At 71.8% G+C, this 57671-nt stretch carries 41 protein-coding genes, 2 rRNA genes and 1 other RNA gene (2 of these 44 only partly in view); 25 read left to right on the forward strand and 19 right to left on the reverse strand.

Features of this window, described 5'->3' with window-relative positions:
• A 23S ribosomal RNA gene (locus tag ACE1OA_RS21120) occupies window positions 1-3052 on the forward strand; it begins 73 nt to the left of the window's first position.
• Between the two features lie 79 nt (window positions 3053-3131).
• Window positions 3132-3248, forward strand: a 5S ribosomal RNA gene (rrf, locus tag ACE1OA_RS21125).
• A 139-nt stretch (window positions 3249-3387) separates the two neighbouring features.
• On the opposite strand, the gene ACE1OA_RS21130 is transcribed toward rrf, so the two are convergent.
• The 5 genes from ACE1OA_RS21130 to ACE1OA_RS21150 are packed head-to-tail and all read right to left on the reverse strand — an operon-like array spanning window position 3388 to window position 8798.
• On the reverse strand, window positions 3388-4698 hold the full coding sequence (locus tag ACE1OA_RS21130) for a DUF58 domain-containing protein (protein ID WP_432753210.1): 1311 nt from the start codon (window positions 4696-4698) through the stop codon (window positions 3388-3390).
• A gap of 12 nt (window positions 4699-4710) precedes the next feature.
• Window positions 4711-5694: an AAA family ATPase gene (locus tag ACE1OA_RS21135; RefSeq protein ID WP_356605058.1), complete on the reverse strand. Its 984-nt coding sequence runs from the start codon at window positions 5692-5694 to the stop codon at window positions 4711-4713.
• The gene (locus ACE1OA_RS21140) at window positions 5691-6905 is read right to left on the reverse strand and encodes a DUF4350 domain-containing protein (RefSeq protein ID WP_432753211.1); all 1215 of its coding nucleotides are present in this window, start codon (window positions 6903-6905) and stop codon (window positions 5691-5693) included. The genes ACE1OA_RS21135 and ACE1OA_RS21140 overlap by 4 nt, the downstream gene beginning before the upstream one ends.
• The gene (locus ACE1OA_RS21145) at window positions 6902-7588 is read right to left on the reverse strand and encodes a DUF4129 domain-containing protein (protein ID WP_432753212.1); all 687 of its coding nucleotides are present in this window, start codon (window positions 7586-7588) and stop codon (window positions 6902-6904) included. Before ACE1OA_RS21145 ends, ACE1OA_RS21140 begins: the two co-directional genes overlap by 4 nt.
• 4 nt (window positions 7589-7592) lie before the next feature.
• Entirely contained in the window at window positions 7593-8798 is a 1206-nt protein-coding gene (locus tag ACE1OA_RS21150; protein WP_356605053.1) for a DUF7544 domain-containing protein, read from the reverse strand.
• A 556-nt stretch (window positions 8799-9354) separates the two neighbouring features.
• Between ACE1OA_RS21150 and mtrA the strand changes: the two genes are divergently transcribed.
• From mtrA to ACE1OA_RS21180, 6 genes are all read left to right on the forward strand, one after another.
• Entirely contained in the window at window positions 9355-10032 is a 678-nt protein-coding gene (mtrA, locus tag ACE1OA_RS21155) for a two-component system response regulator MtrA (RefSeq protein ID WP_009333493.1), read from the forward strand.
• 1 nt (window position 10033) lies between these two features.
• Window positions 10034-12043: an MtrAB system histidine kinase MtrB gene (gene mtrB / locus ACE1OA_RS21160; protein ID WP_432753213.1), complete on the forward strand. Its 2010-nt coding sequence runs from the start codon at window positions 10034-10036 to the stop codon at window positions 12041-12043.
• A gap of 190 nt (window positions 12044-12233) precedes the next feature.
• Complete coding sequence (locus ACE1OA_RS21165) at window positions 12234-14003, forward strand: LpqB family beta-propeller domain-containing protein (protein WP_384866949.1); 1770 nt, start codon at window positions 12234-12236, stop codon at window positions 14001-14003.
• A 121-nt stretch (window positions 14004-14124) separates the two neighbouring features.
• Entirely contained in the window at window positions 14125-14922 is a 798-nt protein-coding gene (locus tag ACE1OA_RS21170; RefSeq protein WP_432753214.1) for a ComF family protein, read from the forward strand.
• A 333-nt stretch (window positions 14923-15255) separates the two neighbouring features.
• Window positions 15256-15936 carry a ribosome hibernation-promoting factor, HPF/YfiA family gene (hpf, locus tag ACE1OA_RS21175; RefSeq protein ID WP_356605047.1) on the forward strand — a complete coding sequence of 227 codons (681 nt, stop codon included), beginning with the start codon at window positions 15256-15258 and terminating at the stop codon, window positions 15934-15936.
• Window positions 15937-16138: 202 nt separating this feature from the next.
• Window positions 16139-16894, forward strand: coding sequence for a response regulator (locus tag ACE1OA_RS21180; RefSeq protein WP_147978226.1), 756 nt, complete (start codon window positions 16139-16141; stop codon window positions 16892-16894).
• A 90-nt stretch (window positions 16895-16984) separates the two neighbouring features.
• On the opposite strand, the gene ACE1OA_RS21185 is transcribed toward ACE1OA_RS21180, so the two are convergent.
• Window positions 16985-18148, reverse strand: coding sequence for a winged helix-turn-helix domain-containing protein (locus tag ACE1OA_RS21185; RefSeq protein WP_356605043.1), 1164 nt, complete (start codon window positions 18146-18148; stop codon window positions 16985-16987).
• A gap of 149 nt (window positions 18149-18297) precedes the next feature.
• Window positions 18298-18876 carry a GNAT family N-acetyltransferase gene (locus ACE1OA_RS21190; RefSeq protein WP_356605041.1) on the reverse strand — a complete coding sequence of 193 codons (579 nt, stop codon included), beginning with the start codon at window positions 18874-18876 and terminating at the stop codon, window positions 18298-18300.
• Window positions 18877-19116: 240 nt separating this feature from the next.
• Here ACE1OA_RS21190 and secA point away from each other — a divergent pair, with 240 nt between their 5' ends.
• Complete coding sequence (gene secA / locus ACE1OA_RS21195) at window positions 19117-21921, forward strand: preprotein translocase subunit SecA (protein WP_384866911.1); 2805 nt, start codon at window positions 19117-19119, stop codon at window positions 21919-21921.
• A gap of 49 nt (window positions 21922-21970) precedes the next feature.
• On the opposite strand, the gene ACE1OA_RS21200 is transcribed toward secA, so the two are convergent.
• Entirely contained in the window at window positions 21971-22495 is a 525-nt protein-coding gene (locus tag ACE1OA_RS21200) for an Rv3235 family protein (protein ID WP_384866909.1), read from the reverse strand.
• 275 nt (window positions 22496-22770) lie between these two features.
• Here ACE1OA_RS21200 and ACE1OA_RS21205 point away from each other — a divergent pair, with 275 nt between their 5' ends.
• A complete protein-coding gene (locus tag ACE1OA_RS21205) occupies window positions 22771-23277 on the forward strand; it encodes a DUF6912 family protein (RefSeq protein WP_361310495.1) in 507 nt (168 codons plus the stop codon).
• Window positions 23278-23355: 78 nt separating this feature from the next.
• A complete protein-coding gene (locus ACE1OA_RS21210) occupies window positions 23356-24027 on the forward strand; it encodes an HAD family hydrolase (RefSeq protein ID WP_386542216.1) in 672 nt (223 codons plus the stop codon).
• An 88-nt stretch (window positions 24028-24115) separates the two neighbouring features.
• Here ACE1OA_RS21210 and ACE1OA_RS21215 read toward each other — a convergent pair whose 3' ends face one another.
• Complete coding sequence (locus ACE1OA_RS21215; protein ID WP_147978220.1) at window positions 24116-24673, reverse strand: DJ-1/PfpI family protein; 558 nt, start codon at window positions 24671-24673, stop codon at window positions 24116-24118.
• Between the two features lie 415 nt (window positions 24674-25088).
• On the opposite strand from ACE1OA_RS21215, the gene ACE1OA_RS21220 reads away from it, so the two are divergent.
• Window positions 25089-30050 carry an NAD-glutamate dehydrogenase gene (locus ACE1OA_RS21220; protein ID WP_432753215.1) on the forward strand — a complete coding sequence of 1654 codons (4962 nt, stop codon included), beginning with the start codon at window positions 25089-25091 and terminating at the stop codon, window positions 30048-30050.
• 87 nt (window positions 30051-30137) lie between these two features.
• On the opposite strand, the gene ACE1OA_RS21225 is transcribed toward ACE1OA_RS21220, so the two are convergent.
• The 3 genes from ACE1OA_RS21225 to ACE1OA_RS21235 form a co-directional block, all read right to left on the reverse strand.
• Window positions 30138-31541 (reverse strand): glycosyltransferase 87 family protein, encoded by a 1404-nt coding sequence (locus ACE1OA_RS21225; RefSeq protein WP_432753216.1) that lies wholly within the window; start codon window positions 31539-31541, stop codon window positions 30138-30140.
• A gap of 26 nt (window positions 31542-31567) precedes the next feature.
• Window positions 31568-32311 (reverse strand): ABC transporter ATP-binding protein, encoded by a 744-nt coding sequence (locus ACE1OA_RS21230; protein WP_356605076.1) that lies wholly within the window; start codon window positions 32309-32311, stop codon window positions 31568-31570.
• A gap of 91 nt (window positions 32312-32402) precedes the next feature.
• Window positions 32403-33332 carry an ABC transporter permease gene (locus ACE1OA_RS21235; protein WP_432753217.1) on the reverse strand — a complete coding sequence of 310 codons (930 nt, stop codon included), beginning with the start codon at window positions 33330-33332 and terminating at the stop codon, window positions 32403-32405.
• A 137-nt stretch (window positions 33333-33469) separates the two neighbouring features.
• On the opposite strand from ACE1OA_RS21235, the gene ACE1OA_RS21240 reads away from it, so the two are divergent.
• Window positions 33470-34081: a TetR/AcrR family transcriptional regulator gene (locus ACE1OA_RS21240; protein ID WP_356605027.1), complete on the forward strand. Its 612-nt coding sequence runs from the start codon at window positions 33470-33472 to the stop codon at window positions 34079-34081.
• Window positions 34082-34193: 112 nt separating this feature from the next.
• Here ACE1OA_RS21240 and ACE1OA_RS21245 read toward each other — a convergent pair whose 3' ends face one another.
• The 4 genes from ACE1OA_RS21245 to ACE1OA_RS21260 form a co-directional block, all read right to left on the reverse strand.
• Entirely contained in the window at window positions 34194-34997 is an 804-nt protein-coding gene (locus ACE1OA_RS21245) for a carbohydrate ABC transporter permease (RefSeq protein ID WP_356775950.1), read from the reverse strand.
• A 104-nt stretch (window positions 34998-35101) separates the two neighbouring features.
• Entirely contained in the window at window positions 35102-36436 is a 1335-nt protein-coding gene (locus tag ACE1OA_RS21250) for a carbohydrate ABC transporter permease (protein ID WP_356775772.1), read from the reverse strand.
• Window positions 36437-36440: 4 nt separating this feature from the next.
• The gene (locus ACE1OA_RS21255; protein WP_356605023.1) at window positions 36441-37814 is read right to left on the reverse strand and encodes an ABC transporter substrate-binding protein; all 1374 of its coding nucleotides are present in this window, start codon (window positions 37812-37814) and stop codon (window positions 36441-36443) included.
• Between the two features lie 280 nt (window positions 37815-38094).
• On the reverse strand, window positions 38095-41652 hold the full coding sequence (locus ACE1OA_RS21260) for an FHA domain-containing protein (RefSeq protein WP_432753218.1): 3558 nt from the start codon (window positions 41650-41652) through the stop codon (window positions 38095-38097).
• Window positions 41653-42105: 453 nt separating this feature from the next.
• Between ACE1OA_RS21260 and ACE1OA_RS21265 the strand changes: the two genes are divergently transcribed.
• The 4 genes from ACE1OA_RS21265 (at window position 42106) to ACE1OA_RS21280 (ending at window position 47591) form a co-directional block, all read left to right on the forward strand.
• Window positions 42106-43815, forward strand: a complete 1710-nt coding sequence (locus tag ACE1OA_RS21265) for a serine/threonine-protein kinase (RefSeq protein WP_432753219.1) — start codon at window positions 42106-42108, stop codon at window positions 43813-43815.
• Window positions 43816-43922: 107 nt separating this feature from the next.
• Window positions 43923-45161 carry a serine/threonine-protein kinase gene (locus ACE1OA_RS21270; RefSeq protein ID WP_361310508.1) on the forward strand — a complete coding sequence of 413 codons (1239 nt, stop codon included), beginning with the start codon at window positions 43923-43925 and terminating at the stop codon, window positions 45159-45161.
• Window positions 45162-45204: 43 nt separating this feature from the next.
• On the forward strand, window positions 45205-46311 hold the full coding sequence (gene prfB / locus ACE1OA_RS21275; RefSeq protein WP_356605015.1) for a peptide chain release factor 2: 1107 nt from the start codon (window positions 45205-45207) through the stop codon (window positions 46309-46311).
• A 386-nt stretch (window positions 46312-46697) separates the two neighbouring features.
• Complete coding sequence (locus tag ACE1OA_RS21280) at window positions 46698-47591, forward strand: hypothetical protein (RefSeq protein ID WP_432753220.1); 894 nt, start codon at window positions 46698-46700, stop codon at window positions 47589-47591.
• A gap of 95 nt (window positions 47592-47686) precedes the next feature.
• Here the strand turns inward: ACE1OA_RS21280 and ACE1OA_RS21285 are convergent, their stop codons facing one another.
• Window positions 47687-47881, reverse strand: a complete 195-nt coding sequence (locus ACE1OA_RS21285) for a hypothetical protein (RefSeq protein ID WP_147978209.1) — start codon at window positions 47879-47881, stop codon at window positions 47687-47689.
• 236 nt (window positions 47882-48117) lie between these two features.
• Here ACE1OA_RS21285 and ftsE point away from each other — a divergent pair, with 236 nt between their 5' ends.
• From ftsE to ssrA, 5 genes are all read left to right on the forward strand, one after another.
• On the forward strand, window positions 48118-48807 hold the full coding sequence (gene ftsE / locus ACE1OA_RS21290) for a cell division ATP-binding protein FtsE (RefSeq protein WP_147978208.1): 690 nt from the start codon (window positions 48118-48120) through the stop codon (window positions 48805-48807).
• Between the two features lie 20 nt (window positions 48808-48827).
• Entirely contained in the window at window positions 48828-49745 is a 918-nt protein-coding gene (gene ftsX, locus ACE1OA_RS21295; protein ID WP_384866890.1) for a permease-like cell division protein FtsX, read from the forward strand.
• A 77-nt stretch (window positions 49746-49822) separates the two neighbouring features.
• Window positions 49823-51022: a S41 family peptidase gene (locus tag ACE1OA_RS21300; RefSeq protein WP_386542220.1), complete on the forward strand. Its 1200-nt coding sequence runs from the start codon at window positions 49823-49825 to the stop codon at window positions 51020-51022.
• Window positions 51023-51040: 18 nt separating this feature from the next.
• Window positions 51041-51583 (forward strand): SsrA-binding protein SmpB, encoded by a 543-nt coding sequence (gene smpB / locus ACE1OA_RS21305; RefSeq protein WP_356605008.1) that lies wholly within the window; start codon window positions 51041-51043, stop codon window positions 51581-51583.
• A 181-nt stretch (window positions 51584-51764) separates the two neighbouring features.
• Window positions 51765-52156: a transfer-messenger RNA gene (gene ssrA / locus ACE1OA_RS21310) on the forward strand.
• A gap of 64 nt (window positions 52157-52220) precedes the next feature.
• Here the strand turns inward: ssrA and ACE1OA_RS21315 are convergent.
• Window positions 52221-53507 carry an MFS transporter gene (locus ACE1OA_RS21315; protein ID WP_432753221.1) on the reverse strand — a complete coding sequence of 429 codons (1287 nt, stop codon included), beginning with the start codon at window positions 53505-53507 and terminating at the stop codon, window positions 52221-52223.
• A gap of 82 nt (window positions 53508-53589) precedes the next feature.
• Here ACE1OA_RS21315 and ACE1OA_RS21320 point away from each other — a divergent pair, with 82 nt between their 5' ends.
• From ACE1OA_RS21320 to ACE1OA_RS21330, 3 genes are all read left to right on the forward strand, one after another.
• On the forward strand, window positions 53590-54573 hold the full coding sequence (locus tag ACE1OA_RS21320; protein ID WP_356605004.1) for a LysR family transcriptional regulator: 984 nt from the start codon (window positions 53590-53592) through the stop codon (window positions 54571-54573).
• 176 nt (window positions 54574-54749) lie between these two features.
• Window positions 54750-56117: a nitrate/nitrite transporter gene (locus ACE1OA_RS21325; protein WP_384866884.1), complete on the forward strand. Its 1368-nt coding sequence runs from the start codon at window positions 54750-54752 to the stop codon at window positions 56115-56117.
• Between the two features lie 75 nt (window positions 56118-56192).
• Window positions 56193-57332, forward strand: coding sequence for a uroporphyrinogen-III synthase (locus ACE1OA_RS21330; RefSeq protein ID WP_356775788.1), 1140 nt, complete (start codon window positions 56193-56195; stop codon window positions 57330-57332).
• Between the two features lie 8 nt (window positions 57333-57340).
• On the opposite strand, the gene ACE1OA_RS21335 is transcribed toward ACE1OA_RS21330, so the two are convergent.
• Window positions 57341-57671, reverse strand: partial view of an NF041680 family putative transposase gene (locus tag ACE1OA_RS21335; protein ID WP_432752769.1) — the end only. It continues 1127 nt past the right edge of the window; 331 of the gene's 1458 nt are visible here — the last part of the coding sequence; its start codon lies beyond the right edge, outside the window; it ends in the stop codon at window positions 57341-57343.

Here is a 57671-nt window from a genome sequence, read left to right on the forward strand (position 1 = left end):
GTCCCCGGGGAGCCGTCAACCAGGCTTTGATCCGGGGGTTTCCGAATGGGGAAACCCGGCAGTCGTCATGGGCTGTCACCCATGCCTGAACACATAGGGCATGTGGAGGGAACGAGGGGAAGTGAAACATCTCAGTACCCTCAGGAAGAGAAAACAACCGTGATTCCGGGAGTAGTGGCGAGCGAAACCGGATGAGGCCAAACCGTATGCGTGTGATACCCGGCAGGGGTTGCGCATACGGGGTTGTGGGATCTCTCTTTCACAGTCTGCCGGCTGTGAGGCGAGTCAGAAACCGTTGATGTAGGCGAAGGACATGCGAAAGGTCCGGCGTAGAGGGTAAGACCCCCGTAGCTGAAACATTGACGGCTTGCTTGAGAGACACCCAAGTAGCACGGGGCCCGAGAAATCCCGTGTGAATCTGGCGGGACCACCCGCTAAGCCTAAATATTCCCTGGTGACCGATAGCGGATAGTACCGTGAGGGAATGGTGAAAAGTACCGCGGGAGCGGAGTGAAATAGTACCTGAAACCGTGTGCCTACAAGCCGTGGGAGCGTCGCTCATTGGGTTTACCCAATGGGTCGTGACTGCGTGCCTTTTGAAGAATGAGCCTGCGAGTTAGCGGTGTGTAGCGAGGTTAACCCGTGTGGGGAAGCCGTAGCGAAAGCGAGTCCGAATAGGGCGATTGAGTTGCACGCTCTAGACCCGAAGCGGAGTGATCTAGCCATGGGCAGGTTGAAGCGGAGGTAAGACTTCGTGGAGGACCGAACCCACCAGGGTTGAAAACCTGGGGGATGACCTGTGGTTAGGGGTGAAAGGCCAATCAAACTCCGTGATAGCTGGTTCTCCCCGAAATGCATTTAGGTGCAGCGTCGTGTGTTTCTTGCCGGAGGTAGAGCACTGGATAGGCGATGGGCCCTACCGGGTTACTGACCTTAGCCAAACTCCGAATGCCGGTAAGTGAGAGCACGGCAGTGAGACTGTGGGGGATAAGCTCCATGGTCGAGAGGGAAACAGCCCAGAGCATCGACTAAGGCCCCTAAGCGTACGCTAAGTGGGAAAGGATGTGGAGTCGCAGAGACAACCAGGAGGTTGGCTTAGAAGCAGCCACCCTTGAAAGAGTGCGTAATAGCTCACTGGTCAAGTGATTCCGCGCCGACAATGTAGCGGGGCTCAAGCGTACCGCCGAAGTCGTGTCATTGCAGCAATTAAGCCCCAACGGGTGCTGTGATGGGTAGGGGAGCGTCGTGTGCCGGGTGAAGCAGCCGCGGAAGCGAGTTGTGGACGGTTCACGAGTGAGAATGCAGGCATGAGTAGCGATACACACGTGAGAAACGTGTGCGCCGATTGACTAAGGGTTCCTGGGTCAAGCTGATCTGCCCAGGGTAAGTCGGGACCTAAGGCGAGGCCGACAGGCGTAGTCGATGGACAACCGGTTGATATTCCGGTACCCGCTTTGAAACGCCCAATATCGAGCCCATTAATGCTAAGGCCGTGAAGCCGCCCTGGAGCCTTCGGGCAAAGGGGAGTGGTGGAGCCGCTGACCCAAGGTGGTAGTAGGTAAGCGATGGGGTGACGCAGGAAGGTAGTCCAGCCCGGGCGGTGGTTGTCCCGGGGTAAGGGTGTAGGCCGTGTGATAGGCAAATCCGTCACACATTAAGGCTGAGACCTGATGCCGAGCCGATTGTGGTGAAGTGGATGATCCTATGCTGTCGAGAAAAGCCTCTAGCGAGTTTCATGGCGGCCCGTACCCTAAACCGACTCAGGTGGTCAGGTAGAGAATACCGAGGCGTTCGGGTGAACTATGGTTAAGGAACTCGGCAAAATGCCCCCGTAACTTCGGGAGAAGGGGGGCCATCACTGGTGATCGGATTTACTCCGTGAGCTGGGGGTGGCCGCAGAGACCAGCGAGAAGCGACTGTTTACTAAAAACACAGGTCCGTGCGAAGCCGTAAGGCGATGTATACGGACTGACGCCTGCCCGGTGCTGGAACGTTAAGGGGACCGGTTAGTGACCTTTCGGGGTTGCGAAGCTGAGAACTTAAGCGCCAGTAAACGGCGGTGGTAACTATAACCATCCTAAGGTAGCGAAATTCCTTGTCGGGTAAGTTCCGACCTGCACGAATGGCGTAACGACTTCTCGACTGTCTCAACCATAGGCCCGGTGAAATTGCACTACGAGTAAAGATGCTCGTTTCGCGCAGCAGGACGGAAAGACCCCGGGACCTTTACTACAGTTTGATATTGGTGTTCGGTTCGGCTTGTGTAGGATAGGTGGGAGACTTTGAAGCCGTGACGCCAGTCATGGTGGAGTCGCCGTTGAAATACCACTCTGGTCGTGCTGGATGTCTAACCTCGGTCCGTGATCCGGATCAGGGACAGTGTCTGATGGGTAGTTTAACTGGGGCGGTTGCCTCCCAAAGGGTAACGGAGGCGCCCAAAGGTTCCCTCAGCCTGGTTGGCAATCAGGTGTTGAGTGTAAGTGCACAAGGGAGCTTGACTGTGAGACCGACGGGTCGAGCAGGGACGAAAGTCGGGACTAGTGATCCGGCGGTGGCTTGTGGAAGCGCCGTCGCTCAACGGATAAAAGGTACCCCGGGGATAACAGGCTGATCTTCCCCAAGAGTCCATATCGACGGGATGGTTTGGCACCTCGATGTCGGCTCGTCGCATCCTGGGGCTGGAGTCGGTCCCAAGGGTTGGGCTGTTCGCCCATTAAAGCGGTACGCGAGCTGGGTTTAGAACGTCGTGAGACAGTTCGGTCCCTATCCGCTGTGCGCGTAGGAATATTGAGAAGGGCTGTCCCTAGTACGAGAGGACCGGGACGGACGAACCTCTGGTGTGCCAGTTGTCCTGCCAAGGGCATGGCTGGTTGGCTACGTTCGGGAGGGATAACCGCTGAAAGCATCTAAGCGGGAAGCCTGCTTCGAGATGAGTATTCCCACCTCCTTGAGAGGGTAAGGCTCCCAGTAGACGACTGGGTTGATAGGCCGGATGTGGAAGCCCAGTAATGGGTGGAGCTGACCGGTACTAATAGGCCGAGGGCTTGTCCTCAGTTGCTCGCGTCCACTGTGTTAGTTCTGAAGTAACGAACTCGCCCCTTGTCGGCTGGAGTTTGTTTATTTCATAGAGTTTCGGTGGTCATAGCGTTAGGGAAACGCCCGGTTACATTCCGAACCCGGAAGCTAAGCCTTTCAGCGCCGATGGTACTGCAGGGGGGACCCTGTGGGAGAGTAGGACGCCGCCGAACAATCATTGTGGGAAAGCCCCGCACCTTATGGTGCGGGGCTTTTCTGCGTTCCGGAGCAGATTCGTTCCGTCAGAGGCCCGCGAGCCCCCGGCATCCGGTGTGGGCTCCGGACCGGAGTCGAAGACCCACAGCGGAGGGATCAGAGGCGGCCGGCGGCCTTCAAGGCGAGGTAGGCGTCGGCCAGTGCGGGGGCGAGAGCGTCAGGGGCCGCGTCGACGACCGTGACACCGTGGCGACGCAGCTGATCCGCCGTGCGGTGACGCTGTGACTGTTCCTGGGCCGCCGCCGCTGCCTCGTAGACACCGTCGACCGTGCCGCGGCCCGCCGCCATCTTGGCCGTACGGGGATCGGCGACCGAGGCCACCAGAACCGTGTGGCGCCGGGTGAGCTGCGGAAGCACCGGGAGCAGTCCTTCCTCGATCGGCGCGGCGTCCAGGCTCGTGAGCAGGACGAGGAGCGAGCGGCGTGGCGCCCTGGCCAGCGCCGAGGCGGCGAGTGCCCGGGCGTCGGTCTCGACCAGTTCGGGCTCGACGGTCGCCAGGGCGTCCACCACCGCCGGCAGGACGTCCGCCGCCGAACGACCCCGGACCTGGGCGCGGAGACGTCGGTCGTAGGCCAGGACGTCCACACGGTCGCCGGCCCGGGAGGCGAGCGCCGTCAGGAGCAGTGTGGCGTCCATGGCCGCGTCCAGTCGCGGCACGTTCCCGACGCGACCCGCCGACGTGCGGCCGGTGTCGAGGACGATCAGGATGTGCCGGTCCCGCTCCGGGCGCCAGGTACGGACGGCGACGCTCGACTGCCGTGCGGTGGCACGCCAGTCGATGGACCTGGTGTCGTCACCGGGGACGTACTCGCGGAGGCTGTCGAACTCGGTGCCCTCCCCGCGGATGAGGACGCTCGTGCGGCCGTCCAGTTCGCGGAGACGGGCCAGCCGGGACGGCAGATGCTTGCGGCTCGCGAACGCCGGGAGGACGCGAACGGTCCACGGGACCTCGTGACGCCCCTGACGTGCGGCCAGGCCCAGGGGGCCGAAGGAGCGGACGGTGACGCGGTCCGCCTGCCGGTCGCCGCGGCGGGTGGGGCGCAGTGCGGTGGTGATCCGGCGGCGCTCACCGGCCGGAACGGCCAGCTTCCGGCGGGACGCGGCCTGTTCGGTGCCGGGCGTCCAGCTGCTCGGGGGCCAGGCGTCGCGCAGGTGGGCGCGCAGCCGGCGGCCCGACGGGTTGGTGACCATGAGGTGCACCTCCGCCGCGTCACCCAGTCGAACTGTTGTGTCACCACTTCGGGTGAACTGCAGCTTTCGCACTGGTGCGGCCATCGCGTAGTCGCACAGAATGGCGAGTGAGAGGGGCGCGTTGACCGCGAGCATCCCCGCCCAGCTGGGGGCGAGGAGGCCCACGGGGAGCGAACCGAGGGCGGCCAGGAGCGCTGTTCGTCCGGTGAGGGCCATGGGGCGCCGTTCTCAGCGGGGTACGGGGACGTGGGCGAGGATCGAGTGGATGACGGAGTCGGCGGTGACGCCCTCCATCTCGGCCTCGGGCCGCAGTTGGATGCGATGACGCAGGGTGGGCAGGGCGAGGGCCTTCACGTCGTCCGGGGTGACGTAGTCCCGGCCGGTGAGCCAGGCCCAGGCGCGAGCGGTGGAGAGCAGTGCGGTGGCACCACGGGGGGAGACACCGAGAGTGAGCGAGGGGGAATCACGCGTGGCACGACAGATATCGACGACATAACCGGTGATCTCCGGGGAGACCGAGGTCTTGGCGACGGCGGAGCGGGCCGCCTCGAGGTCGGCGGGGCCGGCGACCGGCCGGACGCCGGCGGCCTGCAGGTCGCGAGGGTCGAAGCCGTCCGCATGACGGGTCAGCACGCTGATCTCGTCCGCACGTGAGGGCAGCGGGACCGTCAGCTTGAGCAGGAAGCGGTCGAGTTGGGCTTCCGGCAGGGGATAGGTGCCTTCGTACTCGACCGGGTTCTGCGTGGCGGCGACCAGGAAGGGATCGGGCAGCGGGCGGGGAGTCCCGTCGACGGTGACCTGGCGCTCCTCCATCGCCTCCAGGAGCGAGGCCTGGGTCTTGGGAGGAGTGCGGTTGATCTCGTCGGCGAGCAGCAGGTTGGTGAAGACCGGGCCCGGCTGGAAGGAGAACTCGGCGGAACGCGAGTCGTAGACGAGTGAGCCCGTGACGTCACTCGGCATCAGATCGGGGGTGAACTGGACACGCTTGGTGTCGAGTTCGAGAGCGGAGGCGAGCGCCCGGACCAGGAGGGTCTTGGCGACACCGGGGACACCTTCGAGCAGGACGTGACCCCGGCAGAGCAGGGCGACGACGAGTCCGGTGACCGCGGGGTCCTGGCCGACCACGGCCTTCGCGATCTCGGTGCGCAGGGCCTCCAGGGAGGCGCGGGCGGCGTCCGAGGTCGTAGCGGTCTCGGGGGTCGGGGCGCTCATGAGGTGCGTACCTCTCTTTCGAGGGCGTCGAGTTGGTCCGCCAGGCGGATCAGGGCGGCGTCGTCGGCGGGAGCCGGGCCGAAGAGGAGGTCCCTGGTGTCCGCCGGCTCTCCGCCCACTTCGGTGCGGCGCGCGGAGAGAGCGGGGAGCAGGACCTCGGGGGAGTGGGCGTCCCTGGTGGGCACGCCGAGGAGCGGTGCGATGCGGGCGCGGGTCGCGGCGCGCAGGACGGAGCTCGCGCGGTCCCGGGCCCGGGACGTGCGGTAGAGGCGGGCACGGCCCTCCGTGGCCTCGGAGGCGCGGACGACGACCGGAAGGGGTTCGGTCACCAGGGGACCGAGGCGGCGGGCACGCCAGACCGCGGCGAGGACGGCGGCGACGGCCAGTTGAAGGGTTCCCCACAGCCAGCCGGAAGGGACGAGGGAGAGGAAGTCGTCGGTGGGCCCGTCCTCGGACTCGCCGTCGCCATCGACGGCGGAAGCGTCGGACAGGGAGGGGATGTACCAGACGAGATGGGGCCGGGAGCCGAGGAGTTGCAGGGCGAGCGAGGCGTTGCCCTGGTGGTCCAGACGGTCGTTGAGGAAGAGGTCCGGGGAGCCGACGAGGACCGTTTCGCCCGCGGCGGGGTCCTGCACGGAGACCAGGGTCGGCAGCCCGTCCGCGGGATAGCAGGCGACGGCCCGTGCCCCGGCGGTGAGGTAGCGCTCGCCGCCGAGGTCGACACTGCCGGCGCGGCCGGCGGCGGGCAGGGAGCAGTCGGCGGTCCGGTTGCGGACGGGGGCGCTGGTCGCGGAGGAGACACCGGGGGCCAGGATCGGGAGCGAGGCCTCGCCGGCGCCGACGAGGACGGTACGGCCCGCCGAGGCCCTCATGGCCTCGCGGAGAGCGGACTGCTGAGAGACGGTCAGCAGATCGGGGGTGGTGACCAGGACAGTGGTGTCCGTGCCGGTCGCGGCGGTGGCCTCGTCGAGGGAGGTGACGACCCGGAGCGTGACCCCCTGGGCCTTGAGGATCTCGGCGACGGCGCGGCTGCCGTCGGGGTCGGCGGACCTGGGGTCGAGCAGGCCGTGGTGGTCGGCGGATCGCACGGTCGCCAGGGTGAGGCCGCCGATCAGGATCAGGGCGAGCACCAGGAGCACACCACGGACGCGCGACCAGATCTGACGGGGGGTGAGGGAGGTCGAGGTGGGGCTGGTGAGCAGTCGGTTCATTCGGCTGCCCCCGCGGAAGCGCTGTCGAGGGTGGGCTTGGTCCGCTCCAGGGACGCGTCCAGCTCCTCGACACGTCGGTACGCGGGCTCGTCGGCCGTGCGCCCGCCGTAGGTGACGTCGTCGAAGGCGCGCGCCGCGGAGCGGAGCTCGTCCGCGTGGGCGGGCAGGGTACGGCCGGCCTCGGCGGCTGCCTCGTCGGCCGTGCGGCCGGGCCGCGGGTCGAGCAGCGTGCGCTCCTCCAAGGAGCGGACGATGGCCCGCATCCGCTCCTGGACCGCCTGGTTCCAGCGGCCGGCGGACGCGTGCCGGGAGGCGGCGGCCCGGTGTTCGCCGGCGGTACGGGGGCCGTCGTCGAACAGGGAGTCCGCGGTGGTGACGGCCCGTCGGGGGGTGCCGAGCCGCCACCACAGGGCGCCCGTCACGGCGAGCACCACGAGGACGACGGCGACCAGGCCGAGTACACCGCCGGGGGAGGCCCCCGACGCCGAGTCGAAGAGGCCGCCGATCCACTCCCAGAAGCGGTCGAGGCCGCGTTCGAGGAGGTTGGGGTCGTTCTCGTGGTAGACCGGCTTGGACAGCTCCCGCTCCGCCGCCTCCCGGGCGGGATCGCGAGGGATGTCCAGCGGAATGTCGTCGGCGGCCGGCCTGAACCGCCCGACGACCGCGCCCCCCGTGGCCGTCACCCCGTCAGCTCCCGGAGGTGTAGCCGGGAACGCCCGCGGCGCGGGCGAGTTCGAGGTCCAGCGCCTCGCGGCGGATGCGCTGGTCCACGTAGAGGAGGACGGTCACGCCGGCGGAGATCGGGAAGATGATCGCGTTGGCGATCACGCCGCCGATGCCCGTGATCAGGAGGAACGACCAGCTGTTGCCGGCTTCCGGGTTGTCGATGAAGCCGCTGAAGCCGCCGCCGTCGGCGACGATCGCGATGATCGCGAAGGGGATCGCGATGATCATCGCCACGATGAAGAGCAGCAGCTGCGTCAGCATCGTGATGCCGAAGATGCGCCACCAGGAGCCGTCGACCAGCTTGGCCGAGCGCTTGATCGACCGGATCACGCCCTGGCGTTCCAGCATCAGGGCGGGAGAGGAGAGGCTGAAGCGGACCATCAGCCAGACGACGACGACCAGTCCGGCGGTGCCGCCCAGACCGGCCAGAGCATCGCCGCCGGTGCCGCCGAGGAGGAGACCGGGCAGCAGGCCGACGCCCACGATGGCCGCGCTCATCAGCGGCAGCAGCAGGGTCAGTCCCAGCAGCTGGAGCAGCCGCGGCCGCGCCTCCTGCCAGGCGGCGGCGAGCGTGACCGGACGGCCGAGGATCGCCCGGCTGATCACGACGGTGAGCAGGGCGGCGCACACCAGGCTCGTCATCACCATGATGAGGAGCGCCGGGGCCAGGCCGATCATGCTGACCCGGAGGGACTCCAGGGACTGGTCGAGGGCCTCGGCCGGGGTCGCGTCCGGATTGACCTTCGGCGGGGTCGGCATGAGGTAGCGCTGGGCCAGGATGTCGGCCGTCTGGGAGATCACCGCGACCGTGACGGACACGGCCAGGACGGTGCGCCAGTACGCCCGCAGGGTGGACACCGCGCCGTCGAGGATCTCTCCGAGGCTCAGCGGGCGCAGCGGGATCACGCCGGGCTTGGCGGCCGGCGGCTTTCCCCACTGGCCGTGGACGGGGCCGCCTCCCCAGCCGGGGCTCGGCGGAGGTGTGTGGGCGCGTCCGGGGGCGGGGGCGCCCGGCGAGGACCACTGGCCGGCGGGCGGCTGGTCCTTGGACCACTGCGGGGCGGAGCCGTTCGCGTCACCGGGCTCGGTGGGCCGGGGCACTCCGGGTCCGTCGTGGCCGTCGGAGGGAGCAGACCCGGGCGAGGTCCAGCCCGGAGTGTCGTTCACGGTCGTCCACCTCGAGTGAATGGTCGCGGGGCCGGATCGGCGAACCGGCTCGGTCTCGGCGGCCGGCCCGCTGTCTGTCGAGGCGGCCGACCGTGAGCCATCGTGCCACGCGGAACCCGCCCGCGGACCGGGGTGAGGGCCTCCGTCTCGCCTTGATCGCCGAGGGCGCCGGGATCGCGCGGGGACGTGACGGGGGCCGGGGCGGGACGGGGTGCGGGGCGTGCGCCGGCACGAGGGGGACGGGCCGCGGTGGCAACGGGCGGCAGGGCGGGGCACGGGCCCGGGTGCGGGACGGGCGTCCCGCGGTGCGGAGCGGGCCGTCCGGGCGGGATTCTCCGGCCGAAGATCCACGGAATCACGAGGTCATTCCGCTATGGGCGCGGAGCGGGGGGCCAGGGTACGGTTCAGGGCGGCTACGGGGGTGACATGCATGCCTGGTATCAGCGACCACAGCGACCAGGGCAGCCACCGGTGGACGATCACAGACGTCGACGCTGGTCAGTGAGCTATCTCACCAGCCGCCTTGAGACTGATACGGAAATGGGATGATGTCGATATGAAGGGACGCGTTCTCGTCGTCGATGACGACACCGCACTGGCCGAGATGCTCGGGATCGTGCTGCGGGGTGAAGGGTTCGAGCCGTCGTTCGTAGCGGACGGTGACAAGGCGCTCGCCGCATTCCGTGAGGCCAAGCCGGACCTGGTGCTGCTGGACCTCATGCTGCCCGGCAGGGACGGCATCGAGGTGTGCCGGCTCATCAGGGCCGAGTCCGGTGTGCCCATCGTCATGCTCACGGCCAAGAGCGACACCGTCGACGTGGTGGTGGGCCTGGAGTCCGGGGCCGACGACTACATCGTCAAGCCGTTCAAGCCGAAGGAGCTCGTCGCCCGCATCCGGGCGCGACTGCGGCGGTCGGAGGAGCCCGCGCCGGAGCAGCTCGCCATCGGCGACCTGGTCATCGACGTCGCCGGTCACTCGGTGAAGCGGGACGGGCAGTCCATCGCCCTGACCCCGCTCGAGTTCGACCTGCTCGTCGCGCTGGCCCGCAAGCCGTGGCAGGTGTTCACCCGTGAGGTCCTGCTGGAGCAGGTCTGGGGATACCGGCACGCGGCCGACACCCGGCTGGTGAACGTGCACGTCCAGCGGCTTCGCTCCAAGGTCGAGAAGGACCCGGAGCGGCCGGAGATCGTGGTGACCGTCCGGGGCGTCGGTTACAAGGCGGGGCCGAGCTGACATGAGCATAGGCAGTACTGCTCCGAAGCCCGGCGAGCCGGGAGTCCGGACGGGGCGGACTGCCGGACCGAGGCGGGGGGGCTCGCGATTCGGCAGTCCGTTCCGTGGAGGACGCCTCCTCCAGGACGGAGCACCGGGTGGCCCGGTGCTCCGGCTGGTGATGCGCTGGTTCCGCCGCCCGCTGCTGCCCGCGGTGCGGCTGTGGCGCCGGAACATCCAGCTCCGCGTCGTCGCGGGCACCCTGCTGATGTCCCTCGGCGTCGTGCTGCTGCTCGGCCTGGTCGTCATCGGCCAGGTCCGCAACGGTCTCCTCGACGCCAAGGAGAAGGCCGCCCAGAGCCAGGCCGCCGGAGGTTTCTCGGCTGCCCAGGACAAGGCGGCGACGACCCCCTCCGTGCCCGGTGAGCAGGACGGCGGCCGGGCCGGGGCGTCCGTGAACTGGCGCTCCACCCTGGTCGAGCAGCTCGCCAGTGGTGGTCAGAGCGCGTTCAACGTCGTGGCGCTGTCCCTGGAGCAGTCCGAGGGCACCGCGAGCCGGGGCGCCCGCGCCTCCGGCGAGGTCGACCCCGCCACCAGCATCCCCGTCGACCTGCGGCATTCCGTCGCCCAGGGGTCGGGCACCTTCCAGACGTACGCCCGGATCCACTACACCGACGGCAAGCACTCCGAGCCGGGCCTGGTGGTCGGCAAGCGCCTCAACGACGCCGAGGGCAACCAGTACGAGCTGTACTACCTCTTCCCGCTGACCCAGGAGGAGGACTCCCTCGCCCTGGTCAAGGGCACGCTGGCGACCGCCGGGCTGTTCGTCGTGGTGCTCCTCGGAGCCATCGCCTGGCTCGTGGTGCGCCAGGTCGTCACCCCCGTCCGGATGGCGGCCGGGATCGCCGAGCGCCTCTCCGCCGGCCGGCTCCAGGAACGCATGAAGGTCACCGGCGAGGACGACATCGCCCGGCTCGGTGAAGCCTTCAACAAGATGGCGCAGAACCTCCAGCTCAAGATCCAGCAGCTGGAGGAGCTCTCGCGGATGCAGCGCCGCTTCGTCTCGGACGTCTCGCACGAGCTGCGCACGCCGCTGACGACCGTGCGGATGGCCGCCGACGTCATCCACGAGGCCCGTGTCGACTTCGACCCGATCACCGCGCGCTCCGCCGAGCTCCTCGGCGACCAGCTCGACCGCTTCGAGTCCCTCCTCGCCGACCTGCTGGAGATCAGCCGCTTCGACGCCGGAGCGGCGGCCCTGGAGGCGGAGCCGATCGACCTGCGCCAGGTCGTCCGGCGGGTCATCGGCGGCGCCGAGCCGCTCGCCGAGCGCAAGGGTGGCCGGATCGTCGTCGTCGGCGACGAGCAGCCGGTCGTGGCGGAGGCGGACGCCCGCCGGGTCGAGCGCGTGCTGCGCAACCTGGTCGTCAACGCCGTCGAGCACGGCGAGGGCCGCGACGTCGTCGTCAAGCTCGCCGCCGCGGGCGGGGCCGTCGCGGTCGCCGTCCGCGACTACGGTGTGGGACTCAAGCCGGGCGAGGCCACCCGCGTCTTCAACCGCTTCTGGCGCGCCGACCCGGCGCGCGCACGCACCACCGGCGGGACGGGCCTCGGCCTGTCGATCGCCGTCGAGGACGCGCGGCTGCACGGCGGCTGGCTCCAGGCCTGGGGCGAGCCCGGCGGAGGCTCCCAGTTCCGGCTGACGCTGCCGCGTACCGCGGACGAGCCGCTGCGCGGCTCCCCGATCCCGCTGGAGCCCGAGGACTCGCGGCGCAACCGCGAGCAGGCGGCGTCCGGCCCGTCGCAGGAGACCGGCACGCGCCTGACGGCGGTGCCCGCGCAGACCGCCGGCGACCGGCCGTCCCTGCCCGTGTCGCCGCGGCTGCCCGGAGCGCCGCGGGCCACGGCGGATCCGACCGCCCTGCCCGGCAGCGGAGCACGGGTGGTGGCACGGTCCGTGGGGGACGCCGACGGCGGCGAGGCCATGGCCACGTCGAACACCGAACGGGAAGGCGGAACACGTGGGCGCTGACTCCCGAGGGGAGCGGAAGCAGGCCGACGGGCACCAGGGACAGGGGGCAGGGGTGGAGGCGTACCGGACGGGCGCGGCGACCGAGGCGCGCGGCGGCGGCACGTCGCGCACCCCCGCGCGGGGCGGCCGGACGGCGCGTACGAGCGTGCTGCTGGCGTGCGGCGGTCTGCTCGTCGCCGGCTGCGCCACCATGCCCGACAGCGGCGACGTGGAGAGCGTGAAGGCGTCCAGCCTGGGCGACTCGCAGGTCCGGGTCTACGCCGTGCAGCCGCGCGAGAACGCCGACCCGGACGAGATCGTCGACGGCTTCCTGGAGGCCATGACCAGCGACGACCTGGGGTTCGCCACGGCCCGCAAGTACCTGACGAAGCAGGCCGCGCGCGACTGGAAGCCGGAGGCGTCCATCACGGTGCTCGCCACGGCCCCGGACCGTGAGCAGGCCGTCGCCGTGGACGACCCCGAGAGCCGCGGCCGGTCCTTCCCCATCAAGGGACGCACGGTGGCGAAGGTGAACGAGTACCACGCCTACGAGCCGGCCCGGGCCGAGTTCCAGGACGAGATCCACGTGGTCCAGCAGCCCTCGGAGGACGGCAAGGGCAAGGAGTGGCGCATCGACCACCTGCCGTCCGGGCTGGTGCTGAGCGAGGCCGACTTCCAGCGCAACTACCGGTCGGTCAACAAGTACTACTTCGCCTCCGGGGAGGACTGGGTCGTCGCCGACCCGGTCTACATCCGCCAGCGCCAGGACCCGATCACCCGGATGGACCCGGTGACGCAGACGGTCAAGGCCCTGCTCGAAGGGCCGACGCTGTGGCTGCAGGAGGCCGCGGTCTCCCGCTTCCCCTCCGGCACGGAACTGAAGAAGGGCGTCACCTCGCTCGCCCCGGACGACCAGTCCACCCTCAAGGTGCCGCTCAACGCCAAGGCCGACCGGGTCGGCCCGGAGGTGTGCCGGCGCATGGCCGCGCAGCTGCTGTTCACGCTGGGCGACCTGACCTCCGTCCGGGTCGAGCAGGTGGAGCTGCAGCGGTCCGACGGAACGTCGCTGTGCGTGCTGGGCAAGCGGCAGGCGCGGGACGAGTTCGCGCCCGTGCGCACCTCCGAGCGGGCCGAGAACCCCTTCTTCGTCGACGAGCACGGCAAGCTCATGACCCTGCTCGTGGGCGGCAGGACGGCCGAGGAGCCGCAGCCCGCGCCCGGACCCTTCGGCAAGGGCCTGCTGCCGCTGCGGTCGGTCGCCGTGGACCGCGACGAGAGTCGCGCCGCGGGCGTCGCCAAGGAGGGCCGCGAGCTGCGGGTGGCGTCGGTCCTCTCCGACGAGGAGCTGACCCCCGCGGTCGTCACGAGCACCGCCGCGCGGCCCGAGGACCGGCTCTCGGCGCCCAGCTGGGACGGCCGCGGCGACCTGTGGGTCGCCGACCGCAACCCGGTCCGGCCGCGCCTGTGGATGGTCCCGGACGGCAACGGGCAGCGCGTCGAGGTGTCGACGCCCTGGCTGGCGGACGGCATCCGGGTCGAGTCGCTGCGGGTGTCCGCCGACGGCGTCCGGATCGCCCTGCTGCTCAAGCGCCAGGACGGCCGGACCACGCTGAACATCGGGCGGGTGATGCGCGAGGGCAGCGGCGTCCAGCAGACCGTCTCGGTCGAGGACCTCAAGGCCGTGGCGCCGAGCATGGAGACGGTCACAGCGGTGTCCTGGGCCGGTCCGAGCCGGCTGGTCGTGGTCGGCAAGGAGGCCGGCGGCGTGCAGCAGGTCCGGTACATCCAGACGGACGGGGCGACCTCGGCCTCCTCGCTGCTGCCGGGCCTCAACGGCGTCACCGCGGTGGCGGCGCCCGACGACGACCGGTCCCCGCTCGTGGCGGACTCGGGCAACGACGGCATCGTGCGCCTGGTGCCCGGGGCGAACTGGCAGCGTCTGGGCAAGGTCCTCGGGTCCTCCCCCGTCTACCCGGGTTAGGTCCGGCGCTCGGCGCCGGACACCGGCCCCGCCCCGCCCTCCTCGGCGCCCGCCCCGGCCACCCTCCGGGCCGTTGTCCACAGGGGTGGCCGGTCCGCTCCGGCAGGAGGACAGTGGAGCCATGCGGGGGTGGTGGCTCGAGATCGCCGGACTGGTGCTGCCGGTCGCCTGCGGTGGCTGCGGCAGGCCGCGTTCCGAGTTGTGCCCGTCGTGCCGGGCGGAGCTGACGGCGTCCGGTCCGCGCCGGATCCTGCCCCGCCCCGTGCCCGCCGGTCTGCCCCGCGTCCACGCGGCCGCGCCCTACGACGGTGCCGTGCGCGCCGCGCTCCTCGCCCACAAGGAGCGCGGTGCCCTGGGACTCGCCAAGCCCCTGGGAGCGGCGCTGGCAGCGGCCGTGGAGGCGGCTGCGGTGTCCTGTGGGGCTCCTGGGGCCGCCCCCCTGCTCCTCGTACCGGTGCCCTCGTCGCGGCGCGCGGTGCGGGCACGTGGCCACGATCCCACCCGGCGCATCGCGCTGGCCGCGGCCCGCCGGCTGCGGCAGTCGGGGCGGCCCGCCCGGGTGGCGTCGGTTCTGCGTCAGAGCCGTGCCGTGGCCGACCAGTCCGCCCTCGACGCCCGGGGACGGTTCGCCAACCTGGCCGGGGCCCTGGAGGTGGTGGCGGGCGGTGCGCGGCTGCTGGCGGCCGGACGGGTGGTGCTGGTGGACGACCTCATGACCACCGGCGCGTCGCTGACCGAGGCGGCGCGGGCCGTGGCCGCCGTACGCCCTGTACACCCGCCGTTCACCGCCCACGGCCGTCCGGGCGGCCGGAGGGAACGCCGGATCGACCGGATCGCCCTGCCGACGCAGCCGGCCCCGCCGGCACCGGCGGCGGTCGTGGCCGGTTCGCCCTCGTCGTTCGTAATAAACCGGAACTGACAGGGAAGTTGCATCGTTGCAGGTGGTGAGAGGTGAAAACACCCGAATGGAGGTAAGTGGCTGCACCGGGTGCCGACACCCGTCCGAACGAGCTATGTTCGGTTGTGAGGAATGACGAAAGTCATGGCCTCACCCAATGCATACGGGTGCGCCTACAGGACAGGAGTTCAGGGCGAATTAACCTCAGGTCGGTGGGGTGGGGATCTTGTCGACTGGGGAGGACGAGGTGAAAGTCGCCAAGTCCGAGACTCCGGTAAACATCGGAGTCTGGTGCAAAGGGAGAGGCCCAGCGGCCTAGGAGCCGATCTGGGCGATCCGGGAACGGAGTTCTGCGTGGACATCGTCGTCAAGGGCCGCAAGACCGAGGTGCCCGAGCGGTTCCGCAAGCACGTGGCCGAGAAGCTGAAGCTGGAGAAGATCCAGAAGCTCGACGGCAAGGTGATCAGCCTCGACGTCGAGGTGTCCAAGGAGCACAACCCGCGGCAGGCCGACCGGTCCGACCGCGTGGAGATCACCCTCCACTCCCGAGGCCCGGTGATCCGGGCGGAGGCGGCGGCAGGCGACCCGTACGCAGCTCTCGACCTCGCCAGCGACAAGCTGGAGGCACGGCTGCGCAAGCAGCACGACAAGAGGTACACCCGCCGTGGCAACGGCAGGCTTTCGGCGGCCGAGGTCGGCGACGTGGTGCCGGGTGTCGCCCAGCTCAACGGCAGTGGCGAGCTCGTGGCCGAGGAGCCCGGCAAGGTACCCACCACGATGATGGGTTCGATCGAGGTTCAGGGCGAAGGCCCGCTGGTCGTCCGCGAGAAGACGCACAAGGCCGCCCCGATGACCCTCGACCAGGCTCTCTACGAGATGGAGCTGGTCGGGCACGACTTCTACCTGTTCGTCGACTCCGACAACAAGCAGCCGAGCGTCGTCTACCGGCGACACGCGTACGACTACGGCGTCATCCACCTGGAGAGCGACCCCCTGGCCGAGGGTGGCGGCGCCGGTGGTGCACTGGGCGGCTGACCCGCAGCCGCACCAGACTCAGCAGTCCCTCAAGGTGCCCCTGGAGCGCTCCGTGCGCCCCCAGGGGCACCCCCGTGCGACCACGGGATCACCACGCCGGGGTCCGGGCATGAAATCATGTCGTGCACGCCAACCGCTGCTTCGTGAGCAGCGGTTGGAGGACCGAACACGACTTCAGGCCACGGCCTCAGGGGGAGGAACGATGGCGGACAGCTTCGGGCCGGTGCACGGAGGGCGGGAGCCCGATTGCGCGGCCACCCCCGAGGGATCGGATTCGGACAGCGGCGACTCGCGGAAGGAGCCGATCCGGGTCCTCGTGGTGGACGACCACGCCCTGTTCCGGCGCGGACTCGAGATCGTCCTCGCACAGGAGGAGGACATCCTGGTCGTCGGCGAGGCGGGTGACGGGGCCGAGGCGGTCGACAAGGCCGCGGACCTGCTGCCCGACATCGTGCTGATGGACGTCCGGATGCCCAAGCGCGGGGGCATCGAGGCGTGCACCTCCATCAAGGAGGTGGCACCCAGCGCGAAGATCATCATGCTGACGATCAGCGACGAGGAGGCCGACCTCTACGACGCGATCAAGGCGGGCGCGACCGGCTATCTCCTGAAGGAGATCTCCACCGACGAGGTCGCGACCGCGATTCGCGCGGTCGCCGACGGCCAGTCGCAGATCAGCCCCTCCATGGCGTCGAAACTCCTCACCGAGTTCAAATCCATGATCCAGCGCACCGACGAGCGCAGGCTCGTGCCAGCTCCCCGGCTCACCGACCGGGAGCTGGAAGTCCTGAAGCTGGTCGCGACCGGAATGAACAACCGGGACATCGCCAAGGAATTGTTCATCTCCGAGAACACCGTGAAGAACCACGTCCGCAACATCCTGGAGAAGCTCCAGCTGCACTCCCGGATGGAAGCGGTCGTCTACGCGATGCGGGAGAAGATCCTCGAGATCAGGTGACGCCGGCGGGCCCCCTCCCGGGGGCCTGTACGCCTCTCCCGAGGGCGGCCGCGGGGGAGGCGTACGGACAGGAAGCCCCGGGAGGACCCGTCAGCCGAGCTCGGCGGTCAGCGCCGCCGCCAGGGAGCGGTCGTCCGCCCGCTCGATCCGCACGGAGTCGCACCCCACCCATTCGGCCGCCTCACGCAGCGCCACGGCCATCGGCGCGATCGCCTTCGGGGAGTCCACCGACACCTGGCGGGCCACGAGCGTCCGGCCGTCACGCGCCGGGTCCACCCGGCCCACCAGCTTCCCGCCCGCCAGCAACGGCATCGCGAAGTAGCCGTGCACCCGCTTCTGCTTCGGCACGTACGCCTCCAGCCGGTGCGTGAAGCCGAAGATCCGCTCCGTGCGCGCCCGCTCCCAGATCAGCGAGTCGAACGGCGACAGCAGCGTCGTCCGGTGCCGGCCGCGCGGCTCGGCGGCCAGCGCCGCCGGATCGGCCCAGGCGGGCTTGGCCCAGCCCGCCACCGTGACCGGCACCAGGCCGGCGGCCTCGACCGCCGCGTCGAACTGCTCGCCCTTGAGCCGGTGGTAGTCGGCGATGTCCGCGCGCGTGCCCACGCCCAGCGCCTCGCCCGCCTGCCGGACCAGCCGGCGGACGCACTCGGCGTCGTCCAGGTCGTCGTGGAGCAGGTGGTCCGGGACGGCCCGCTCGGCCAGGTCGTACACCCGCTTCCAGCCCCGCCGCTCGGTGCAGACCACCTCGCCGTACATCAGCGCGCGCTCCACGGCGATCTTCGACTCGGACCAGTCCCACCACTCGCCCTTGTTCTTCGCGCCGCCGAGCTGGGTGGCGGTCTGCGGGCCCTCGGCCCGCAGCTGCCCGATGACCGCTTCGTACGCGCCGTCCGGCAGCTGGTGGCCCCAGTGCGGCCGGTCGCGGTAGCCGCGGCGGCGGAAGGCGAAGTGCGGCCACTCCTCGACGGGCAGGATGCAGGCCGCGTGCGACCAGTACTCGAAGGCGTGCGCCTCGGTCCAGTACGCGTCCTCCACCGTCCGACGGCCCACCGCGCCCAGCCGCGCGTACGGGATCAGTTCGTGGGAGCGGGCCAGTACGGAGATCGTGTCGAGCTGGACCTGCCCCAGATGGCGCAGCACGCCGCGGACCCCGGCCTTCCGGTCAGGTGCGCCCAGGAAGCCCTGTGCGCGCAGCGCGATCCGGCGGGCGTCGTCGGCGGAGAGTTCGGCGGCGGGCGGCGGAACAGTCGTCATGATCCGCACCCTAGAGGGCGGCACCGACAGTCATCCGGCGTTCCGCGGAGCCGGCGGCCGGCGGCTGGGTGCCGGATCCGGGTACGCGGAGCCGGAAGCCGGTGAGGGCGAGCCGGCGGCCGGGTGCCGCGTCCCGAGGCCCGGCGGCGTCAGGGGGTCCGCGGCGCGGGGAGGTACGGCAGCGCGCCCGGCAGGCCGAGGTCGGCGGGGAGCAGCGAGCCGACCCAGGTGTCCCGCAGGGTGCCGTTGTTCGGCAGGGCCGCGCGCAGGACGCCCTCGACGGTGAAGCCGGCCTTCTCGGCGGTCGCCCGGGAGCCGGCGTTGCCGACCTCGGCACGCCACTCCAGCCGGGTGCAGCCCAGGTCCGTGAAGGCCCAGCGGGCCATCGCGAGCACCGCCTCGGTCATGTAGCCGCGGCCGCGGTGCTCCTTCGCCGTCCAGAAGCCGACCTCCCAGCTGCCCGAGCGCGGGTGGTGCAGGGCCGCCGCGGCCAGGAGGGGGCCGCCGTCCCGGGTCCGCACCGCGAAGGAGTACTCGGTGTCGTCGCGCCAGCCGGCCGGGACCACGTGGTTCAGGAAGTCGTGGGCGTCCTGGCGCGCGTACGGGGAGGGCACCGTGGTCCAGCGCTGGATCTCGGGGTCCTGGCAGATGTCGTGGACCTCGTCGGCGTCCTGCGGGACGAACGTGCTCAGCGTCAGACGTTCCGTGGTCAGGGTGATGGGCTCCATGACGGAATTGTGGTGACCGGGCGGCGCTGACGCGAGCACTTTTCGCACCCGGCGGCACCTTCCGCCCGCCTTGTGCGTTCTCTTTTCCGGGCGGCAGTTGCCCCACGGCACTGCGGGCCTCCCGGCGCGGCGGCGGTCTCGCTTACGATGGCCGTTGCGGTGGGGACCACCTGCCGTGCCCGCGCCCGAGTCCATCACACGACCCAGTGCCAGGCCCGACCGGCAAGGAGACCAGCCTCAGTGTCCGTCTTCAACAAGCTCATGCGTGCAGGCGAAGGCAAGATCCTGCGCAAACTGCACCGCATCGCGGACCAGGTCAACTCCATCGAAGAGGACTTCGTCAACCTCTCCGACGCCGAGTTGCGGGCGCTCACCGAGGAGTACAAGCAGCGGTACGCCGACGGTGAGAGCCTCGACGACCTGCTGCCCGAGGCCTTCGCGACCGTCCGCGAGGCCGCCAAGCGCGTCCTCGGCCAGCGCCACTACGACGTCCAGCTCATGGGCGGTGCGGCGCTCCACCTCGGCTACGTGGCCGAGATGAAGACCGGCGAGGGCAAGACCCTCGTCGGCACGCTCCCGGCGTACCTGAACGCGCTCTCCGGCAAGGGCGTGCACCTGATCACGGTCAACGACTACCTGGCCGAGCGCGACTCCGAGCTGATGGGCCGCGTTCACAAGTTCCTGGGTCTGACCGTCGGCTGCATCCTCGCCAACATGACCCCCGCGCAGCGCCGCGAGCAGTACGGCTGCGACATCACGTACGGCACGAACAACGAGTTCGGCTTCGACTACCTGCGCGACAACATGGCGTGGTCCCAGGAGGAGCTCGTCCAGCGCGGCCACAACTTCGCCTGCGTCGACGAGGTCGACTCGATCCTGGTCGACGAGGCCCGTACGCCGCTGATCATCTCCGGCCCGGCCGACCAGGCCACCAAGTGGTACGGCGACTTCGCCAAGCTGGTCACCCGCCTGACCAGGGGCGAGGCCGGCAACCCGCTCAAGGGCATCGAGGAGACCGGCGACTACGAGGTCGACGAGAAGAAGCGCACCGTCGGCATCCACGAGTCCGGCGTCGCCAAGGTCGAGGACTGGCTGGGCATCGACAACCTCTACGAGTCGGTGAACACCCCGCTCGTCGGGTACCTGAACAACGCCATCAAGGCCAAGGAACTGTTCAAGAAGGACAAGGACTACGTCGTCATCGACGGCGAAGTCATGATCGTCGACGAGCACACCGGCCGTATCCTCGCCGGCCGCCGCTACAACGAGGGCATGCACCAGGCGATCGAGGCGAAGGAAGGGGTGGACATCAAGGACGAGAACCAGACGCTCGCCACGATCACCCTGCAGAACTTCTTCCGCCTCTACGACAAGCTGTCCGGCATGACCGGTACGGCCATGACCGAGGCCGCCGAGTTCCACCAGATCTACAAGCTCGGCGTCGTCCCGATCCCGACGAACAAGCCCATGGTCCGCAAGGACCAGTCGGACCTGATCTACCGTACCGAGGTCGCGAAGTTCAACGCGGTCGTCGACGACATCGCGGAGAAGCACGAGAAGGGCCAGCCGATCCTCGTCGGTACGACGTCGGTCGAGAAGTCCGAGTACCTCTCCCAGCAGCTCTCCAAGCGCGGCATCCAGCACGAGGTGCTGAACGCCAAGCAGCACGACCGTGAGGCGACGATCGTCGCCCAGGCCGGCCGCAAGGGCGCCGTCACCGTCGCCACGAACATGGCCGGCCGAGGCACCGACATCAAGCTCGGCGGCAACCCGGACGACCTGGCCGAGGCCGAGCTGCGCCAGGCCGGTCTGGACCCGGTCGAGCACGTCGAGGAGTGGGCCGCGGCCCTGCCGGCCGCCCTGGAGCGCGCCGAGCTGGCCGTGAAGGCGGAGTTCGAGGAGGTCAAGGAGCTCGGCGGGCTCTACGTCCTCGGCACCGAGCGCCACGAGTCGCGCCGTATCGACAACCAGCTGCGCGGCCGTTCCGGCCGTCAGGGCGACCCGGGCGAGTCCCGCTTCTACCTCTCCCTCGGCGACGACCTGATGCGCCTGTTCAAGGCTCAGATGGTCGAGCGCGTCATGGCCATGGCCAACGTGCCGGACGACGTGCCGATCGAGAACAAGATGGTGACCCGCGCGATCGCCTCGGCGCAGTCCCAGGTCGAGACCCAGAACTTCGAGACCCGCAAGAACGTCCTGAAGTACGACGAGGTCCTCAACCGCCAGCGCGAGGTCATCTACGGCGAGCGTCGCCGCGTCCTGGAGGGCGAGGACCTGCACGAGCAGATCCAGCACTTCATGGACGACACGATCGACGACTACATCCGCCAGGAGACCGCCGACGGCTTCGCGGAGGAGTGGGACCTCGACCGCCTGTGGAACGCGTTCAAGCAGCTCTACCCGGTGAAGGTCACCGTGGAGGAGCTCGAGGACGCGGCCGGTGACCGCGCCGGCATCACGGCCGAGTTCATCGCCGAGTCCGTGAAGGACGACATCCACGAGCAGTACGACGCCCGTGAGAAGTCGCTCGGCTCGGACATCATGCGGGAGCTGGAGCGCCGCGTGGTCCTCTCCGTGCTCGACCGCAAGTGGCGCGAGCACCTCTACGAGATGGACTACCTCCAGGAGGGCATCGGCCTGCGCGCGATGGCCCAGAAGGACCCGCTGGTCGAGTACCAGCGCGAGGGCTTCGACATGTTCACCGCGATGATGGAGGGCATCAAGGAGGAGTCCGTCGGCTACCTGTTCAACCTGGAGGTCCAGGTCGAGCAGCAGGTCGAGGAGGTCCCGGTGCAGGACGCGGCCCCGTCGCTCGACAAGCAGGCCGCCGTGCCGGCCGGCGCCGGCCGTCCGGAGATCCGCGCCAAGGGCCTCGACGCCCCGCAGCGCCCGGACCGCCTGCACTTCTCGGCGCCGAAGGTCGACGGCGACGGCTCCGTGGTCGAGGGCGACTTCGTCAGCGACGACGCGGCCGGTGACGGACTGACCCGCGCGGAGCGCCGCAAGGCGCAGAAGAGCAGCGGCGGCCGCCGCCGCAAGAAGTAGCAGCCGGACGGTGGAGGGGCCGGACACCACGAGGTGTCCGGCCCCTTCGTCATGCCCGGCCGGCCCGCGACTGGGCCGGTACCCGCGCGTGCAGGCCGTCCAGCTCGACGGCGGCGCAGCGCCAGCGGCCGTCGGCGCCCCGCTCCAGGCGGAACGCCATGGCCCTGACCCGCTCCCCGACGGCGATGCTCGCGAAGGCCTCGACGACCCCGGTCCGGGGCGGGTGGGCCGCACAGCGGCGCAGGACGGGCCGCGCCCCGCCGGAGCGCAGCGGTGTCTCCGGGGCCAGCCGGACGAGCTGCTCGTACGCCTCGCCGACGGTCTGGCCGAGCATCCAGTGGACGGGCCGGTCGCCGCTCAGGACGGCGAGCAGCCGCTCGGCGAAGACGGCGTGGGGAGGCAGGGCGCGGGGCGCCGTACGGGCCGGTGCGGGGGTTCCGGGACGGGTTCCGGCACGGCCGCGGGGGCCGGTGCCGGCGGGGCCGCGGGGCGCGGTGCGGGCACGGCGGGCGGCGGCCTCCGGTGCGAGGGCCGGCGCGGCGGCGGTGGTCGTCGTCGTGACGGAGGTCTGCATGGGCGATCCCGTTCCCTCGCACCCGGCTGACTACCGGGCGGTAACTTCTGTTGGGGATCTTGTACGGGGCGGCGCGGAGCCGTCGCAAGGCGCCGGGGACGGCCGGGTGGCCCTCCGGCGGGTTCACCTATCAGGGTGAGCGAGGACGCCGGGCGGCCATGTGCCCACGGGTCCGGGGCATGCGTGCGGTGGACCGGCGAGGGGCGGCCCGGAAGCCCCGAAAGGGGACTCCGCACGTATCCTGAGGGCGTTTCCGACTACGAAAGCGGCCAGCCATGCGCGTGTACGTCCCCCTGACCCTCCCCGGTCTCGCACAGGCGCACAAGGCGGGCGAGCTGGGCCCCGGCCCGCTGACCGCCTTCGCCGTCACGCCGGCCCTGCGCGAGTGGTACGTCTCCGACGACATCGAGGAGCTGGAGTACGCGGCGCTCAGCCGCGCCGCCGCGGCCTCCCTGCGCCTGCTCGCCGGCGACCCCTCGGCCGCGCGGCGCCGGATCGTCGTCGCCGTCGACGTGCCGGACAAGGACGCGGCCGTCGATCCCGACCGGGGCCTGGACGCGAGCTCGCTCGGCGAGGTCCGGATCGCCGGCGCGGTCGCGCTGGCCAAGGCCGCGGCCGTGCACGCCGACGCGGACGACGCGGAGGCCGACGTCTCTGCGGCGGCGGACGCGCTGGGCGCGGCGGACCAGGGGGACGACGACGCCCAGTTCACGGTGGACGGGGCCGAGGACCACGAGCTGCTCTGGTTCGGGATCCAGGAGATCCCCGGCCTGCTGGGCTGACGCCCGCCCCGGCCCGCGGGAGCGGTCCGGCCCGCCCGGCAGGGCACCCCTGTCGGAGGCTGCCGGTACCGTCGTGCCATGGGGAAGCACGGAACGAGGCACGGCAAGCATCTGGTCTGGGACTGGAACGGGACCCTGCTCGACGACATCCAGGCGGTCATCGGCGCGACGAACGCCGCCTTCGCCGAGCTGGGCCTTGAGCCGATCACGCTCGCGCGCTATCGCGACCTGTACACGGTGCCGGTGCCGCTGTTCTACGAGCGCCTGATGGGGCGGCTGCCGACGGACACCGAGTGGGAGCTGATGGACGGCGTCTTCCACCGGCACTACTGGGCGCGGGCCGAGGGCTGCGGTCTGACCGCCGGCGCGGCGGAGCTGCTGGCCGCCCGGCAGGAGTCCGGACTCACGCAGTCGCTGCTCTCGCTCGCCCCGCACGTGGAGCTGGTCCCGCTGGTGCGCCGGCACGGGATCGAGACCCGGTTCGTCCGGGTGGACGGGCGCGTCGGATCCTCGACCGAGGGCAAGGCGGCGCACATGGTGCGGCACCTGGCGGCGCTGGGCGGTGTGCCCGCGGAGCGGGTCGTCGTCATCGGCGACGCGGCGGACGACGCCCGGGCGGCGGCGCACGTCGGCGCGAAGGCGGTCCTGTACACCGGCGGGTCGCACAGCCGCGCCAGCCTGGAGGCGGTGGGGGTGCCGGTGGTCGACTCGCTGGCGGAGGCCGTCGCCGTCGCCGAGGAGCTGGCCTGAGGGCCGTCCCGCACGCGGCCGACGCGCCCCCCGGCCCTGCCGGGTCGGCGAGGCCCGCGGCCCCGCCGACCCGGCGAGCCGCCGGCGCTCAGCCCCGGGCGCGCAGGACCTTGAGGAACTCGCGCATCCAGGTGGGGTGATCCGGCCAGGCGCGGGAGGAGACCAGCTGGCCGTCGACGACCGCGTCGGTGTCCTGGAAGGTGGCTCCGGCGGCCTGCATGTCGAGCTCCAGGGCCGGGTACGCCGTCACGCGGCGGCCCTCCAGACCGCCGATCGCCGCCGTCAGGAGCGGACCGTGGCAGATCTGCGCCACCGGCTTGTCCGCGTCGAAGAAGGACTTGAGGATCTTGCGGAGCTCCGGATCGTTGCGCAGGTACTCCGGGGCCCGCCCGCCGGGGATCACCACGGCCACGTAGTCGCCCGGATCCACCTCGTCGAACGCCAGATCGGCGGGCCAGGTGTACCCCGGCTTCTCGGTGTAGGTGTCGAAGCCCGGCTCGAAGTCGTGCACCACGAACCGCAGCTGCTTGCGCGCGGGGGCGGCGATGTGGACCTCGTACCCCTCCTCCAAAAGCCGCTGGTAGGGGTACATGACCTCCAGCGATTCGGCCGCGTCCCCGGTCACGATCAAGATCTTCGCCATCACGACTCCCAGATCCCAGATGTCGGTGCTGCCCCGCGGTACACACTCCCCGCGCCGCCCTGCTTTGCCAAGAGGACATGTGTCGCTGTCCATAACGTCAAACTTCCACCCCCTCTTTTGTACACATACGGACCATGACGGCCCGGGGGTGGCAGGCGATAGGCTTTTCCCGTGATCAGCGCGATACGCCCTGGGGGCAGCGAAGCCCCCGGCCTGCGCCCGACCCGCTCCGGCGGCCGGGCCGACAAGGCGTTCGCTGTTCTTCGCCGTCCGGGCGCCTCGCCGAGATTGGCCGATATCGGCTCGGACATCTCTCATCGCGGCATAACGTCGTCTCCGACCGGTAGCACCGCGTCGTGGCGTTGTGTCCTTTCTTCCACCGACGTCACGCAATGGCGCGCGACAGGAGCCAGAGGACATGCAGACCAAGCTGGACGAAGCCAAGGCCGAGCTGCTCGCGAGGGCCGCCCGGGTAGCTGAGAACAGCCCGGCCGGGGGGCGACTTCCGACGGGGCCCGAGAACGGGAAGCGGCCCGACCGCGACACCCTGCTCGACTACCTCCAGCGCTACTACCTGCACACCGCGCCCGAGGACCTCGCCGACCGTGACCCGGTGGACGTCTTCGGTGCCGCGCTCTCCCACTACCGGCTCGCGGAGAACCGCCCCCAGGGCACCGCGAACGTCCGCGTGCACACCCCGACGGTCGAGGAGAACGGCTGGACCTCCAGCCACTCCGTCGTCGAGGTCGTCACCGACGACATGCCGTTCCTCGTGGACTCCGTCACCAACGAGCTCTCGCGTCACGGTCGCGGCATCCACGTCGTGATCCACCCGCAGGTGCTCGTCCGCCGCGACCTCACCGGCAAGCTCATCGAGGTGCTGTCCGCCGGGACCGCCGCCGAGCTGCCGCACGACGCGCTGAACGAGTCCTGGATCCACGTCGAGATCGACCGCGAGACCGACCGCGCCGACCTCAAGCAGATCACCGCCGACCTGCTGCGCGTCCTCTCGGACGTCCGCGAGACGGTCGAGGACTGGGACAAGATGCGCGAGGCCGCGCTCCGCATCGCCGACGGCCTCCCCGACGAGCCCGTCGCCTCCGACCTGCGCCCGACCGAGGTCGAGGAGGCCCGCGAGCTGCTGCGCTGGCTCGCCGCCGACCACTTCACCTTCCTCGGCTACCGCGAGTACGAGCTCGTCAACGGCGACGCCCTGGCGGCCGTCCCCGGCACCGGCCTCGGCATCCTGCGCTCCGACCCGCAGCACGGCGGCGAGCACGACGGCCACCACGCGCCCGTCTCCTCGTCCTTCAGCCGGCTGCCCGACGACGCCCGCGCCAAGGCCCGCGAGCACAAGCTGCTGATCCTCACCAAGGCCAACAGCCGCGCCACCGTGCACCGCCCCTCGTACCTCGACTACGTCGGCGTGAAGAAGTTCGACGCCGAGGGCAACGTCATCGGCGAGCGCCGCTTCCTCGGCCTGTTCTCGTCCGCCGCGTACACCGAGTCCGTCCGCCGCGTGCCCGTCGTCAGCCGCAAGGTCCAGGAGGTCCTGGAGGGCGCCGGCTTCTCGCCGAACAGCCACGACGGCCGCGACCTGCTCCAGATCCTGGAGACCTACCCGCGCGACGAGCTCTTCCAGACCCCCGTCGACGAGCTCCGCTCGATCGTCACCTCGGTCCTCTACCTGCAGGAACGCCGCCGGCTGCGGCTCTACCTGCGCCAGGACGAGTACGGCCGCTACTACTCCGCCCTCGTCTACCTGCCGCGCGACCGCTACACCACCGGCGTCCGGCTGAGGATCATCGACATCCTCAAGGAGGAGCTGAGCGGCACCAGCGTCGACTTCACGGCCTGGAACACCGAGTCCATCCTGTCCCGGCTCCACTTCGTCGTCCGCGTCGAGCCCGGCACCGAGCTGCCGCAGCTCTCCGACGCCGACAAGGACCGCATCGAGGCCCGGCTCGTCGAGGCCGCCCGCTCCTGGGCCGACGGCTTCGGCGAGGCCCTCACCGCCGAGTGCGGCGAGGAGCGCGCCGCCGAGCTGCTGCGCCGCTACGGCAACGCCTTCCCCGAGGGCTACAAGGCCGACCACTCGCCGCGCGCCGCGGTCGCCGACCTGGTCCACCTGGAGCAGCTGACCCGCACCGGCGACGAATTCGCGCTCTCGCTGTACGAGCCGGTCGCCACCGGCCCCGGCGAGCGCCGCTTCAAGATCTACAAGACCGGCAACCAGGTCTCCCTGTCCGCCGTCCTGCCGGTCCTCAGCCGGCTCGGCGTCGAGGTCGTCGACGAGCGCCCGTACGAGCTGCGCTGCGCCGACCGCACGCACGCGTGGATCTACGACTTCGGCCTGCGGATGCCCGCCTCGACGGCCAACGGCGGCGACTACCTCGCCGACGACGCCCGCGAGCGCTTCCAGGAGGCCTTCTCCGCCACCTGGACCGGCGAGGCCGAGAACGACGGCTTCAACTCGCTGGTGCTCTCCGCCGGACTCGACTGGCGCGAGGCGATGGTGCTGCGCGCCTACGCCAAGTACCTGCGCCAGGCCGGCTCGACGTTCAGCCAGGACTACATGGAGGACACCCTCCGCAACAACGTCCACACCACCCGGCTGCTCGTCTCCCTCTTCGAGGCCCGGATGTCCCCGGAGCGCCAGCGCGCCGGCACCGAGCTGATCGACGGACTGCTGGAGGAGCTGGACGGCGCCCTCGACCAGGTCGCGAGCCTGGACGAGGACCGCATCCTGCGGTCCTTCCTCACCGTCATCAAGGCCACGCTGCGGACGAACTTCTTCCAGCGCACGGCCGACGGCACCCCGCACTCCTACGTGTCGATGAAGTTCGACCCGCAGGCCATCCCGGACCTCCCCGCGCCGCGCCCGGCCTTCGAGATCTGGGTCTACTCGCCGCGCGTCGAGGGCGTCCACCTGCGCTTCGGCAAGGTCGCGCGAGGCGGCCTGCGCTGGTCCGACCGGCGTGAGGACTTCCGCACCGAGATCCTCGGCCTGGTCAAGGCGCAGATGGTGAAGAACACCGTCATCGTGCCCGTCGGCGCCAAGGGCGGCTTCGTCGCCAAGCAGCTCCCGGACCCGGCCGCGGACCGCGACGCCTGGCTGGCCGAGGGCATCGCCTCCTACAAGACCTTCATCTCGGCGCTGCTCGACATCACCGACAACCTGGTCGCCGGCGAGGTCGTTCCCCCGGTCGACGTCGTCCGCCACGACGAGGACGACACCTACCTCGTCGTCGCCGCCGACAAGGGCACCGCGACCTTCTCCGACATCGCCAACGCCGTCGCCGTCGACTACGGCTTCTGGCTCGGCGACGCCTTCGCCTCCGGCGGCTCGGCCGGCTACGACCACAAGGGCATGGGCATCACCGCCCGCGGCGCGTGGGAGTCCGTCAAGCGCCACTTCCGCGAGCTGGGCCACGACACCCAGACCGAGGACTTCACGGTCGTCGGCGTCGGCGACATGTCCGGCGACGTCTTCGGCAACGGCATGCTGCTCTCCGAGCACATCCGCCTGGTCGCGGCCTTCGACCACCGCCACATCTTCATCGACCCGACCCCGGACGCGGCCGTCTCCTACGCCGAGCGCCGCCGCCTCTTCGAGCTGCCCCGCAGCTCCTGGGCCGACTACGACACCCAGCTGCTCTCCGCGGGCGGCGGCATCCACCCGCGCAGCGCCAAGTCGATCCCGGTCAACGCGCAGATGCGCGCGGCCCTCGGCATCGAGCCCGGCGTCGTCAAGATGACCCCGGCCGAGCTGATGCAGGCGATCCTCCACGCACCGGTCGACCTGCTGTGGAACGGCGGCATCGGCACCTACGTCAAGGCGTCCACCGAGTCGCAGTCGGACGTCGGCGACAAGGCCAACGACGCCATCCGCGTCAACGGCGAGAACCTGCGCGTCAAGGTCGTCGGCGAGGGCGGCAACCTCGGTCTGACCCAGCTCGGCCGCATCGAGTTCGCCCGCAAGGGCGGCCCCGACGGCGAGGGCGGCAGGATCAACACCGACGCCATCGACAACAGCGCCGGCGTGGACACCTCCGACCACGAGGTGAACATCAAGATCCTGCTCAACGGGCTCGTCGCCGAAGGCGACATGACCGTCAAGCAGCGCAACCGGATCCTCGCCGAGATGACCGACGAGGTCGGCGGGCTCGTCCTGCGCAACAACTACGCGCAGAACGTGGCCCTGGCCAACGCGTTCGCCCAGTCGCCGTCCCTGCTCCACGCCCACCAGCGCTTCATGCGCCGGCTCGGCCGCGACGGCGCCCTGGACCGCTCGCTCGAGTTCCTGCCCAACGACCGGCAGATCCGCGAGCTGCTCAACAACGGCAAGGGCCTGAGCCAGCCGGAGATCGCGGTCCTGCTCGCGTACACCAAGATCACGGTGGCCGACGAGCTGATCGGCACCGACCTGCCGGACGACCCGTACCTGCTCGGCCTGCTGCACGCGTACTTCCCGGCGCAGCTGCGCGAGAAGTTCACCGAGGCGGTCGACAACCACCCGCTGCGCCGCGAGATCGTCACGACCGTCCTGGTCAACGACACCGTCAACTCCGGTGGCTCGACCTTCCTGCACCGTCTCCGCGAGGAGACGGGCGCGTCGATCGAGGAGATCGTGCGCGCGCAGACCGCCGCCCGGGCCGTCTTCCGGCTCGGCGAGGTCTGGGACGCGGTCGAGGCGCTCGACAACCAGGTCCCGGCCGAGGTGCAGACCCGGATGCGGCTGCACTCCCGCCGCCTGGTCGAGCGCGGCACGCGCTGGCTGCTCGGCAACCGGCCGCAGCCGCTCCAGCTCCAGGAGACGATCGACTTCTTCGCCGAGCGCGTGGAGCAGGTCTGGACCGAGCTGCCGCAGCTGCTGCGCGGCGCGGACCTGGAGTGGTACCAGGGGATCCTGGAGGAGCTGACCGAGCTGGGCGTTCCGGAGATGCTCGCCCTGCGGGTCGCCGGATTCTCCTCGGCCTTCCCGATCCTCGACGTCGTCGCGATCGCGGACCGTACCGACAAGGACCCGCTGGCGGTCGCCGAGGTCTACTACGACCTGGCCGACCGGCTGCGGATCACCCAGCTGATGGACCGGATCATCGAGCTGCCGCGCACGGACCGGTGGCAGTCGATGGCCCGTGCCTCCATCCGCGAGGACCTCTTCGCCGCGCACGCCGCCCTGACGGCCGACGTGCTGGCGGCGGGCGACGGGTCCTCGACGCCGGAGGAGCGCTTCAAGGGCTGGGAGGAGACGAACGCCGCGCTCCTGGGCCGGGCGCGCACGACGCTGGAGGAGATCCAGGGTTCGGAGACCTTCGACCTGGCGAACCTCTCGGTGGCCATGCGCACGATGCGCCAGCTCCTGCGGGCACGCAGCTGACCTGATGACGAAGGGCCCCGCCGGGTGACCGGCGGGGCCCTTTCGCGTCGTACGGGACCCGGGCCGCGGGCGGGCGCGCGGCCCGGGCTACGACGGATCGGCCACCGTCGAGGTCCACAGGCGCCGGGCGGCGAGGAGCGCCGCCGCGAGCAGCGTCGCGTTGCGGACCGCGACCACCGCCACGCCCGGCCAGGACCCGGTCAGCAGGTCCTGGTAGAGGATCGGGTACGCGAGCGAGCTGAGCGCCGCGGCCGGCAGCAGGAGCAGGGCCACCGGCCGCATGACGGTCGCCCGCGAGGTCAGGCAGACGGCCGCCAGGCCCAGCAGCCAGATCATGTACTGGGGGCTGATCACCCGGCTGGTGACGGTGAACAGCAGGACGGCGGCGAGCGCCGCGTCGAGCGGTGTGGCGGCCGTCCACCGCACGGCCCGGAGCCGCCAGATCAGCAGCCAGCCGAAGGCCAGGACGGTCAGCAGCAGCGCGATCCGCCCCACGCTGGAGACGTACGGGCCGACGTACTCGAAGGCGCCGTAGCGGTACTGCACCTGGCCCGGCCACAGGCCGGTCGCCTGGGACAGGGCCAGCGCCGTGCCGCCCAGGGACTCGATCTGGACGCCCCTGCTGCCCTGCTGGCGAAGGAAGTCGAAGGAGTTCGAGAAGCAGAGGGCGAGGGTCGCCAGCAGGGTGGCCGCGGTGACGCCGGCGGCGACCCAGGCGTCCCGGGTGGTGCGGCCCCGAGGCGTGCCGATCAGCGCGAGGGCGGGCCACACCTTCACCAGGGCGCCGATCCCGGCCATGACCCCGCCGAAGCGGTGCGCGGTGGCCGAGCGGGCGGTGAGGGCGAGCAGGGCGAGCACGGCGAGGGCGGTGACCTGGACGTCGTACCGGGCGAGCGGAAGGTGCAGGAGCAGCGGCAGCCCGCAGACCCAGATCCAGGCGCCGTGCGTGACGCGGCGGCGGTCGGCGCGCGCGAGGGCGGCGGTCACGACCGCGTCGGCGAGCAGGGTGAGGGCGACGAACGCCTGGAAGTAGCTGAGCCAGGGCAATACGGCCGGGGAGACGATGACCAGGCCGGCGCCCGGCGGGTACTGCCAGGTCACGTCGTTCACGGGGAAGGTGCCGTGGGCGAACTGGCCGTACCAGTACTGGTAGAGGACGGAGACCTCCCGGCCCACGCCCCCGATGCCCAGGCTGTCGCGCAGCAGGAGCAGCAGCATGCCGGCCCGGGTGAGGAGCCAGACGGCGCCGAGCGCGAGGAGCGGGCCGTGGCCGACGGTGACGAAGGTGGCGGAGGTGAAGGTGTCCGACTCGAACGGCGAGGCGGTGAGCGCCGGCGTCGCGGGCGGGCGGGCGGGCGACGGCGTGCCGCCCGCCGACGGCGGCGGGGGCGCGGTGCCGTCGGCGGGTCCCGCGCCGGGTTCCGGGGCGGCACCGTGGCCCTGGCCGGCATCGGGCGAGGGGGGCGGAGTGCGGTGTCCATGCGTCGTCATCGACCCGCACTCTATTCCGTATTGGGCTATTTCCCTCTCTTTTGTCCGGCCTTCCCGGTGAACTCCTCGTACTCCGCGACGACCTCCGCGGCCGGCCCGTCCCGCCGTAGCGTGCCCGCCTCCAGCCACAGCGCCCGGTCACAGGTCTCGGTGATGGTGGAATGCGAGTGGCTGACGAGGAAGACGGTTCCCGCCTCGGCGCGCAGCTCGTCGATCCGCTCCCGGCTGCGACGGCGGAAGGCGGCGTCTCCGGTCGACAGCGCCTCGTCGATCAGGAGCACGTCGTGGCTCTTCGCCGCGGCGATGGAGAACCGCAGCCGGGCGCCCATGCCCGAGGAGTACGTCCGCATGGGCCGGGAGACGGCGTCGTCCTTCTCGTTGATCCCGGAGAACTCCACGATGTCGTCGTAGCGGGCGTCGATCTCCGCCCGGGTCATGCCCATCGCGAGGCCGCCGAGGATCACGTTCCGCTCGCCCGTCAGGTCGGCCATCAGGGCCGCGTTGACGCCGAGGAGGGCCGGCCGGCCCTGGGTGTAGATCCGTCCCCGGTCGACGGGGAGCAGGCCGGCCACGGCCTTGAGCAGGGTGGACTTGCCGGAGCCGTTGGAGCCGATCAGGCCGATCGCCTCGCCCCGGTACGCGGCGAAGCCGACGCCCCTGACCGCGTGAACGGTGCGCCCGCCGGGCCGGGCGCCGCGCGACAGCAGCCGGCCGAGGGCGGCGGTGGCGCCGCCCCTCGCGGGCCGGCCGCCCTGGACGGTGTACGAGATGTGGACCCCGTCGACGACGACCGTCGGGGTGCGCTCCCCGTCCGGCGCGGACGGCCCGGCGGGACGGGGGTGGGGGGACGGTCCGGTGTGTTCAGCCACGGCCGTAGCTCTCCTCTGCCTTCCAGAAGTACACGAAGCCGCCGGCGAAGGCCGCCACGGCCCAGGCGGCCCCCGTCGCCCAGGCGTACGGGGGAAGCCGGTCGGCCGTGAAGCCGCCGACCAGGGCGCAGCGCATCAGGTCGATGTAGAGCGCCGCCGGGTTGGCCTCCAGGGCCGTGATCAGGCCCCGGGGGAGCCGTCCGCTCGCCGCCAGGTGCGGGAGGGACCACATGACCCCGGAGACGTACATCCAGGTCCGCAGCAGGAACGGCATCAGCTGCGCGATGTCCGGGGTGCGGGCCGCCAGCCGGGCCAGCGCGAGGGCCAGACCGGTGTTGAACAGCGACTGGAGGAGGAGGGCGGGGATTGCGAGCAGCCAGCTCCAGGCCGGGAACTCGCCGAAGCAGCACAGGATGACGGCCAGCGCGGACAGCGAGAAGGCCAGCTGCTGCAGCTGCTGGAGCGCGAGTGCCACGGGGAGGCTCGCCCGGGGGAAGTGCAGAGCCCTGACCAGTCCGAGGTTCCCGCTGATGGCGCGGGTGCCGGCGAGCACCGACTGGGAGGTGAAGGTCCAGACGAAGACGCCCGTGATCAGGAAGGGGACGTAGTCGGGGATGTCCCGGCGGACGTCCATGAGGACGCCGAAGACGAGGTAGTAGACGGCCGCGTTGAGGAGCGGGGTCATCAGCTGCCAGACCTGGCCGAGGCGCGCCTGGCTGTACTGGGCCGTCAGGCGGGCGGTCGCGAAGGCGGCGATGAAGGCGCGCCGCGACCAGAGCTCCCGGACGTACACGGGGAGTGACGGGCGGGCGCCGCTGACGGACAGGCCGTGCCGCAGGGCGAGCGCCCGCAGGTCCTCCGGTGCGGGGGAGGAGGCGACGGCCGCGGCGGTGGCGGGTGGGGTGAGCGTCTCGGTGGTCACGGGGTCGCTTTCACGGTGACGGCAGGAGCGACGGGACGGGACCGTATCGTCGCTACGGGGAGACTAGGACGGTCGAGCGTCGGAACGCAACCGTATCGTCGTGACGTGGATGCCGGCCGGTGGATAGAATCCCGTCCATGACGACAGCCCCCGGAACCCCCCGCCGCGCCCCCGCGGGAGCCGCCGTGCTCCGGGAGGACGTCACCGAGGCCATCCGCGCCGCCGTCTTCGAGGAACTGGCCGCGGTCGGCTTCGCCCGGATGTCCATCGAGGGCATCGCCCGCCGCGCGGGAGTCGGCAAGACCGCCGTCTACCGGCGCTGGAAGTCCAAACTCTCGCTGGTCCTCGACCTCGTCGGCGCCCTCGCCGCCGAGGGGCTGCCGGCACCGTCGACCGGTTCCCTGCACGGGGACGTCCGCGCCCTGCTCGAAGTCGCGGCGCACGCCCTGCGCCACCCCGTCGCCTCGCAGGTCATCCCGGACCTGCTGGTCGAGGCGGCCCGGCAGCCGGAGATCGCCGGGGCGATCAGGGCGGCCCTGCTCGACGGCCGGCAGGGCGTGGTCGCCCAGGTCGTGCGGGAGGCCGTCGACCGGGGTGAACTGCCCGCGGACGCCGATTCCGACCGCGCGCTCGACCTGGTCGTCGGCCCGCTCTACTGGCGGCTCGTGGTGGTGCGCGGCGAGCTGCCGCAGGGGTACCTGGACGACCTGGCGCGCTCCGCGGTCGCCGCGCTCACGGTCCGCCCCTGACGGCCGGGCGGGGCCGGGCGGCGCGGCGTACGGGTGGGGCCGGGCGGCGCGGTACGCACCGGGCCGCGCCGCGCCGGTCCGCACCCGCTCCCGGCCGCTCGGACGCCGGCGGTCACTTCACCGCGCCGGCCATCACCCCCGACACGAACTGCCGCTGGAAGGCGAAGAAGACCGCCAGCGGGATCACCATCGAGACGAACGCGCCCGGCGCCAGCACGTCGATGTTGTTGCCGAACTGCCGGACCTGCTGCTGCAGCGCCACCGTGATCGGCGGCGACTCGGAGTCCGCGAAGATCAGCGCGACCAGCATGTCGTTCCAGACCCAGAGGAACTGGAAGATGCCGAGCGAGGCGATCGCCGGCCCGCCCAGCGGCATCACGACCCGGGTGAACAGCCGGATCTCACCCGCCCCGTCGAGCCGGGCCGCCTCCAGCAGCTCGCGCGGGATCTCCGCGAAGAAGTTCCGCAGCAGGAAGATCGCGAACGGCAGGCCGAACGCGGTGTGGAACAGCACCACGCCGAGCGTCGTCTCGAAGAGGCCGACCGCCCCGAACAGCTTCGAGACCGGGATCAGCGCGACCTGGACCGGGACCACGAGCAGCCCCACCACGATCATGAAGCACCAGTCCCGGCCCGGGAACTCCAGCCAGGCGAAGGCGTAACCGGCCAGCGAGCCGATGACCACCACGAGGACCGTGGCCGGCACGGTGATCAGGACCGTGGAGAGCAGCGAGCGCGTGATGGTGTCGTCGGCGAGCAGATGGGAGTAGTTCTCCGTCGTCAGCTGGGCGGGTGCGGTGAACACCCGCCACCAGCCGCTCTCGCTGATGTCCGACGGCCCGCGGAGCGAGGAGAGCAGCAGGCCGACGGTCGGCATCAGCCAGAACAGGCCGACCAGGACCAGGAAGACCCGCATCGCGCCGCCGGCCGCGCGGGCGGCGAGACGGCCCCCGACGCCGCCGGCCCCCGACGTGCCCTTCCCGGGCGTGCCCTTTCCGGGCGTGTCGTGCGTGGACCCCGTCACCGGCGGGCTTCCCTTCGCATCCGGCGGATGTTGAAGGCCATCACCGGGATGACCAGCAGCAGGAGCAGTACGGCGATGGCGGAGCCGATTCCGAGGTCCGCGTCCGTTCCGAAGGACGAGCGGTACAGCTGGAGCGCCAGGACGTTCGCGTCGTCCTGCGCCGAGCCCGGCGCGATGATGAAGACCAGGTCGAAGACCTTGAGCACGTTGATCATCAGGGTGACCAGGACGACGGCGAGGACGGGCGCGAGCAGCGGGACCGTGATGCGGCGGAAGACCTGCCACTCGTTCGCCCCGTCGACCCGGGCGGCCTCCAGCAGTTCGCGCGGCACGCTCGCCAGACCCGCGGCGATCAGCACCATCGCGAACCCGGCCCACATCCAGACGTAGCTGCCGATCACGGCCGGGGTGACGAGCGAGGGGCCCAGCCACTCCACCCCGCCGTACTGCTCCCTGAAGTTGCTCGCGGGCAGCCGGAGCACGGCACCGTCCGCGGCGGCCGGCAGGCCGAACGTGCCGTCGGCCGCCGCCGTGGTGCTCGCCACGACCCGGCCGTCCTTCACGGCCTCGATGCGCAGCCCCTTGAGGCCGAGCTCCCGCGCGTCGACGGCGTTCGGCCGCCCGCCACCGCCCTTGGTGAAGTCCAGCCAGGCGGTGCCGGAGATCCCGTCCGGTCGCGCGGCCGGATCACGGGCCGGCCGGGCGTCCTTCGGCATCTGCGCGGGGGCGACGCCGATCAGCGGCAGCCTCGCCGGCTCCCCGCTGCGGACGGGGACCTTGGTGACGTACGCCCCGCCGCCCGCGGCCTTCAGCGGGTGTACCGGCAGGGGGCGGGCGCGCGGGAAGCCGGAGGACTCCGCGAAGGTGTCGTGGACCCCGACCCAGACGGCGTTGGCGACCCCGCGGTCCGGATCCTGCTCGTAGACCAGCCGGAAGATGATCCCCGCGGCCAGCATCGAGATCGCCATCGGCATGAAGACGACCAGCTTGAACGCCGTTCCCCAGCGCACGCGTTCGGTGAGCACCGCGAACACCAGGCCGAGCGCCGTCGCGACGGTGGGCGCGAGGACCACCCAGATCGCGTTGTTCTTCACCGCGGTCAGCAGCGTGTCGTCGGTGAACAGCTCGACGTAGTTGCCCAGTCCGGCGAAGGAGTCCCCTGACTTGTCGAAGAACGAGCGCTGGACGGAGTACCCGATCGGGTAGACGACGAGCGCACCGAGCAGCAGCAGGGCGGGGAGGAGGAACCCCGCCGCCACCGCCCTGCGGGTGCCGGTGACGCTCTTGTACGCGGCCGGCTTCGCCGGCCGGCCTGCGGGCGCCGAGGTCACGGCGTCAGCTCTGGTACGCCTTGGCCGCGTCGGCCTCCAGCCGTGCCTGGGTCCCCGCGACGTCCTTCGGGTTCTTCAGGAAGTCCTGGAGCGCCTTCCACTCGCCCTTGCCGGGCGTCCCGCCGAACGACTGCGGCATCTGGTCCGACATGTCGAAGCGGAAGTCGTCGCCGGCTCCGATCAGCGCCTTGGCGATCTCCCGCTGCACGTCGTTCGGGTACGCCGCCGGGTCCAGGCTCTTGTTGGGGGACAGGAAGCCGCCCGCTCCCGCCCAGATCGCCGCCGCGTCGGGGGAGGCGAGGAAGGTCAGCAGCGCCTGGGCGCCCTTGGTGTCCTTCAGCGCCACCGCCGCGTCGCCCGCCGTCACGACCGGAGCCTGACCGTCGCCCACCGCGGGGAACGGGAACACCTTCGCGTCCGTACCGATCTTGGCATCGGTCTCCGCGATGTTGACGGCGGCGAAGTCGCCCTCGAAGACCATCGCGGCCTTGGGCTGGTCGCCGCCGGTGAAGGTCTGGGTGACCGAGACCGGGAACTCCGTCTGGAGCGCGCCGTTCGCGCCGCCCGCGATCAGCGCCGGCTTGCCGAACAGCTCGCCGAGGGTGGTCAGGGCCCGGGTGACGGAGGCGTCCGTCCACTTGATCTCGTGCTTGGCCAGCTGGTCGTACTTGGCCGGGCCCGCCTGGGAGAGGTAGATGTTCTCGAACCAGTCGGTGAGGGTCCAGCCGTCCGCGCCGCCCACCGAGACCGGGGTGACGCCGGAGGCCGAGATCGTCTCGGCGGTGGCGAGGAAGTCCTTCCAGGTCTTCGGCTCGGAGGCGCCCGCGTTCTCGAAGGCGGCGGTGTTGTACCAGACCAGCGACTTGTTGGCGGCCTTGAAATACACGCCGTACTGCGTGCCGTCCACCGCGCCGAGGTCCTGCCAGCCCTTCGAGTAGTGGGCGGCGAGCTGGGCCTTGGCCTCGGGGCCGGCCGGCTTCAGCCACTTCTGGGCGACGGCCTGCTTGATCGCTCCGACCTGCGGGAGCATCGCCACGTCGGGCGGGGAGCCGCCCGCGATCTTCGTGCCCAGGAAGTTCACGATCGGGTCCTGCGCCGGCACGAAGGTGACGGTGGCCCCGGTGCGCTTCTCGAACTCGTCGAGGACCTTCGTGAAGTTCTCCTGCTCGGGCCCCGTCCAGACGGCGGCGACCTCGATCTTCTCGCCCTTGAGGGACGGTAAGGAGACGGTCTTCCCGCTGCCGCTCGGTCCGTTCGTCCCCGACGGACCGGGGTCGTCGGCCGCGTCGGAGCCGCAGCCGGAGAGGGTGAGTGCGGTGACCGCGGTGAAGGCGGCGATCGCCGTCGCGGCCCTGCGTGTACGAAGAGTTGTACGCATTTCTGCCCCGTCTCTGTCGTGCGCGTGCTCGTCCCGGTCCGACAGGTCTACGCCGGGCGTTCGGGGCCCGCAATACCGCCTTCGGTGTCGACTCGGAGATCGTGACCCGCTCGTGACGTGACGTCAGGGGCGATCGGGACCCGTCCCCGGGCGGTACGGCGACGGTACCGGGGCAGGCGTGGCGGGGCAGGACGGCACGCGGTCGGAGGCCGCCCGGTACCTGGCGGGGGCACGGCCGGGCAGGGTGGCCGGGGTGTCCCCGGGCGGGGTCCGGCCGGGGTCAGGGGTGGACGGCCGGGGTCAGCGGCGCCACCGGCGCCGCCTCGACGGAACGGGCCGCCCGGTCCAGCGCCGAGGCGAGCAGCGCCAGGTCGGTCGGGCCGTTGCCCAGCTCGCGGACGGGTCTGCGGGTGGGCGGGTCGCCCATCCGCTCCCACTCCAGCGGGACGACCGTCGGACGCAGCGTCGCCGTGCGGGGGATGCGGCCGGTGACCCGCCCCGCCTGGAACGGGGTCACCCGGCCGTCCGGGTGGCCGAGGCGCCCCCGGCCCGGGGCCGGGTCGTCGGGACCGGCTGCCACGGGCGGCGCGTCGAGCACGATCCGCAGCCGGGCGCCGTGGGCCAGCTCCGTGTCCGCCGTCCGGTCCGGCCGCGCGGAGGTCGCGACCAGGTGCACTCCCAGCCGCGCGCCGCCGCGGGCGACGGCTTCGAGGGCGCGTACGACGGAACCGGCGGCGGGCCTGCCGGGCGAGCCGAGCGCGGGTGCCACGAGGGCGTCGTAGTCGTCGACCAGGACGACGAGCCGCGGCAGCCGGGCGAGGCCGTCCGCCTCGCCGCCGCCCGCCGGCTCGGCGGCCCGGGTGACCCGGCCGGAGGACCGGTCACCCGGCTCCACCTCGTCCGTCCGCATCACGCGGCCACTCGGGCGGTCGGCCGGATCGCCGGCGGTGGTCCGGGCGATCCGTCCGGAGGGGCGGTCACCGAGACCGGAGTCGCCGCGCAGCGGCAGCCGGCCGCTCGGCCGGTCGCCGAAGTCCCCGTCCGCCGTGCGTGCGACGCGCCCGCTCGACCGGTCGGCCAGGTCCGCGGCCCCGGAGCGAGAGCCCGTGCCGGGGCGTTCGCCGACCGCTCCCTCGCCCGTGCGCAGGGTCCTGCCGCTGGGCAGGTACGTCAGCTCGTCGGCGCCGGTCCGGCCGGTCCGGGTGCTCGGGCGGTCGTCGAGGCCGCCGTCGCCGGTCCGGCCGCCGGCCGAGCGCGCCTCGGGGACGCGGACGCTCGCCCGGGAGCCCGGGGGCAGTGTCTCCGCCGCGCTCGGCGGACGCTGCGCGATCAGCCGGCCGGTGGCCTGCCGGTCGGCGAAGTGCCCGTCGCCCAGGATCTCCGCCCGGCGCTTCAGCTCGGCGCCCAGTGCCTGGGCGAACTCGCGCATCCGGACCGGATCGGAGGCCACCAGGTGCTCGGTGACGTGCGGCAGTTCCGTACAGACGCCCAGGCCCTCGCCGCGCTCGCCGCCCGCGCCGTCGACCAGCAGCAGGCCGAGGCGGTCGGGGCGGCCGCCCGCGGCCAGCGAGGCGGCGATCGAGCGCAGCAGCTCCGTGCGGCCGCTGCCCGCCGGTCCCTCGATCAGCAGGTGCGGGCCCTCCTCGGACAGGTCGACCGACACCGGTCCGCGCGGGCCGGCGCCCAGCACCGCCGTCCCGTCGCCGGCGGAGGCCCAGCGGGCCATCAGGGAGGCCGGGGTGGCCCGGGCGAGCCCGAGCTCGTCGAGCAGTCGAGCGGACGGCGGCAGCGCCGCCGCGGCAGCCCTGCCCCGCGGCGCCGCGGACTCCGTGCGCAGGGGCGCCAGGGCCCGTCCGAACCGCTCGGCCCAGGCGACCGAGACCGCGTCCACGACGCCGACGGTGCCGTGACCGGCGGCCCGGCCTCCCACCGTGCGCAGCAGTCGCAGCGCCGTCGCCACGTCGCCGCTCAGCAGGGCGACCGCACCGCACTCGCGGAAGGCGAGCGAGGCCGCGCAGGCGCTCTCGTACGTCGCGGCGACGGGGGAGACGGGGGAGGCGGCCGGTGCCTCGGCGAGGCAGATCAGATGGATGCCGGCGGCGGCGCCCGCCCCGGCGAGCCGCGCGGTCGCCTCCCGCAGCGCCGCCGTGCCGGGGTCGCCGTCCACGATCACGACCGTGACCGGTCCGTCGTGGTGGGCCGCCGCCTCGGCCACGGCCATGCGGTCGGCGCTCGGCCAGCCGGGCCCGAGCGGTCCGTCGTCCAGCCGGCGGGTGAGCTCGGCCGTGCGGGCCTGGGCCTGGTCGCGGTCGTAGGCGAGGAGGAGCCGGCAGTCCTGGCCGTGCGCCGGGCGCAGGTGCGGCAGCCAGCCGAGCCAGGACCAGGCGCGGCGCCGTTCCTCCAGCGGCCGGTTGCGGTCCGCGCTGATCAGCACGATCTCCAGCTCGGCGGGGGAGTGCAGGGCGGCGAGCTGGGCCACGACGGAGCGGGCGAGCCCGGCCAGCCGGTTGCCCGGGCCGGCGAGTCCGAGGGAGCCCGCCTCGCGCAGGCCGACGGTGACGGGGACGCCGGACAGCTCGGCCCGGTCGGCCGTCCCGAGCCGGACCACGAGGGACTCGGGATGGTCCGGGCCGCGCTCCCAGAGCCGGGGGCCCGGGCCGAGCGCCGTCAGCAGCACGGCGGCCGGGTCGGGCCAGGTGTCGGCGGCGGGCGCGGGGCCGGCGCCCGTCCCGGCCGTGGCCTGCGGGAAACCGGTCTCCGTCGTCGGCAGCGGCAGCTCCTCGCGGCCCCCGGCGAAGCGGCGGGCCCAGGCTCCTATCCCGCGCCGGCCGCGGGCCGGCGGGGCCTGGCGGCGGGTCTGCCGGGTCCTGCTGTGGGCCTCGCCCTCGTCGTCCGGGAAGTCCTCGGCGCGCGCGTGGCCGAGGGAGCCGCCGTGGGTGGCGTCTTCGTACGGATCGCGGGCGCCGTGCTCACCGGCGGGTCCGCCGGGCCGGGCGGAGGGGTGGGGACGCCCCCCGGGCGGGGCGTCGTGGCCGTCCCGGCCGCCCCCCTGGCCGTGCCGCTCCGGCCCGTGCGGTCCGCGGCTCCCGGCCGCGAGGTCCGTGGCCGCGGCCGTACCCCCGCGGGGGCCGGGGCCGTCGGCTCCGGGACCCGGGTCCGCCGCGCCGCCCCGGGCGTCCGCGTCGGGCACGGGGCCCACCCGGAGGTGGCCTTCGCCGTCCGGCGCCGTCGGCACCGCCTCCGTACCGCCGTCCCCCGGTCCGGTCAGGCGCAGCGCGGACTCGCCGAGCCGCAGCAGGGAGCCGGGCCGCAGCCGGACGGGCCGGTCGCCGACCCGCACGCCGTCCAGGGTCGTGCCGTTCGTGGAGCCCGGGTCCGCGACCGTGATCCGGCCGTCCTCGCCGACCGTCACGGTGCAGTGCGCCCGGGAGACGTCCGGGTCGTCCAGCGGGACGTCCGCGTCCATGGAACGGCCGATCCGGATCGGCCCGCCGTGCAGCAGGTGGACCCCGCCCGCGTCGGGTCCCGCGACCACGTGGAGCCGGGCCGAGGCGCCCTCGCCGATCCGGTCGTCCTCGCCGGGGACCTGGAGGGTGAGCACGGCGCCGTCCACGAGCGGGGGCTCGCCGAGCGCGCAGCGCTGCCCGTCGAGCCGCTCCCGGCCCGCGTAGAGCACGGTCGTGCCGGAGGTCGAGGTGTCGGGGCCGGAGACGGCCGCGGCCAGGGCGGAGGCCACGGCGGACAGCGCCGTCCCCGCCGGGGCGGTGACGAGCACGTCGCAGGAGCGCCCCGCGCCGTGGCCGGCGTGCGGTGCGAGGACGGTCAGCCGGATCTGCATCGCCGTCAGCGGTCCCTTCTGCGCGCGGTGCTCGGCAGGGGAACCGCCGTGTCTCTCCCCCCGCCCGGCACGGACACGTCGTCCGGTTCAGGTCGGCACGGCGCGGGGCTCCCGACCCCGATGCGACGTGCTGTAGGCATCCTTGCACCTGCCACTGACGACACGCCCGCGGGTCGGTCACAAGTGATCTTGAATGGTCGGCTGTGCACGCAAAAATGCCTGGTTGAGCACACCCTGCGTCGAGCGCGGCAACCACGGGTACAGCTGTCGCGTCTTGTTTTCGGACAAGTCCGGCGCCTCAGGGCGTCAGAATCGGCCACATGGCGATCGGCAGTGTGATCGACCGGTGACCCGTTCGGCGGCACTAAAGTGGGTCGGACACCCGGACGGGTCACAACAGACGACAGGACCCCGGGAACCCCCCAGGACCATGATCAGCAGGGAGCGCGTGACGTGCGGCCTATCGGCAGCAAGTACCTGCTCGAGGAGCCGCTCGGCCGCGGCGCCACGGGCACCGTCTGGCGAGCCCGCCAGCGGGAGACGGCGGGGGCCGAGGCAGCGGTGCCCGGCCAGCCCGGCGAGACCGTCGCGATCAAGGTCCTCAAGGAGGAGCTGGCCAACGACGCGGACATCGTGATGCGCTTCCTGCGCGAGCGTTCCGTGCTGCTCCGGCTCACCCATCCCAACATCGTGCGCACCCGCGACCTGGTCGTGGAGGGCGACGTCCTCGCCCTGGTCATGGACCTCGTCGAGGGCCCGGACCTGCACCGCTACATCCGGGAGAACGGGCCGCTCACCCCGGTCGCCGCGAGCCTGCTCACCGCGCAGATCGCCGACGCGCTCGCCGCCAGCCACGCGGACGGCGTCGTCCACCGCGACCTGAAGCCGGCCAACGTGCTGCTCGCCGAGCAGGGCGGCCAGATGCACCCGATGCTGACCGACTTCGGCATCGCGCGCCTCGCCGACTCCCCGGGGCTGACCCGCACGCACGAGTTCGTCGGCACGCCGGCGTACGTCGCCCCGGAGTCCGCCGAGGGGCGTCCGCAGACCTCCGCCGTCGACATCTACGGCGCGGGCATCCTGCTGTACGAGCTCGTCACCGGCCGGCCCCCCTTCGCGGGCGGCACCGCCCTGGAGGTCCTGCACCGCCACCTCAGCGAGGAGCCGCGCCGCCCCTCGACCGTTCCCGGCCCGCTCTGGACGGTCATCGAGCGCTGCCTGAGCAAGGACCCCGCGCGCCGGCCCAGTGCCGAGAACCTGGCCCGGGGACTGCGCGCGGTCGCCGCCGGCATCGGCGTGCACTCCACCCCCGCCCAGATCGAGGCCGCCGACGGCGTCGGCGCCCTGCTCGCCCCCGACCCGGCGCCCGCGCCGGTCCCGCAGACCCCGGGCGTGGACCCGGCCGGCGCCACGCAGGTGCTGCCCGCCGGCGGGTCCCAGTACGACCCTGGCGCCGCGACCAGCGTCATGCCGACCAGTGGCCCCGGCGGAGGCCCGGGAGCCGCCGACCCGACCGCGGTCATGCCCCCGGTCCCCTCGCAGTCCCCGCAGAACGAGGAGCCGCACCCCTGGCAGAGCCAGCTGCGCGCCGCCCGGGACCGCAACGAGCAGACGCAGGTCCAGTACCTGGATCCGAGCCAGGACCCGCTGCGCCGCCGCCCCCAGCGCCAGCCGCAGCCCCCGCAGCACCAGCCCCAGCAGTACGGCGGCCGGCCGCAGCAGCAGCCCTACCAGCAGCCCCAGCAGGCGCCCCAGCCGTATCAGCAGCAGCGCCCGCCGCAGCGGCAGCAGTACGCGCCCCAGCAACAGCCCCAGCAGCAGCCCCAGCAGTACGGGGGCCGGCCGCAGCAGCAGCAGCCGTACACGCCTCCGCAGCCGCCGCCCCAGGCGCCGGCCCCGCGCGAGCCGCGCCCGCCACGTCAGCGCAGCGCCAACCCGATGCGGATCCCCGGCCTCGGCTGTCTCAAGGGGTGCCTGTTCACGATCGTGCTGTTCGTGGTCGCGGGCTGGCTCATCTGGGAGCTCACCCCGCTCCAGGACTGGGTCGCCCAGGGCAAGGGCTACTGGGAGGCCATCGGCGACGCGATCACGTCCGTCAGCGACTGGGTCTCCGGCCTCAGCGGCACGGACAGCGGGGGTGCTACCGGCGGTACGGGGCAGTAACGCTGCCGATTTATCGACTTCCGAGGGGGGATTTCCCCTCGGAAGTGACGACCGGCGCCCGGGGACGCGTAACTTTGTCGCGACCGCCAGCCGCTGAGGGAGCAGTCTTGGCACGGAATATCGGCAGCCGCTACAAGGCCCACCAGATCCTCGGGCGGGGCAGCGCCGGCACGGTGTGGCTCGGTGAGGGTCCCGAGGGCCCCGTCGCCATCAAGCTGCTCCGCGAGGACCTGGCCTCGGACCAGGAACTCGTCGGCCGCTTCGTCCGCGAGCGCACCGCCCTGCTCGGGCTGGACCACCCCCACGTGGTCTCCGTCCGCGACCTCGTCGTCGACGGCAACGACCTCGCGCTCGTCATGGACCTCGTCCGCGGCACCGACCTGCGCACCCGCCTCGACCGCGAACGCCGCCTCGCCCCCGAGGCGGCCGTCGCGATCATCGCCGACGTCGCGGACGGCCTCGCCGCCGCGCACGCCGCCGGCGTGGTCCACCGCGACGTCAAGCCGGAGAACATCCTGCTCGACATGGAGGGACCGCTCGGGCCCGGCGGCGCCCACCCGGCCCTCCTCACCGACTTCGGCGTCGCCAAGCTGATCGACACCCCCGGCCGCACCAAGGCGACCCGGATCATCGGCACCCCCGACTACCTCGCCCCCGAGATCGTCGAGGGCCTGCCCCCGCGCGCGGCCGTCGACATCTACGCCCTCGCCACCGTCCTGTACGAGCTCCTGGCCGGCTTCACCCCCTTCGGCGGCGGTCACCCCGGCGCCGTCCTGCGCCGCCACGTCACCGAGACGGTCGTCCCGCTCCCCGGCATCCCCGAGGAGCTGTGGCAGCTGATCGTCCAGTGCCTGGCGAAGGCCCCGGCCTCCCGGCTCCGCGCCTCGGAGCTCGGCGCCCGGCTGCGCGACGTGCTCCCGCTGCTCGCCGGCATCCCGCCGCTGGACGTGGACGAGCCGGACGCCGAACCGGCCGCGGACGCGTCCGACGAGGACCTGTACCCGACCGGGGCGGGCGGGGCCGAGGGCTCGCCGCGCCGGGCCGCCGTGCCGCTGGTGCCCGGCGCCTCGCCGGACTCCAACCGCGACACCCACACTTCCATGCGCGTCCCCGCCCCCGACGAGCTCTCCGGCGGCCCGCTGGGCACCGCCCGGGCTCCCCGGGCGGCGGGCGCACGCCGCCCGGGTTCGGCCCGCCACAAGGCGGAGGCGGTCCGCAAGCGGCGCATCACCCTGTCCGTCGCGGCGGTCGTGGTGGCCGGCGCGCTCGCGGCGGGCGGCTATCTGGCGAGCGCCGGCGACGCCGAGGCGCCGCCGCAGGACTCCAAGACGTCCTCGCAGCCGTAGCCGGGGGGACCGGGGATCTGCGGCGAGCCGTTACGCTGGACGCGTGGCAGTCGTCGATGTATCCGAAGAGCTGAAGTCCCTCTCCTCGACCATGGGGTCGATCGAGGCCGTCCTGGACCTCGAAAAGCTGAGGGCCGACATCGCCGTGCTCGAAGAGCAGGCCGCGGCCCCGTCCCTCTGGGACGACCCGGAGGCGGCGCAGAAGATCACCAGCAAGCTTTCGCACCTCCAGGCCGAGGTCCGCAAGGCGGAGGCCCTGCGGAGCCGGATCGACGACCTCGGGGTGCTCTTCGAGCTCGCCGAGGAGATGGACGACCCGGACACCCGCGCCGAGGCGGAGACGGAGCTCGGCTCCGTCCGCAAGGCGCTGGACGAGATGGAGGTCCGCACGCTCCTCTCCGGCGAGTACGACGAGCGCGAGGCGCTGGTCAACATCCGCGCCGAGGCGGGTGGCGTGGACGCCGCCGACTTCGCCGAGCAGCTCCAGCGCATGTACCTGCGCTGGGCCGAGCGGCACGGCTACGGCACCGAGATCTACGAGACCTCCTACGCCGAGGAGGCCGGCATCAAGTCGACCACCTTCGTCGTGAAGGCCCCGTACGCCTACGGCACACTCTCCGTCGAGCAGGGCACGCACCGCCTGGTGCGCATCTCCCCCTTCGACAACCAGGGCCGCCGCCAGACGTCCTTCGCCGGTGTCGAGATCCTGCCGGTCGTCGAGTCGTCCGACCACGTCGAGATCGACGAGTCCGAGCTGCGCGTGGACGTGTACCGCGCCTCGGGCCCCGGTGGTCAGGGCGTCAACACGACCGACTCGGCGGTGCGCATCACGCACATCCCGACCGGCATCGTGGTCTCCTGCCAGAACGAGCGCTCCCAGATCCAGAACAAGGCGAGCGCCATGAACGTCCTCCAGGCCAAGCTGCTGGAGCGTCAGCGGCAGGAGGAGCGCGCCAAGATGGACGCCCTCAAGGGCGACGGCGGCAGCTCCTGGGGCAACCAGATGCGTTCGTACGTCCTGCACCCGTACCAGATGGTCAAGGACCTGCGCACGGACCACGAGGTCGGCAACCCGCAGTCGGTCCTGGACGGCGAGATCGACGGCTTCCTGGAGGCCGGCATCCGCTGGCGCAAGCAGCAGGAGAAGTAACCGCACGCGAAGCGGTCGCACGCCGGGCCCGTCGCACCGAGAGGTGTGGCGGGCCCGGCGTCTTCGTCGTCCACGGTGATTCGCGGGCGCAAGCGGCACAGCGCCGCTCCTGACGCTTTGTCGACAAGGGAACTGCCGCCGGGGAGGCGGGAGTTCCGGGTTTACGTCACAGTTGCATCCCCGCATGCCAGGCAATTGACGATCTTTCGGGCATCGCACGCGCAACGACCTTGACGCGTATGCGGAAAGTCGGAAGGGTGGCATGCGGCATGCGTATCTCTGGGGCGCGTGTGAATGGGGGCCGGTCCGGTGACGTGACCGCTCCTGGTGTCCGAGGCCCCCGAGCGCGGCTCCATGACGAATGAGCTACTGGGGGTAGCAAACAGATGACGAAGAAGACGCGTGTCCGCGTTGCGCGTATAGCCGCCGGCGCCGTGATCGCCGCCGGTGCGTCGCTCACCGCGGCGGGTGCCGCGAGCGCCGTCGGTGTGTCCTTCGGTGCCGAGGTCAACGACGGCACTGTCGCCGTCCAGGCCGGCCTCGGTGACACCGAGGGTGGCGAGAACGGCGGCAACACCTCCCTCGGCTCCACCGAGGGCTCCACGGAGGGCTCCACGGAGGGCTCCACGGAGGGCTCGTCCGAGGGCTCCACCGAAGGATCCACGGAGGGCTCCACCGAGGGCTCCACGGAGGGCTCCACCGAGGGCACGTCGACCGGCACCTCGACGGGTACGTCCACCGGCACCTCGACGGGTACGTCCACGGGTACGTCCACCGGCACTTCGACGGGTACGTCCACCGGCACCTCGACGGGTACGTCGACGGGCACCTCGACCGGCACCTCGACGGGTACGTCCACGGGCACCTCGACCGGCACGACCAGCGGCACCGGCAACAACGGTGGCAACGGCAACAACGGCGGTCAGGGCAACAACGGTGGCACCGGCAACAACGGTGGCAACGGCAACAACGGTGGCCAGGGCGACAACGGTGGCGCCGGCACCGACGGCGGCTCCTCGACCGACGGTGGCTCCTCCACCGACGGCGGCGCCGGCACCTGCACCGTCGACCTCGACGGCGCCGAGTGCGTCGACAACAACCCCGGCACCAACAACGCCGGCTCGCAGCCCGTCGAGCAGGGCAAGGCCAAGGAGGAGCTGGCCGAGACCGGCGCCGCCGAGACCTCGTTCCTGCTCATAGGTGCCGCGACGATGATCGCCGGCGGCATCGGCTTCCGGATGCTGCCGCGCCTCGTCGGCGGCGGGCGCGCCGCCGTCTGAGTGGCTCGCTGAGGCATGAGGAAGGGCCGGGGGTGATACCCCCGGCCCTTTTCGTCTCTCCGGCTCGTGTGCGGCCCGTCAGGTCCTGTCGGGCCCTACACGGTCTGCAGCGCCGCGAGCAGCGCCACCGCCGCCACCAGGGCGATCACGAGCGTCAGCAGCATCGCCGGGGTCAGGCCCGCGAGCGGGCCCTCCTCCTTCAGTCGTTCGCGGTTCGCGCGGCAGACGGGGCAGCGGCCCTCCGCGACGGGGGCCGCGCAGTTGGCGCACACCAGTCGGTCGTAGGTCATGCGCTCTCCTCCTCCCGCACAGGGATCCACACCGGGAACAACGCCCGGCGGCACCCAGGCGTTCCCCCTACCACTCTGCCAGCTCCCGAGCGTTTCGGCGCGCCCCGCCGGATACCGCACATTCCTCCGCGAAGGACGAAAAGGATAAAGCACACAAGCGCGGACCGCGACTGCGCAGGCCATCCCCGGTCGCGTAAGGTCGCGCACACCTACTCCCGGCCGACCGTGGTGCATCCGTGATCCGATTCGACAATGTCTCCAAGTCCTATCCGAAGCAGAACCGCCCCGCGCTCCGGGAAGTCTCCCTGGAGATCGAGAAGGGGGAGTTCGTCTTCCTCGTCGGTTCGTCCGGCTCCGGAAAGTCGACTTTTCTCCGCCTGATCCTGCGGGAGGAGCGTGCCAGCCACGGCCAGGTGCACGTCCTCGGCAAGGACCTCGCCCGGCTGTCCAACTGGAAGGTGCCCCACATGCGCCGCCAGCTCGGGACCGTGTTCCAGGACTTCCGCCTCCTGCCCAACAAGACCGTCGCCGAGAACGTGGCCTTCGCGCAGGAGGTCATCGGCAAGCCGCGCGGCGAGATCCGCAAGGCCGTGCCCCAGGTCCTCGACCTCGTCGGCCTCGGCGGCAAGGAGGACCGCATGCCCGGCGAGCTGTCCGGCGGTGAGCAGCAGCGCGTGGCCATCGCCCGCGCCTTCGTCAACCGGCCCATGCTGCTGATCGCCGACGAGCCCACCGGCAACCTCGACCCGCAGACCTCCGTCGGCATCATGAAGCTGCTCGACCGGATCAACAGGACAGGGACCACCGTCGTCATGGCGACCCACGACCAGAACATCGTCGACCAGATGCGCAAGCGCGTCATCGAGCTCGAAAAGGGCCGTCTCGTCCGAGACCAGGCGCGCGGCGTCTACGGCTACCAGCACTGAGCGGGCGGGGGTAGAACACCATGCGCGCTCAGTTCGTGCTCTCCGAGATCGGTGTCGGTCTCCGGCGCAACCTCACGATGACCTTCGCCGTCATCGTCTCCGTGGCCCTCTCGCTCGCCCTCTTCGGCGGTGCGCTGCTCATGCGCGAGCAGGTCAGCACGATGAAGGACTACTGGTACGACAAGGTCAACGTCTCCATCTTCCTCTGCAACAAGAACGACGCGGCCTCCTCGCCCAAGTGCGCCAAGGGTGCGGTGACCGGGCAGCAGAAGGAGCAGATCCAGGCCGATCTGAAGAAGATGGACATCGTCGAGAACGTCCAGCACGAGACGACCGACGAGGCGTACAAGCACTACAAGGAGCAGTACGGCGACACCGCGATCGCCACGGTCATCACGCCCGACCAGATGCAGGAGTCGTTCCGGGTCAAGCTGCACGATCCGGAGAAGTACAAGGTCGTGGCCACCGCCTTCGCCGGGCGGGACGGGGTGGAGTCCGTGCAGGACCAGCGGAACATCCTCCAGAACCTGTTCGACCTGATGAACGGCATGAACATCGCGGCGCTCGGCATCATGGCGCTGATGCTGGTCATCGCACTGATGCTGATCGTCAACACGGTGCGCGTCTCCGCCTTCAGCCGTCGACGGGAGACCGGCATCATGCGGCTGGTCGGCGCCTCCAGCTTCTACATCCAGATGCCGTTCATCATGGAGGCCGCGTTCGCCGGACTCCTGGGCGGCGCCGTCGCCTGCATCATGCTGCTGGTCGGCAGGTACTTCCTGATCGACCACGGCATCGCCCTCGCCGACAAGATGCAGCTCGTCAACTTCATCGGCTGGGACGCCGTCCTCGCCAAGCTGCCGCTCGTCATCGCGATCGGGCTGCTCATGCCGGCCGTCGCCGCCTTCATCGCCCTGCGCAAGTACCTCAAGGTGTGAGAAGCGCCGCTTGAGTCCCCGGGCGCCGTACGGTCAACCACCGTACGGCGCCTTTCGCTTGTCCTAGAGTGGGCCCCATGCCGGCCGGCCCGGGGCATCGCCCCGACCTCTGTCTCAGGCCCCGCGGAGTCCTCCGTGGGGCCGTTCTCACGTTGGTCTTCACCGGCGTCCTCGCGACCGCCGCGGTCACCGGCTCACTGCCACGGCAGGAGGGCACCGCCGCGAAGGCCACGCTGCCCACCCCGACGGGCAGCACCGTCGACCGGGCCGCCCTCGCCCGTGCCGCGTCCGACGCGATGGCCGACGGCAAGTCCGGCAAGAAGGCCGCCGAGGAGTTCGTCAGCCGCAGCGGCGACCGCTGGGGCGCGGTGTACGGCGCGGCCGAGTACGAGGAGTTCGAGCAGGCCCTCGACGGCAGCTACACCGGGGTCGGCCTGTCCGCCCGCCGGGTGGAGCGGGCCGGGAAGAGCCGGATCGAGATCACCCGCCTGCGGCCCGGCGGCCCCGCCGCCCGGGCCGGGCTGCGCACCGGCGACCAGCTCGTCTCCGTCGACGGCCGCCCCGTCGCCGCACGGTCCGCCTCCGAGGTCGTCGCCCTGCTGCGCGGCGACGGGGTCCCCGGCAGCACCGTCTCGCTCGGCGTCCGCCGCGGCACCGCCGCCTGGAACCAGAACCTGCGCCGGGCCCGCCTCTCCGTCGAGACCGTCACCGTGCGCCGCCTCGACGACGGAGCGGTCCTGATCAAGGTCTCCGCCTTCACCAAGGGCGCCGGCGAGCGGGTACGGAACGCGGTGCGGAACGCCCCGGCAGGCGCCGGGGTCCTGCTGGACCTGCGGGGCAACTCCGGCGGACTGGTCGCCGAGGCCGCCGTCGCCGCCTCCGCCTTCCTCGACGGCGGGCTCGTCGCCACCTACGACGTCGACGGCGAGCAGCGCGCCCTGTACGCCCAGGGCGGCGGCGACACCGACCGGCCCGTCGTCGCGCTGGTCGACGGCGGCACCATGAGCGCCGCCGAGCTGCTCACCGGAGCCCTGCAGGACCGCGGCCGGGCGGTCACCGTCGGCTCGCGGACCTTCGGCAAGGGCTCGGTGCAGATGCCCAGCACCCTGCCCGACGGCTCGGTCGCCGAGCTGACCGTCGGCCACTACCGCACCCCCGCGGGTCACGGGGTGGACGGCCGGGGCATCACTCCCGACCTGGACGTGGGCGGCGCGACCGAGGCGCGGGCCGAGGCACGGGCGAGAACGGTATTGAGTGGCCTCGGAGGGGGCTCGTAGTGCGAAAATGGCCGCACTATGGCAAAGGGACTCGTGAACGTGCAGGGCAAGCCTGCGAAGAAGAAGGACCCGGACAAGGGTCCTGAGCGCAAGATGATCGCGCAGAACAAGAAGGCGCGCCACGACTACCACATCATCGACACCTACGAGTGTGGTCTGGTGCTCATGGGCACCGAGGTGAAGTCGCTCCGGATGGGCCGGGCGTCGCTCGTCGACGGCTTCGTCCAGATCGACCGGCACGAGGCGTGGCTGCACAACATCCACGTCCCGGAGTACTCCCAGGGCAGCTGGACCAACCACTCGGCCAAGCGGAAGCGCAAGCTGCTCCTGCACCGGGCCGAGATCGACAAGCTGGAGTCGAAGGCGCAGGAGACCGGTCACACGATCGTGCCCCTCGCGCTGTACTTCCTGAACGGCCGGGTCAAGGTCGAGATCGCGCTCGCCAAGGGCAAGAAGGAGTACGACAAGCGTCAGACGCTCCGCGAGAAGCAGGACACGCGCGAGACGAGCCGTGCGATCGCGGCGGCGAAGCGGCGGCAGCGGGCGGCCCAGGCCGTCTGAGCCGGCAGGGGTCGCCGCGGCGGCCCGGCAGCCCGGGCCGACCGGGGCCCGACCCCCCGATCCGGCCGGGCTCGCGGAGGGTCCGCGCCGCCTCGCCGGAATACGCTGGCAACGCCGCCCGTCGGTCACGTACGATGGGCCCTGCACCTCACAGCGGGTGCGCGCATTGAAAAATCAACATGGGGATGATCGGTTTCGACAGCGGATGTCGAAGCAGGGGAAGCGTGTCGAGGAAGCGGCAATGATCTCGTAAACCATATGTCGCAACCAATAATCGCCAACTCCAAGAGCGATAACTCCCGCTTCGCCCTCGCTGCCTAATCTAGGTATCGAGTAGAAGCCTCTGTGAGGAGCGTCAGCCCGGGGATGGTCCCGACCCGGATCCTGGCGTCATCAAGGGATCTAAACCTCTAGCCCCGGTCACGGGGGCCTGAGGGAAATCAAACAGTGACTGAGCCCGTCGGAGACTTGTCCGCGTGATCTCCGGGGCTGAGAAACTCCTAGCGGACTGCACACGGAGAAGCCCTGATTCCGCACCGTTGGACGCGGGTTCGATTCCCGCCATCTCCACCGAGCGCCCGAGGGGCCCATGCCCGCTCGGACACCTCATCCCATGTGGGCACAGGCCCGGCAGTCGTCACGACGACCGCCGGGCCTTTGTCATGCCGGCGCTCCGCGCCACCGCCAGCACCAGGGCCAGGGCCGCCGCGGCGGCCGGCGCCAGGAAGGCGTACGTCGTCGTCGGGGCGTGCTCGGCGGCCCAGCCGCCGGTGGCCGAGCCCGCCGCGACGCCCGCGAGCAGGGCGGTCACGGCCAGCGTCATCCCCTCGTTGAGCCGCGCGGGCGGGGTGAGCCGCTGGACCAGGGTCATGCCCGTGACCATCGTCGGGGCGGTCGCCATGCCCGCCACGAGCAGTCCGCCCGCCAGGGCGAGCAGCGAGCCGGTCGAGGCGCCCAGCAGCGGCAGCGTCATCAGGCCCGTCATCGCCACCAGGCAGGCCGTCAGGCCGGCGCGGCGCCGGGTCCGCCCGTAGAGCAGGCCGGCCGCGCAGGAGCCCGCCGCCTGCAGGGCGAGGACGGGGCCGGCCGCCGGGCCGTCCACGTACGCCAGCGTCACCACCTCCATCGCGCCGAAGACCGCGCCGGTGGCCAGGAAGACCGCGAGCAGCGGCGCCAGGCCGGGCGTCCGCAGCAGCGGGCCGGCGGCGGAGGCGCGGGGCGCCACCGGGGGTTCGGTGGCGCGCTGCGCCGCGAAGACGAGGACGCCGGTGAGCAGCAGGACCGCCCCGGCCAGGGTGCCCGCCTCCGGGAAGAGCGCGGAGCACAGGAGGGCGGCGAGGACCGGGCCGAGCATGAAGCACAGCTCGTCGACGGCCTGCTCGAAGGCGTTGGCGGTGTGCAGGGCCGCCGGGTCGCCCCGGTGCAGATGGGCCCAGCGGGCTCGGGACATGCCTCCGGTGTTGGGGGTGGTCGCCGTCGCGGCGTACGCGGCGAACAGCGTCCAGGCGGGTGCCTCGAAGCGCACGCAGAGCAGCAGCGCGAGCCAGCCGAGCACGGCGAGGGCGGTCGCGGGGACCGCGACCCGGGCCTGCCCGTACCGGTCGACGAGCCGCGCCGTCCAGGGCGCGACGACGGCTGTGGCGGCCAGGCCGGTGCCGGTGACGGCGCCGGCGAGCGCGTAGGAACCGTACGCGCCGGCGATCATGATCACCGCGCTGACGCCGAACATCCCCATGGGCAGGCGGGCGACGAGGTTCCCGAGGGTGAATGCGCGGGCGCCGGGGGTGGCGAAGAGCCGTGCGTACGGGCTGGCGGGGCGGGTGGGCCGCGGCGGGCGCGGCGGCAGGGTCGGACCGGCCGGCGCGGCGAAACGCGGGGCGAGCGCCGGGCCCGCGGGGGTCAGGACGAGATCGTGAGGCGGCATGGGAGAAGCCTCACGGGCCGGAGGGCGGGCGGTCCAACACCTGATCGGCGCCCATTGACACACCTGTGTTGTTAAATACCGCGTGGCCCTTTCCCCGCATCCGCACGACGTCGAACCACGGCTCCTGCGCGCCTTCACCGCCGTCGCCGACGAGCTCCACTTCACCCGCGCCGCCGCCCGGCTCTACGTCGCCCAGCAGGCACTCAGCCGGGACATCCGGCGCCTGGAGCGGGACCTGGGCGCGGATCTCTTCGTACGGACCACGCGCCAGGTCGCGCTCACCCCGGAGGGTGAACGCCTCCTCCCGTACGCACGGGCGGTGCTGGCCGCCTGCGACGCGCTGACCGACGCCTTCCGCGCCGAGGCCCGCCCGCTGCTCGTCGACCTCAACAGCGCGGGCCTGGCGCACTGCCGCGTTCTGGAGCGGGCCCGCGAACTCGCTCCGGAGCACGACCTGATGGCCCGCTTCGAGAGCGGACTGACCGGGGCCGCCCGGCAGATCCTGGCGGGCGGCCTCGACGCGTCCTTCGGGCGCTACGGCGGCCTCGACCCGCGGCTGCGGACCGGGCTGGCCGCGCAGTTCGTGCGCTACGAGCCGATGGCGATCGTGCTGCCGCAGGACCACGCGCTGGCGGGGCTCGACGCCGTCCCGCTCGCGGCGCTCGCCGGCGAGCAGGTCTACGCGGGCGCCGGCAACGACCGGACCCCGGAGTGGACCGATCTCGCCGCCCGGCTCTTCGCCGGCCGTGGGATCACGGTCGCCCCGCCCGCGCCGATGGCCGTGGGCAAGGAGGAGTTCCGCCGGCTCATGGAGCGCCGCCGCACGCCCGTCCTCGCCGTGGTCGACTTCCCGCCCATGCCGGGAAGCGTCCTGCGGCCGCTCGTCGACCCCGTGCCCCTCTCCCCGGTCAGCCTGGTCTGGCGGCGGGGGCTGCGCCATCCCGCCCTGGACGCCCTGCGGGCCGCCGCGGCCGAGATCGGCGCCCGGGAGGGCTGGCTGCGGCGCCCGGCCGACTCCTGGCTCCCGGAGGACGAGGCGGGTCTTCCGCAGGGCGGTCCCGGCTGACGGCCCTCGGCGCGACGGAACCCGGGGCGTACTCACATCCCGCGGTCGCCCCGGGTGAGAGCAAGGTTCCGTACCCGTCACTTCCTGCCACCGGTCTGAAACGCGGCCTCCCTAGCGTCTGCTGCACGAGGTCCGGAGCATCCGGATGCTCGGACCCGACACCGTGGAGGTACGTGATGGGCGGCCGGTGGATCGAACGGTGGGAGCCGGAGGACGAGACCTTCTGGCGTGAGCGAGGAGAGCGGATCGCCCGGCGCAATCTGATCTTCTCCGTGTTCTCCGAGCACATCGGCTTCTCCATCTGGAGCCTGTGGTCGGTCATGGTCCTCTTCATGGGGCCGCAGTACGGCGTCGACCCGGCCGGGAAGTTCTTCCTGATCGCGACCGCCACCTTCGTCGGGGCGCTCATCCGGGTCCCGTACACCTTCGCCGTGGCCCGGTTCGGCGGCCGGAACTGGACCGTCGTCAGCGCCCTGATGCTCCTCCTGCCGACCGGTTTCGCCTACGCGGTGATGGAGCCCGGCACCTCGTACGGCACCCTGCTGCTGGTGGCCGCGCTCACCGGTGTCGGCGGCGGCAACTTCGCCTCCTCGATGACCAACATCAACGCCTTCTTCCCGCTGCGGAAGAAGGGCTGGGCGCTCGGCCTCAACGCGGGCGGCGGCAACATCGGCGTCCCCGTCGTGCAGCTCGTCGGCCTGCTCGTGATCGGCGTCGCGGGGGCGGCCCACCCGCGGATCGTCCTCGGCGTCTACATCCCGCTGATCGTCGTGGCGGCCGTCTGCGCCGCGCTGTTCATGGACAACCTCGCGCCCGTCAAGAACGACACGGGCGCCGCCAAGGAGGCCGTGAAGGCCGGCCACACCTGGATCATGGCCTTCCTCTACATCGGCACCTTCGGGTCCTTCATCGGCTACAGCTTCGCCTTCGGGCTCGTGCTCCAGACCCAGTTCGGGCGCACCCCGCTGCAGGCCGCCTCGCTCACCTTCATCGGCCCGCTGCTCGGCTCCCTCATCCGGCCGATCGGCGGCTCGCTCGCCGACCGCCACGGCGGCGCCCGCATCACGCTGTGGACCTTCGCCGCGATGGCCGTGTCGACCGGTGTCGTGGTCTACGCCTCGGTCGTCGAGTCCCTGACGGTCTTCCTCGTGGGCTTCATCGGCCTCTTCGTCCTCAGCGGCCTCGGCAACGGCTCCACGTACAAGATGATCCCCGCGATCTTCCTCTCCCAGGGGCACCGCAAGGGTCTGACCGGGGAGGCCGCGGAGGCGTACGGCCGACGGCTCTCCGGGGCCGCCATGGGCCTGATCGGCGCGGTGGGCGCGCTCGGCGGGCTCGGCATCAACCTCGCCTTCCGCCAGTCCTTCCAGACCGCCGGAACGGGCACCGCGGCCTTCGTCGCCTTCCTGGTCTTCTACGCGGCGTGCATGGTCGTGACCTGGGCGGTATACCTTCGGCGGCCCGCCGCCGTACCGGACACGGCGGAGACCGCGGCAGCGGCCTCGGACGCGGCCGAGCCGCAGCCCGGCTACGCCGAGGTGTGATCCGGAGTGGTCCGTAACGGGCAGGAAATACAAGCGAACCGAGTCTGTCACGCGACACCGTCAGGCTCGGTCGTCATGTACGAGCAAGAGCAGGGCCCCCTCGCCGGCTTCACGGTCGGCGTCACGGCGGCGCGGCGGGCGGACGAGCTGGGCACCCTCCTGCGGCGCCGGGGCGCGGCCGTCGTCCAGGGTCCCGCGCTGCGGATCGTGCCCCTGGCGGACGACACCGAACTGCTCTCCGCCACCAAGGAGCTCATCGAGCACGCCCCGGACGTCGTCGTGGCCACCACGGCCATCGGCTTCCGGGGCTGGGTCGAGGCGGCCGACGGCTGGGGGTACGGCGAGGAACTCCTCGCCTGCCTGCGGGGCGTGGAGCTCCTCGCCCGGGGCCCCAAGGTCAAGGGCGCGGTGCGGGCGGCGGGACTGACCGAGACGTGGTCGCCGTCCTCGGAGTCGATGGCCGAGGTCCTCGACCGGCTGCTGGGCGAGGGCGTCGACGGGCGGCGGATCGCGCTCCAGCTGCACGGCGAGCCGCTGCCGGGCTTCGTGGAGGCACTCACGGAGGGCGGCGCGGAGGTCGTCGGCGTCCCCGTCTACCGGTGGATGCCACCGGAGGACATCAACCCGCTGGACCGGCTGCTCGACGGCGTGCTGAACGGCACCCTGGACGCGGTCACCTTCACCAGCGCGCCCGCCGCCGCCTCGCTCCTGACCCGGGCCGAGGACCGGGGGCTGGCGGCCGAACTGCTGGCGGCGCTGCGGCACGACGTGCTCGCGGTCTGCGTGGGACCGGTCACGGCGCTGCCGCTCCAGGCGCAGGGCATCGACACCCTCCAGCCCGAGCGCTTCCGCCTCGGGCCACTGGTGCAGCTGCTCTGCCAGGAACTGCCCGCCCGGGCGCGCACGCTGCCGCTGGCCGGGCACCGGGTCGAGATCCGCGGTCACGCCGTCCTCGTGGACGGCCGCCTGCACCCGGTCCCGCCGGCCGGGATGGCCCTGCTCCACACGCTGGCCCGGCGCCCCGGCTGGGTCGTCTCGCGCGCCGACCTGCTCCGGGTCCTGCCGGGCGCGGGCCGTGACGAGCACGCGGTGGAGACCGCGATGGCCCGGCTCCGCACGGCCCTGGGCACGCCGAAGCTGATCCAGACCGTGGTCAAGCGGGGCTACCGGCTGGCCCTGGACCCGGCGGCGGACGCGAAGTACGCGGACGCCTAACTTGATCTTTAACCTGTGCGGCGGGGCCGTGGGGTGGTCGATTTCTTCGCTCGCTGGTTGGCCGGCTGTGTGTTGCGGGGTGTGTGGACGTCGTGGCGTGGGGTGGGCCGGGTGTTTTTGCGGCCGGGTGGTCGTCCGGGTCCGGGGTGGGTGGGTTTCGGTGCTCTGGCCGGGCAGGCGGCTTGCGGGCGGATGTGCCGGAAGTCGCGGCGGACCCGTGCGGGGGTGAGTCTGTCCGCGGGAACGGGCCTTTCCCAGGGGCGGCGGCGGTCGGCCGCGAGCGGTCGGGCCAGTCGTAGTTGGGTGTAGGCGGCGAGGATCAGCCAGGTCCAGCGGTCC

The sequence above is a fragment of the Streptomyces sp. JL2001 genome (assembly GCF_050917515.1).
Taxonomy (GTDB): Bacteria; Actinomycetota; Actinomycetes; order Streptomycetales; family Streptomycetaceae; genus Streptomyces.

What these genes read in the sequence shown, in the direction of transcription:
- ACE1OA_RS21210 (WP_386542216.1), top strand. Translation starts at nt 23,356, where the DNA reads ATGGGGAAGCACGGAACGAGGCACGGCAAGCATCTGGTCTGGGACTGG.
- mtrA (WP_009333493.1), top strand. Translation starts at nt 9,355, where the DNA reads ATGAAGGGACGCGTTCTCGTCGTCGATGACGACACCGCACTGGCCGAG.
- ACE1OA_RS21185 (WP_356605043.1), bottom strand. Translation starts at nt 18,148, where the DNA reads ATGACGACTGTTCCGCCGCCCGCCGCCGAACTCTCCGCCGACGACGCC.
- ACE1OA_RS21300 (WP_386542220.1), top strand. Translation starts at nt 49,823, where the DNA reads ATGCCGGCCGGCCCGGGGCATCGCCCCGACCTCTGTCTCAGGCCCCGC.
- ACE1OA_RS21255 (WP_356605023.1), bottom strand. Translation starts at nt 37,814, where the DNA reads ATGCGTACAACTCTTCGTACACGCAGGGCCGCGACGGCGATCGCCGCC.
- ACE1OA_RS21225 (WP_432753216.1), bottom strand. Translation starts at nt 31,541, where the DNA reads ATGACGACGCATGGACACCGCACTCCGCCCCCCTCGCCCGATGCCGGC.
- ACE1OA_RS21205 (WP_361310495.1), top strand. Translation starts at nt 22,771, where the DNA reads ATGCGCGTGTACGTCCCCCTGACCCTCCCCGGTCTCGCACAGGCGCAC.
- ACE1OA_RS21315 (WP_432753221.1), bottom strand. Translation starts at nt 53,507, where the DNA reads ATGCCGCCTCACGATCTCGTCCTGACCCCCGCGGGCCCGGCGCTCGCC.
- mtrB (WP_432753213.1), top strand. Translation starts at nt 10,034, where the DNA reads ATGAGCATAGGCAGTACTGCTCCGAAGCCCGGCGAGCCGGGAGTCCGG.
- ACE1OA_RS21280 (WP_432753220.1), top strand. Translation starts at nt 46,698, where the DNA reads ATGACGAAGAAGACGCGTGTCCGCGTTGCGCGTATAGCCGCCGGCGCC.
- ACE1OA_RS21200 (WP_384866909.1), bottom strand. Translation starts at nt 22,495, where the DNA reads ATGCAGACCTCCGTCACGACGACGACCACCGCCGCCGCGCCGGCCCTC.
- ACE1OA_RS21180 (WP_147978226.1), top strand. Translation starts at nt 16,139, where the DNA reads ATGGCGGACAGCTTCGGGCCGGTGCACGGAGGGCGGGAGCCCGATTGC.
- ftsX (WP_384866890.1), top strand. Translation starts at nt 48,828, where the DNA reads ATGCGCGCTCAGTTCGTGCTCTCCGAGATCGGTGTCGGTCTCCGGCGC.
- ACE1OA_RS21140 (WP_432753211.1), bottom strand. Translation starts at nt 6,905, where the DNA reads ATGAACCGACTGCTCACCAGCCCCACCTCGACCTCCCTCACCCCCCGT.
- ACE1OA_RS21130 (WP_432753210.1), bottom strand. Translation starts at nt 4,698, where the DNA reads ATGGCCCTCACCGGACGAACAGCGCTCCTGGCCGCCCTCGGTTCGCTC.
- ACE1OA_RS21260 (WP_432753218.1), bottom strand. Translation starts at nt 41,652, where the DNA reads ATGCAGATCCGGCTGACCGTCCTCGCACCGCACGCCGGCCACGGCGCG.
- ACE1OA_RS21245 (WP_356775950.1), bottom strand. Translation starts at nt 34,997, where the DNA reads ATGCGGGTCTTCCTGGTCCTGGTCGGCCTGTTCTGGCTGATGCCGACC.
- ACE1OA_RS21170 (WP_432753214.1), top strand. Translation starts at nt 14,125, where the DNA reads ATGCGGGGGTGGTGGCTCGAGATCGCCGGACTGGTGCTGCCGGTCGCC.
- smpB (WP_356605008.1), top strand. Translation starts at nt 51,041, where the DNA reads ATGGCAAAGGGACTCGTGAACGTGCAGGGCAAGCCTGCGAAGAAGAAG.
- ACE1OA_RS21135 (WP_356605058.1), bottom strand. Translation starts at nt 5,694, where the DNA reads ATGAGCGCCCCGACCCCCGAGACCGCTACGACCTCGGACGCCGCCCGC.
- ACE1OA_RS21240 (WP_356605027.1), top strand. Translation starts at nt 33,470, where the DNA reads ATGACGACAGCCCCCGGAACCCCCCGCCGCGCCCCCGCGGGAGCCGCC.
- ACE1OA_RS21325 (WP_384866884.1), top strand. Translation starts at nt 54,750, where the DNA reads ATGGGCGGCCGGTGGATCGAACGGTGGGAGCCGGAGGACGAGACCTTC.
- ACE1OA_RS21220 (WP_432753215.1), top strand. Translation starts at nt 25,089, where the DNA reads ATGCAGACCAAGCTGGACGAAGCCAAGGCCGAGCTGCTCGCGAGGGCC.
- ACE1OA_RS21285 (WP_147978209.1), bottom strand. Translation starts at nt 47,881, where the DNA reads ATGACCTACGACCGACTGGTGTGCGCCAACTGCGCGGCCCCCGTCGCG.
- ACE1OA_RS21330 (WP_356775788.1), top strand. Translation starts at nt 56,193, where the DNA reads ATGTACGAGCAAGAGCAGGGCCCCCTCGCCGGCTTCACGGTCGGCGTC.
- ACE1OA_RS21190 (WP_356605041.1), bottom strand. Translation starts at nt 18,876, where the DNA reads ATGGAGCCCATCACCCTGACCACGGAACGTCTGACGCTGAGCACGTTC.
- ACE1OA_RS21165 (WP_384866949.1), top strand. Translation starts at nt 12,234, where the DNA reads ATGCCCGACAGCGGCGACGTGGAGAGCGTGAAGGCGTCCAGCCTGGGC.